The following is a 57671-nucleotide window of genomic DNA, read 5'->3' as shown; positions in this document are numbered from 1 at the left end:
GCTGTACCGGGACCAGAGCAACTGCCAGTTCTCGACAAATTGGCAAATCAGTTGAAGGAATTGGCCAAGGACGCCCGCAAGGCAGGCGTAACAGCACAGTTCATGTTGACCGGCCATTCGGACACGACGGGCCGTGAAACGGCCAAGTTGTCGATCAGCGCCGCCCGTGCAGAGACAGTTCGTGCGCTTCTCAAGAAGCGCGGCGTCGATCCGGAATTGCTCTTGGTTCGCGGCGCGGGCACCTTTGAGCCAGCGGAGACTGAAAATAGCCAAACCGGAAGCTCCGCCAATCGCAGAGTTTCGGTTACGGTAAACTTCCATTAGGGCGGAGCCCAGGATATTGCAAAAGAAGATCTGCATGTTGGGCGGGTTCGCTGTCGGAAAGACGAGTCTGGTTCGCAGGTTTGTGCAAAGCATATTTTCAGAAGCCTACTTGACCACGGTGGGAGTGAAAATCGACAAGAAGAGTGTCGTGCTGCCGGATAAAACCGTGGATCTGATTTTGTGGGATTTGGCCGGCGAAGACGATATCGGCTCATTCCGCGTGAGCTATGTGCGAGGTGCGAGCGGGCTCGTGCTTGTCGTCGATGGAACCCGGGCCGCTACCCTTGCCGTGGCGCTCACGCTGCGCGAGCGGGCCGAGGCCGAATTCGGCGCTATGCCGTTTGTATTGCTGTTCAACAAATCCGATCTGGCCGATCGGTGGGCAATATCGGATAGTGAGATTAACAAACTGAGGCAACTTGGCTGGCAAATCTATCTAACAAGCGCGCTTTCGGGTGAATGTGTTGATGATGCGTTTCGTCAGCTTGCTTCGATGGTCACGAAATAGACCATGCATGGATTGCCAAGAGAAGTCAGAAACTGGATTTTCAATTTCTTCTACAACGAGCACTCTGTTGCATATCTGAAAATTGACGCCAAGCTTTGCATAGCCGCGAAAGGCGGCAATGTTAAAGATTACGGACTCTCATCACTTCGCATTGGTAAGCCTGTTGCCGAGCAGCTTGAGTTCATGGAAGGTTTGCTGCCTTGCCCGGAGCTTCCATATCATATGGCCATGGTCGAACTGCCCAGCGGGCGTGTCGCGGACCTTCATCTTTTTGCTGACAATGCCTGCGTGTGGCTGCTGTTTCTTGACGCCACTGCCGAACGCGACAACAGGCAGCGGCTTCAACAGAAGGCTTATGAAATGACGCTCCTGCAAGAGAGGGAGCGTCAACTCAACGAGAAATTACAATCGACGAACGAGGCGTTGAGGCAGAGCCAAGAGGGATTGTCGCGTGAATACCAGCGCGCCGAAAGCCTACTCCTCAACATTCTTCCGGCGTCGATCGCGGAGCGGTTAAAAGCGGACGAACAAATTGCAGACAACCACGCTGAGGTGAGTGTGCTTTTTGCCGACATCGTCGGCTTTACGGAAAGAGCGCGGAGCGTCGGAGCCGAAACAACGCTCGCTATTTTAAATTACTTCTTCAAGGCGGCGGATCTGCTCTCGGAACGATACGGCTGCGAAAAAATCAAGACAATCGGCGATTGTGTGATGGTGGTCGCTGGCCTGCCCGCCGCGCGATCCGATCATGCAGAAGCCCTTGCGCACTATGCACTTGAACTACGGAAGGCGGTTAAGCTCGAACGCTTCGCAGGAGAACCGCTAAGACTCAGAATTGGAATTCACTCAGGACCAATCGTCGCGGGCGTCATAGGTAAAAGGCGATTTGCCTATGACCTGTGGGGGGAGACCGTTAATCTCGCCGCACGTATTCAAACGTCCGCGGAGCCCGATGAAATCCGTATTTCGGATGCAACTCACAAACTGCTTGGACCAGATTTTGCTTGCGACCCACTCGCGGAAACGGAATTGCGTGGTACAGGTCGTGTGCGAATGTGGCGGCTCCCGGCCTGATTTGCTGCTTGGCAGTGCCGACCGTGGAGCGCAGCTTGCTCGATCCATCGGCGTCAGCTTTCAGCAGCTCCAGAAATACAAGAACGCTAAGAGCCGCGTGAGCGCAAATCAATCGCTTGAGCAATCAACGGTTCAATTGGTGATGCATCTTGGATAGCGCTCAGCACTGCTCGAAAATCGTTGTATTTTCGACGCCAGCCTACGATTTCTTACGCCAGCCTGCGCTAGACCCTACTCCCACTCGATTGTTCAATCAGCATATAACTTATTGAAATCACGTGCAAATTTATACCAACGATGCGTAAACTCCGACGTCAGGACCGTCAAAAAGCTGCCAGCCAATTTCTAGACACCGATGCGCTGCAGCAACGGCAGCTTATATGTTATCAAGAATGTGGACAGTCAGCTTCCAAGCGTCCTTAGCCAATCCTCGAACGAGGGGGAGACGTTGCGTTCTGAAGCGGAAACCGGGCGGCGACGGCGCGAACTAATTATGGCATTGCGCGCTTCGCGAGGACTATAGCCAAACTCCTTGCTGAACGCCCGGCTAAACGTGGCTGCCGAGCTAAATCCAACTGCTTCGGCAATCTCGATTATGCGGCGAGGCTCTTCCGGGTCACTCAGCGCGGCATGGGCCGTCAGGAGTCGCCGTCTTTGTATGTAGTGATTGACCCCACCGCTAGGCTCAAACAACTGGTAAAGACGAGTGCGGGATATGGCAAGCGCCCGGCACATCGCATCAGATGTAAGATCAGCCGAATTGAGATTGCGTTGAACGTATCGCCGAGCACGCTCCATCAAGGCAATTCCGGCCAATTGCTCGGCGACTGCGTCCTGGTGCCTGGACGGGGAAAAGCAAGCCACAATTATATCTCGCGTCGCGCGCACGACATGGTCGAGATCTTCCTCGACCAGCGTGTGTAGTCTCGCCTCTATGGCACTAACGTAGTCGACGAGGAGCTTTGCGGCATTGCCAGACAGTATCGAGTTATTTCTGGCGTCGAGCGCAGGAGCAGCATCTTCAAAGATCTCACGGGGCAGATAAAGCAAAACACTCCTGGAAGCGGTCGCGCGTCCGCGAAACGGGTATCCAAGGGAGCGGAACTCTACCTTCCCTGGCTGGTTTGCAGCAACGTGACCATCAACCTCAGTCCATGTTTGGCCGTCGTGGAGCAAACCCAAATACCAATGATCTAGCGAACTCGATCTCAGCCTTGCACTGGAGCGATTATAGCTATTAGCCGGCACATCCTGCTGGACAATGAGCAGGTTACCAAGATTCCAAGCAACGTGCTCGGCTACGAATCCTTCCTTTGGTGACGCGTTCTCAGGCAAGCTCACGTCGAAAAGCGGCTCCAAGAGCGATTGCCACGCACCGAATTGTTCTTCCCTGGCTAATCCTCGAGTGGAGAAGGACAATGGCTTGAGCGCTGGCACCCCTTCCGAAGAGATTGGCATGTCTTCTTCAGGCGAAGACATTCGTGGCCATCGGCGGCGTTCGCCCCGCTGTAACGGCAGTTCACTAGACGTGTCGCCGCGCTTTTCCCGTGGCTCCATTGGCAACCGGTGTCTTCAATCCAATGCGCCCACCACCTCGCTTATTATGTAGTGCATCTCTGTCTGTAGCAAGTGCGTAAGCCCCAGGGCGCTTGCGCATGTCTTCAGGCCGAATTGCCGCAAGTTATGTACTGCGCGACAAGTTTCCGGATAAGGCGCTAACGACAACTTCCACAGCGACAGGTAAATATCATGCCGGCGGTGGAGCGTTAGTCTAAGTGAGTTCTTGGACCCCTTCTCCATCTAAAAAAGAAACGGCAAGAGCCAGCGTATGTTCTCGGAGAATGTATTCTCCGAGAAACACTTCCTGACTTGACATAAATTGTGGGTAGATTTGATGGAGAACATAGCTAAACCACGTATCCACCGCGCTAAAGGACTTTCCAAGGGACTGCGCCTTCTGCTCCCTGAAATGACACGGCGACGCGTTCTCGTCACCGGTGGTGCGGGATTTCTCGGATCTCACCTTTGCGAAAATTTGCTCGATCAAGGCCACGAGGTTCTTTGTCTTGACAATTTCGTCACGGGTCGCCTGAGCAACCTTGACCACCTGAGGGGCAATCCGCGACTCGAGATCGTCCGGCACGATGTCTGCGTGCCGCTAGACGTGCAGGTCGACGAGATCTTCAACCTCGCCTGCCCTGCCTCGCCGCCGGATTACCAGGCGGATCCGATCCAAACCATGAAGACAAGCGTGCTCGGCACGCTCAACCTTCTCGAGCTGGCCAGGGCGTGCAACGCAAAGATCTTTCAGGCCTCAACTTCGGAAATCTACGGCGATCCTCACGTTCATCCCCAGCCCGAATCCTATTGGGGCAATGTCAATCCGATCGGCCCGCGCTCTTGCTACGACGAGGGCAAGCGCTGCGCCGAGACAATGTTGTTCGACTTTCATCGGCAGCACAATGTCGAGATCAAACTCGTTCGCATATTCAACACCTATGGTCCCCGCATGAGGCCTGACGATGGCCGCGTTGTATCGAACTTCGTCGTGCAGGCGCTGAAGGGCGACGACATAACGATCTACGGCCAGGGCTCGCAAACCCGATCATTCTGCTTCGTGGACGACCTTATCGACGGCTTTCTGCGGCTAATGGCTTCGCCGCCGTCGTTCACCGGCCCGGTCAATCTGGGCAATCCGGGCGAATTCACGATTCGGGAATTGGCCGAGCAGGTGATTGCTCTCACCGGCTCGCGTTCCAGGATCGTCCACCGGCCGCTTCCCGTCGATGACCCGCGCCAGCGGCGGCCCGACATCTCGCTCGCATCGCGTGAACTGGGTTGGCAGCCGAAGATTCCGTTGTCCGAAGGGCTTAAGCAAACGATCGCCTATTTCGATCGTCTCCTGGCCACGGAATCGCATGAACTTCCGGAGACGGCCTGATGTCCGCGCAAAGGGTCTTGGTAACGGGTGGAGCCGGCTATATCGGCAGCCATACCGCCAAGCTGTTTAGCCAGAAAGAGGTTGAACCGGTCGTCTACGACAATCTGACGACCGGCAACCGGTCGGCTTTGCGCTGGGGCCGGTTCGTGGAGGGCGACATTCTCGACACGGCCCATCTTGCACAGTCCCTTTCGCTGTTCGAACCTGACGCGGTCATTCATTTCGCGGCTTCTGCCTATGTCGGGGAATCTGTCGAGGATCCGGCGAAATATTACCGGAACAATGTGGCGGGAACCTTGTCCCTCCTGAATGCCTGCCGGCAGGCAGAGGTCGACAAGATCATCTTTTCATCGAGTTGTGCGACGTATGGCATCCCGGCCGCACTTCCGATCAAGGAAACGACGCCGCAGGAGCCGGTCAATCCGTACGGACGGACGAAGCTGATCGCCGAACAGATGTTGAGCGATTTCGCAGCTGCCTATGGCTTGCGTTATGTGGCTCTGCGTTACTTCAACGCCTGCGGCGCCGATCCCGATGGCGAACTCGGGGAGTGGCACGATCCGGAAACGCATCTCATTCCGAGAGCCTTGCTTGCCGCCGGCGGCAGGATACCGCATCTGGCAGTCTTCGGCGACGACTACGAAACCGCGGACGGCACCTGCGTCCGCGACTATATCCATGTGACCGATCTGGCGCGTGCGCATGTACTTGCCTTCCAGCACCTGATGGGGGGCGGTGCAAATCTGGCAGTCAACGTCGGGACCGGACAAGGAGCTTCGATACGTCAGGTCCTGGATACCGTCGCCAGGATCACCGAACGGGAGGTGCCGATCGAACTGCATGCGAGGCGCCCCGGTGACCCGCCGGCGCTCTACGCCGATCCGACGCTTGCTCGCGAGACACTCGGTTTCTCACCGCGATATTCTGACCTTGAGACCATCGTGCGGACCGCTGCGCCCTTCTTTGGATTGGAGGCGCAGGCATGAGGACCACGATCGAGGAAAAGACGACAGAAGCCGCCGTTCAGCCGGCGAAGCATTCGATGGTCCCAGTTCTGACAGGCTATCGCAGGATCGAATACCTGGCCGGCGCCTTCGTCTGGCTGGCAGCGCTCCTCTATTTCTGGACCTGGTGGTTCAGGCCAGAGCACTTCGTCGACCTTTTCGGCTTCGTTGCCGTAACCCTCGTCTTCGGATGGGTTACGCTTTTGCCCGTTTATTTCCTGGCGGTCTTTTCTCGCGCCTGCAAACCCAGCGGGCCACTGGAGCTGGCCGCAGGGAGCCGTGTAGCCATGGTGGTAACAAAGGCGCCCTCCGAGCCGTTTTCGGTTGTCGCGAACACGCTGAATTCCATGCTTGCGCAGGATGTGCCTCACGACACATGGCTCGCCGACGAAGATCCTTCGCCGGAGACTTTGAACTGGTGCCGGCAGCACGGCGTCCTCGTCTCCACGCGCAAGGGGCGAGCGGATTATCACCGTGAGACCTGGCCGCGGCGCACGCGCTGCAAGGAAGGGAACCTCGCATTCTTCTATGATCATTACGGTTACGAGCGGTATGACTTCGTCTCACAACTCGATGCGGACCATGTCCCCGAGCCCGGCTATCTGCGGGAGATGCTGCGGCCCTTTGCCGATCCTGATGTGGGCTACGTCTCAGCGCCGAGCATCTGCGATCGCAATGCTGCGGAGAGCTGGTCGGCGCGCGGGCGGCTCTATGCCGAAGCCAGCATGCATGGCGCGCTGCAAGCCGGCTACAGTGGCGGACTGGCGCCGCTCTGCATCGGCTCCCACTATGCCGTTCGCACCGCGGCCTTGAAGGAGATCGGAGGGCTCGGGCCCGAGCTTGCCGAGGACCACTCGACCACTTTGATGATGAACGCCCATGGCTGGCGTGGCGTCCATGCGCTGGACGCAATCGCCCATGGCGATGGTCCGCGCACCTTCGCCGATCTGGTTACGCAGGAGTTCCAGTGGTCACGCAGCCTGGTGACGATTCTGCTGCAATATTCGCCCCTCTATATTCCCCGGCTCCCGGCGCGACTCAAGTTTCAGTTCCTGTTTTGCCAGCTCTGGTATCCGCTCTTTGCGTTGTTCCTGGCTCTCATGTTTGCGATGCCGATCTTTGCGCTCCTGCGCGGCGAGAATTTTGTTGCGGTCACCTATCCCGGATTCGTGGTGCATTTTGCTCCCGCGACCATCGTGCTGGTCGCCATGTTCTACCGTTGGCGGGCGACCGGCACGTTCAGGCCGTTCGACGGTAAGGTGCTGAGCTGGGAAGCGATGTTCTATCTGCTCGCACGCTGGCCCTGGTTCCTTGCGGGCAGCATTGCCGCCGTTCGCGATTGGGCTACCGGATCGTTTGTCGACTTCCGCATCACGCCCAAGGGGCGATCCGAAGTGGATCCGCTGCCTCTTCGCGTTCTCGCCCCTTTTGGCGTTCTCTCGGTTGCCTCCGTGCTTCCCGTTCTGTTCATCGGCGACGCTGGCGAGACGCGTGGCTTCTACGTCTTGGCTATCATCAACGCGGTTCTTTACGCATTGCTGCTCCTTGTCATCCTCGTCCGGCATGCCCGCGAAAACGCCGTCCGGGTCACGAACCGGTCGTATCGTCCCGCAATGGCGGCAGCCCTCCTCGCCACGTTTCTTCTGCCTGGGATGGCAGCTGCCCAGCATGGCGCGGAAGGGTTGGAGGCGCTCGCTTGGGGCGCAAGGCGCGTGAAGCTGTTCGAGGTGAGATATTCGGCCTCTGGAGCCGGAATCGGCGGGTTTGACACGCGCAAGATCACGTTCAAACCGAGATGGCTCCCTGGGAGCTGAGTTTATCAACCAACCGAAGAAGGGTGCGCGAAAGCGTAACGTACATGAAAATCGCAATGATCGGAACGGGTTACGTCGGGCTCGTCAGCGGCACTTGCTTTGCCGAATGGGGCAATGAGGTCGTCTGTGTCGACAAGAACGCGGACAAGATCAGGCAACTCGAACAGGGTAAGTTGCCGATCTACGAGCCGGGCCTCGACAGGCTCGTGCGCTGCAATCATGCGGCCGGTCGACTATCCTTTACCACTGACCTTGCCGCAGCCCTGAGCAACGCGGAAATCGTCTTTATCGCGGTGGGAACGCCGCCTCGCCCGGGCATTGGCGACGCGGATCTTTCATTCGTTTGTATGGCGGCCAGGGAGATCGCGCTTTCCCTGAAAGACCATGCGGTCGTGGCGGTCAAATCGACCGTGCCGGTCGGCACCGGCGACATAGTCGAGAGGATCATCGCAAGCAGTCGCCCGGAGGGGAGATTTTCCGTCGTCTCCAACCCCGAGTTCCTTCGCGAAGGTTCAGCGATAGACGACTTCCTGTTTCCGGACCGCGTCGTCGTCGGCGTCGAGGACGAATATGCGCGGGAGGCGATGCAGGCCCTTTACAGACCGCTCGCCGACGCGAACACGCCGGTCATCGTCACTCAGCGGCGCGCGGCCGAGCTGATCAAATACGCGTCGAACGCATTCCTTGCGACGAAGATCACCTTCATCAACGAGCTGGCTGATCTTTGCGAAGAGGTTGGCACCGACGTCAGCGAGTTGGCGCTCGGCGTCGGTCTCGATCACCGTATCGGCAAGGCCTTCCTGAGCGCCGGGCCTGGCTACGGCGGCTCATGCTTTCCAAAGGATACGTTGGCACTTCTTCGGACGGCGCAGGACTACGGCGTCTCGCTGCGTATCGTCGAGGAGACGGTGGCGGCCAACGAAGCCCGCAAGCGCAAGATGGCGCTCAAGGTCGTCGATGCGGTCGGCGGAGACGTCGATGGACTGACGATCGCGGTGCTCGGCCTGACCTTCAAGCCGGACACCGACGATATGCGCGACGCGCCCTCCGTGCCGTTGATCGAGGCGCTACAGCGCTTCGGCGCCAACATCCGCGCGCATGATCCTGTCGGCATGGAGAATGCGGCGCGCATCTTCGAAAATGTCGCGCTGTTCGAAGACCCCTATGAGTGTGCACGTGATGCCGATGCGGTGATCGTCGTCACCGAGTGGGCAAGCATCTGCCAGCTCGATCTTCATCGCCTAAGACAGGCAATGCGGTCTCCAATCCTGATCGATCTTCGCAACGCGTTCGGGCGGGGCGCGGCACAGGCCGGCTTTCAAGTAACGAGTATCGGCCGACCTGTGCCGCAGCGGTCCGGCATCATATCCGGTGGCGGGCCGAAACCGAAGCACGACATCCAGGACAATGTGAGCAAAGGCTAAGAACCATGGCGAAGTCACGTCACGTAAACAGCAAAATAGAAGCCGCAGCCGCGTTCGGAGGCTGTCTCCTGGCGACATCGTGCATACTCTCGGCTTTCGTTTTCGGGAGTTCGGCCGAGGCTGCCGGCAAGAACTCAATGCCTCCGCCGAAGGCTCGGGCCATGACGAGCGCAGAGCTTTATATGCTCTATCGCGACAAATCGTGGCAGTGGACTGACGGCGCGGGCCGGATGCAGGCCGAGGGGCGGCGCTTTTCCGCATGGGCCGGATCTGGCGAGAAGGCGGCATGGGCTGAGGGCCGCTGGACCGTCGCCGACAACGGCCGCCTGTGCTTCAAGGCGCAATGGCATTCATCGTCCGGCGTCGCTGCCAACAGGACCTGCTTCAGCCACAGGGAGCTTGGCGAAACCATCTATCAGAAGAGAGAGCCGTCGGGAGACTGGTACGTCTTCAAGCACGCCGCCCCTGCAACCGAAGACGAGTTCAGCAAGCTCGTCAGCCAAGATCTGGTCACGCCGGATCTGCAGCGGATCAAGTCCGAGCTGGAACCCGCAAAGCAGCTCTCTGATGCCAATCTCAAAGCGCAACAATGAAGACTGTCAGGAGGATACAGCCATGAAAACTGTCGGAAAGAATACCTCGAGAGTGATCGCAATTTCGCTTGCTACATTGACTCTATCGGGTGCCGTATTGGCAGCCAGCTTGCCCCGCGGGCTTCCTAGCGAGAATACGCAGGCCACGAACCAGATAACGGACAAGCGGCCTATCGTCACCGAAACGTCGAACGATTTCGGTGCCTACGATCCGCATGGCGACTTTGGCCAAGACAAGAACGTCAAGATCGAGCATCTTTTCCTGCCCTGGGAAGATGTCGATCTCTCCTCGCTGGCGATCGCCGACGAATATGTTCTGCAGCGTGGGCGATCACTCCTCATTACGGTTGAACCCTGGTCGTGGGACGTCGACTGGCGCGTCACGTCAGGCGAGCTGCTGAACGGAATCCTCAGCGGCCGCTACGACGCCAATATGGCCTCGGTCTGTGCTGCTGCCGATAACCTGAAAAGCCAGGTGATCATCCGTTGGGCACAGGAAATGGACGAAACCGACAACCAGTTCACCTGGGCACACTGGAAACCCGAAAGCTACATCACTGCCTACCGCCGAATGGTGACGGTCTGCCGCCAGCACCTGAAGAGCGCCAAGTACATGTGGTCGCCAAAGGGAAATCCGGAGCTGGTCAGCTTCTATCCGGGCGATGAATACGTCGACATTGTCGGTCTCTCCTTATTTGGCCTTCAGAAACACGATCGTGACCATTTCGGAAAGGATCTGACATTCGCCGAGACGCTCGAGCCCCGCTACCGGCTCGTCGAAAACTTCGGCAAGCCGATCATGGTGGCCGAGTTGGGCTATGACGGAGACCAGTCCTACGTGCGGAACTGGGCAGAGAACGTCGCGCGGAAGTACCCCGAATTTCCGCGCCTGACTGGGGTCGTCTACTTCAACGACCGAGAAGTCTATCCTTGGCCGAATGGCTACGGCCTCCCCGATTGGCGGGTCGTCTCCGGCCAGGCCACCAACTAGCAAATCAAGGAGAACGAAATGCGGAAACTACAGATATTGCTGGCGCTGGCTGCGATCGGCGGCTGCATGAGCATGGCATCTTTCGATGCTGCCGCCGCGACACAGAGTAAGACTAGCATCGCTGCAGAATCGGGGACACCGCTGACGACCGAGGAGCTCTTTCGGCTGTACTCGAATCGGTCTTGGATATGGAAGAACGGCGCCGGTTACTTCTCGGCGAAACAGCGGCGGTTCATTGCCGCGACAGGCCGTGGCAGCGCAGGCTCCTTGGGCGTCGGGCGTTGGTTCCTTACCGATTCCGGCAAGCTCTGCTTCTGGGCGGAATGGTACGCGAAAAGCGGCGTTTCACCAGCTCTGACCTGCTTCCGGCATCGTAAGAAAGGTGGCGTCGTGTTCCAGAGGAAAGAGCCGGACGGCGAGTGGTATGCGTTCAAGAACGCGCCGACCAGGGCAAACGATGAATATCGCAAGCTGCGTGCGGGCGATTACGTCAGCGCAAAATACAACAGAATCCAGGCGAAGCTGCCGATCAACAGGTGAGCCTTTCATCGGGTTTTGGGGCCCCCCGGCCGGCATGGAAGTCTCGCGTCATGGCGGCCGGGGTTTGGATTGCATTTCATGCGCAGCATGGGAACTTGCTGTCGCGTTATGTGAGGGTTATCCCCTTCGCAGGAAGCAGCCTGATGTTCTTCCAAAGCCGCTGGGGGTGCAAATATAGGGCGCCCGGCCAAGGAACCCGTAGCTAGCCACTCTTGTGGCGAGCCGGCTTTTGGTAATTTTTAAGGGTGCCGTCGGCTTCCCCTTTTTCACCGACTTGTCTGGTTCATCGGATTCCATCGAGATCGACGAGACCTCCGTGCTCCTGTCTGTCACCGCAACGCAGCCAGAAGAAAATATTGTGATCGCCAATATAATGGAATACCTCGTCATTAATCTCGATTTTCTACCGAGATTTTTTTCCATCGATGACTCAGATGTATTTTTAGTTTTCGTTGTGGTGCTCATAATCGGTCCCCCTGTTAGCTTTTTTTATAACACCGACTTACTGAAGCGCATTTAATACAACCTCTAAAATTCCCCGACTGGTTTTAACCAAATATTGGAATAGCGGCGGCCGGGCTGCTGCCATGCACGGACAGACCTCCAAATGGGCTTCTCGATCGGCCCTAGGCCGATGAGATCAGCCCGTGCCGAATCTTGGCCGCCGCTGATCGTCCGGCAAACCGCACCGACTCATGGTTGCGTTCGGTCCGCCGCGAAGCTTCGATCCAGTTCGATCGATCATTGGTTCATCGTCCTGTCACGCAGCGGACGGGCCTGGACGGGCGGCGATGGCCGTGTCGTCGAAAGCCATCCCGGCAGGGTCGAGATCAGATCTCTCGTCTGGCTAAAGGCTCTGGGAAGCTGACGCCAAGCCCAAAACCCTTCATCAGCCTACCAGCAACACCAGGTCGGGGTGCAGCTTCTTCAGATTGGGTAATGACTTCGATTGCCAAGGTATTTCCGACGTGCCCCTCACCGTGAGGCGCACGCCAGGGTGCTTTCGCACCTCGATGGTGAATTTCGCGAGAAGATTGATGCCGGACGAGTTGAGAAACTGCAGATCTGTCAGATTGAGCGTGATCGCGGGAGGCTCCGAGGCAAGAACGCTCATCGCCAGCGACAAAATAGGTGCGTAGGCCTCGGAACTGGCCAGCCGCATAATGCCATCGAAATAAATGTCGTTTCCGTCAATCCATACACGGTAATCTTCTGTTTTTAGTTCCATGGCGTGGCGATGTTCCGCTCAATTATGGGTTTGCGAGATAGCGATAGAAGCATAAGTTTCCAAGCAAATCCGGCCATTTTCGTCGGTCGGGCTGAAAATCCAGGCCAACCGTGCACCATAGTCGCTCATCAGGGTCAAAAGCCCAAGACCCGAACTCGTCATCTCCGGATCAGCAGCATTCGCCTCGATGCGCTGAATGAGAAGATCGCCGGGATCGCCAGCCGTTATCTCCGACAAAAACCCCTGGAACCCGGTGGCAACTTCTCCATCTACCACATTCGAAACCTTCACCTTGAATGTTTCCGAATCCATCGACGCTTCAATCATGATTCCACCCGGAGCGCGAAACTTGACCGCATTCTCGATAAGCTCATTGATCAAATAGCCGATACTGTGCCGCACTTCCTTATAGTCGTTGCGGGACGGCTGAAAGCGCGTAGCAAATGTATCGGCAATAAAATCCGATGTGGTGGCGCAGTGGTGCCAACTCAATTCCAGAGGTCCGTCAAATAGCTGCACGCGACTGACACCTCCGTTCATCCCGATCGCAACATCGGCGGTTCCAAAGAGTGTTGTCATCTACCTGTGCCTCATGATCACAAGGGTGATGTCGTCATGGATCTTCTGGGTTCCGATATGGGCCATGAGATCCTCGATGATGCCGGTCTTGATCTCCTCCGCGCTGCCGCCATGATGTTCGCTTGCGCTTTTGGACAGGCGATCCAGGCCGAACAGTTTCCCCTCAGAATTCTCCGCCTCGGTCACGCCGTCGGTATGAAGCACAATGACATCGCCCCTGGCGAATGGAATATCGCGCGTGGCGATGAATGGCTTGATATCCTTTTCCAAGCCGACGGGCAGGCCCAGGTCAACAGTATCGATGCGCTCGACATCGCCATCGCCTCTGACAACGAGAACCTCCTCATGCTGACCTGACAGCGTCACACGCTCGTCCCGAAAATCGAGAAAGGCCAGCGAAAGGTGCTTATTGGTGTTGGTCCGCTCGATGTTCTTGTAGATTGCACGGTTCAGCCGATCCAGGAACTCTCGCGGATCGCCCTCGCCCGCCTCCTGCAATGCCCGTGCGACGGACTGGACCATCAGCATCAACACGCCGCTCTCCAGCCCATGCCCGGTCACATCGCCGATTCCGATCTTGAGGTGCGGGCCATTCTGCAGAACGTCATAGTAGTCTCCGCCGACCTCGTCGGCTGGCCGCATATAAGCGGCAATCTCCACCTGCGGGAGTGCTTCGAGCTCGCCGGCCTTCGGTAGAACCATCATCTGGATATGTTTGGCGACCGCGAGTTCGGCGCCAAGCCGAACATTCTCGTCACGCAGCTTGTCGTTCAGCGCAGAGATTTCCTTGTTCGCGCCTTCGAGTTCCCTAGTCCGATCATCGACGAGCTGCTCAAGGTTTTCTGTGTGGAAACTGATCTGCTCAGCCATGCGATTGAAGGCAGCACCTGCTTCTCCGACCTCATCGCGCGTCGGAATACTTACCCTGACGGAATAATCCTTTGCCTGAAGCTGCTTTGCGGCTCCAGCAAGCGCGCTAAGTCCGGCGGTAATTCTCTTCGAAATCCCCACAACAGCGGCAAAAACGATCAGAAGCGAAAAGGCGATGGCAGCAATCTGGTAGAGCAGGATACGGTTTGTGGCGCGGGAAATGCTGTCCTGCGCAGCAAATAGCGAGGCATAGATCTCCCGTTCGGGAACGACGATGCCCAACGACATCGCCTCCAACTTCACCGGTCCGGAACTCCAGAGATTTGTCGGATTCAACATCTTGAGAACGACGATATAAGGAACACTCTCGCCTTGCTGATCGAGCATGATATGCTGGATCACGCTGTCATTGTTCCGATCGAGCGGCAGCGAGGCGATAGCCGGCTGCGTGCTTCCGCGCAGCGTGCGTTCCAGGCCGGTGACGCCCTGCGTGCCGCCGCTCGACGAGGTCAGGCCGATGATCGCTTCGCCACCCGGATTGATCGCAACGACATTGCCGTTCGACATCGTCAGGAAGCCGAAGCCGGTGTCGGCAATCTTCACGCTCTCGACGATCTCGGCAAGCTGATCGAGCGTGATGTCGGCTCCCGCGATGCCGGCGACGTTTTTCCGATCCCGCGACCACAAAGGAGCAAAGAAGCTCACGATCTGCTTACCGGTGATCGCATCGGTGTAGGGTGCGGTCTGCGTGATGTCGTCCGCAACGGGACGTGAGGTGGGATCGCCGGCCCACTGCTGCCAGGAAGAGTAGATTCCGGGAAAGAAAAACTCCCAGAAATCCGCCTTGTTGTGTCCCGGATAGAGGCGGTCGAAGGTCTGGGCCTGATCCGTATAGGGTGCCGTTCTGAAGATCGGCCATTGCTTCGGACCGATGAAGTACATCTGCAGCTTGGACGAGCCGCCAGCCAGAAGGCTCGGCGCGACGAGATCCAGAACGGCGCTGTCCTCGATTTCCTTCTGGACAACGGGAAGCGGACGGTGATCGGGGCCCAACAGATACCCCCAGACGCTCACCACGGATGGCGCGCCCGGAAGGTTCTGCGCCCATCCACCCTGGGGATTGTAGACCACGTTCACCGAATCGGGCGCCTGATGCGCAAGGCTCGTTCCGATCTGCTCTTGCCTTGCCGGATCATCGATCTGGCCTTGCAGAACGCCGGCCAGAGTCTTGACGTCCCCGTGCACCCGGTCGAGCAGGAGGTCCACGCGTGAAGCGGTCGAATTGGCGTAGGAGAGAATGTATTCCTGGTTTGCCCTCGTCAGACCCTCGCCGACTTCGGACGTCGCGTCCCGCGAGAGTTCCTGAACGTTCCAGAGAGCGAGCCCGCCGCTAACCAACAGGTCGAACAGTACGGCACCGCCGACCACCAGTACGAATTTGGCCCGAAACGAGCGCAGGCCGAACCGCAGTTTTGGCTCACTGTCAGCGTTCATGACGGCTTACGCCCTGATGCGACCCAGATTGGCCAGCCAGCATAACCCTTCGGATGCAGCGCCGCAAAAATATGGTCCTGAAAGCCTTGTCGAAACCGCTTGATCATCTTTGGGTCGTCACCGCGCCTCACCGCCATGTCGCCGGCATAGACATTTTCCCATGCCGTGACGACATCCGCGAAGTCCTGCGGATCGCCGTCACCGTTGGTCACCATGAAGGACTCGACACGGATATCTTCGAAGCCCGCCTCGACCAGATATCGCCGGCTCTTCGGCCCCAGTTCCACATCCATCTCGAAATGTTTGAACAGCTTCGCGACCTCATTGTAGGTCCACTGGATGTTTTCGGCGCGTGGCTCGCCAAGGCAATGCGAATTCTTCTCGTTGGTGATGTAAACGCGTCCACCCGGTTTACATATCCGGTAGAGTTCCTTCAGAATAAGCTCTGGCCGGTTGAATATCTGGAGCGAATGCCGGCATGTGACCAGATCGAACTGATCTTCGTCGAGCAGCATCTCTGACGCGTCGCCATAGGTGTATTCAATGCCCCGGATGTCGAAATCCGCGGCGACGCTTCGAGCATAGTCAAGGCTCGATCTGGAATGGTCGAGGGCAACGATCCGGGCCGGCTGGAATTCCTTCTGCACAAGCACGGCGAAATCGCCGATGCCGCAACAAATGTCGGCCATAATGATACCTGGCTGCATGCCATGGCGCGGCAGGATCTCGCGTTCGTGACGCCATGTCATCTTGGTTTGCGTGCGCAGGATGGGGATGAACCCGCCTTCTTCGAGGAAACTCTGCCCGGGATAGAACTGGCTGTCGTATTCCTCCACCGTGATGTTCGGCTCAAGTCCGTGCAACCGGCCGAACTTTCGCGTCGTCCATCCGACGACGCTCGACGTGATCACGACAAATTTGAGGTCGGGCCGAGCGCGGCAGGCGTCGATGATGACCCGCGAAAAGGCATGAAACGCGGTATTGTTCATCTGTGTCAGACGCCGGATGTTCACATAGAGAATGCCGCGCACACGGCTGATCGATTCCCTCAGAAGCGTCAGGCTGGGCGCAAGCTCGTCGATCGATTGGGGACGAACCACCCCGGAAATGGAGAACTCCTGATTGTTTGTGTCGTATTGCGCCCTGAAGCGCGGAATCATGTCATGCGGGTTCACTGGGCAGGTCCTCGAGCGGAAGATCCACGACCAGCTTGATCGTGTCGGCCTCGGCTTCCTCGAGCCTTAGCGTGGCGTTGTAGTCGACGACCAGTTCCAGAAGGACGACCTCTCGGCTGGGCGCAAGATCGCCGGAAATCGAATTCATGTATCGATGCTTGGACTCAGATCCAACCACCTGTGACAGCGCTTCACGATAGAATTGCCGTTCTTCGGGCGTGCACGGGAAACTCAGCTCGATCCTGTCCACCTGTCCTTGGCGCGATACCCTGCAAGCCAGCTCACCATCGGGATGGCGCGTCCGAAACGCGACCTCCAGCAATTCGTTTGCAACGGAAGAAAAGAGGTTCGCATGCCGCACGGAGTCGGAGCGGTTGTGGCTGACCATCCGCGCCAGATAGGTCGACATCTGATCGCAATACAGCCACATCGACAGGAAGGATTTTATTTCCATGTCGACCTCAATCATCGGTCCGAAATCGGTATCGCGAGAAGCTACAGTCATCTTCATTCCCCGCTGTTTCCAGTCTCCCAGATTTCAAGCAACGCTGGCCGGCAGGTTAAACTGCCCGATTTCGCTCCTCCTTTTCTCCAATCGCCAGATGAGCCGAGCGGCTAACAAAATTGCGCGCGGCCTCCGCTCCCATCGGCCGCCCAAGAAGGTTACCCTGCAGGCAGTCACAACCTTCCTTCTTCAGCCATCGCGCCTGGCTGTTTGTCTCGACGCCCTCGGCCGTGACACTGATCCCCAGGCCGTGCGCCAAAGCTATGATGGACCGGACTATCGTCTGGCTTTTCCGGTCAGTTTCCAGGTCGTTTATGAAGTACTGGTCGATCTTCAATGTATCGAAAGGGAAGTTCTTCAGGTAGCTCAACGAGGAATAATAGGTTCCGAAGTCGTCCAACGAGATCCGAATGCCCAGCACGTTCAGGGTGTTGAGCGTGTCGAGATTATCGATTGTCCGCTCGAGGAGGACCGTCTCGGTGATCTCGAATTCAAGCCGGTCCGCCCTCAGCCCGACGGCGTCGATGATCTGGGCAACGCTGTCGGTGAGCGACCCGCTGAGGAATTGTGCCGGGGACAGATTCACCGCGACTGTCAGCGAAGAAGGCCATGTCGTTGCCTGGCGGCAGGCTTCCTCAAGGACCCATCGCCCGATCTCGTCCATCAGGCCATCGGCTTCGGCGATGGGTATGAACACGCTCGGCAGAATCGAGCCGATTTCGGGATGACGCCAGCGCAGTAAGGCTTCGAAGCCAACCACGGACGAGGGAGAACGGAAGAGCGGTTGATACTCCAGGTAAAGCTCGCCACGCTCGCGCGCCATTCGAAGGCTGCGCCGCAGATTCTCGCGCTGTTCAAGCAGAAGCAGCATTGAACGGTTGAAAGTACGCGCGCAACCGCGCCCATCTCGCTTGGCCGCGTAGAGAGCAATGTCAGCCGCCTTCATCAATTGTTCGCTTTCCGCCCCATGTGCGGGCCCGAAAGCTATGCCGATGCTCGCACCGATGAACACTGGAATGTCATTGATGATAAAGGGCGTCTTCAGCGCATCGATCAGCGCGCCGGCGAGGCGCTCGGCCTCGGCGGGCTGTTCCTTTCCCGACTGAATGACGGCAAATTCATCACCGGCATATCGGTAAGCGGACCCGCCGTCCTGCAGCGTGGCCTGTATCCGGTTCGCTGCGAGTTGGAGCAAGGCATCACCCGCGCCATGGCCGAGCGTGTCGTTGACCGCCTTGAAATCATCGAGGTCGATTTGCAGCAGGGCAACCTTTTCGTGAGATGCGTTGACGGCAGTCAGAACCTGCTGCAGCCGTTCGCTGAACCGACGCCGATTTTGTAACCCGGTCAACACGTCATGCGTCGCCTGATGCAGGAGCGTTACATGTTCCTGCTCCTCGGCAATCGTCCGCCTACCGTCTGCAGCTTCTCTGGATTCGATGATCCCCACGCCATTTACGACACCAAAAACGAGAGCCGATTGCGGTGCTTCGTCAGCGGAAGCTCGAAGATCGAGTGTCGTCGGTGAGCCGCCACGGAGCACGCGGTCAAGTTCGCCGCGAAGCCTCGCATCAAGAAAACCTGGATAGACTTCCCAGATCGCTGCGCCTGCCGTCACAACGCTTCCCTGGATGCTCTTGAGCTTGGTTGTGTAATGGGTCAGGCGAAAGTCGCGATCATAGAACGATACGATGTCGTTGGTATTCGTCAATTGGTCCGCGAAGCGCGCGTCGCTCACCGAGAGAGAATCGCCTGAGGAACCATTGGTCTTCATCCCGACCCCCAACGGACGCAAGAGCCGGCTCCAAAAACGGTGCAAATTCCGCATCGCTTCACCTTAAGCGAATATAAGAATAGCATAACCTCATTTCAGCAATAACTTAAACGGAATGGTTGGCAGTAAGGCCCTTCGATTCTCGGGGAGCTTGTCATGTTCAAAGGCCACCATTTCGACCGATCGGTGATCCGGCTGTGCGTACGCTGGTAACTGACCTACAATCTGAGCCTACGGGATCTGGAAGAGATAATGGCCGAATGCGGCCTGAATGTCGACCACTTCACCATCCACCGCTGGGTTGTCCACCTCTCACTTCAGTTGCTGGAGCGCTTCAACCAGCGCGAGCGTGCCGTCGGCCGCAAATGGCGCATGGACGAGACGTATATAGGTCGCGGCTGATGGATGTTTCTCTATCGTGCGAATTCTTCTTCAGCGAACACCGTGACCTGCCGGCGGTCAAACGCTTCCTCCGGAAGTCGTTTGGAGCGACCGGATCGCATCGTCATCGACGGCAGCCAGACCAATCACGAGGCAATTATTTCCTGTATTGCTGAAAACCGTCTGCGCGACCGATCGCGAGGCTCACTGAAACCAATCCGCATCCGCAAGAGCAGGTACCTCAACAATCGGATTGAACAGGACCATCGGCGCATTAAGCGCCGCGTCCGCTCCACGCTCGCGTCGCGCTTATCACTTCGCATAGGGGGCTGGCGCCGAGCCTAACCGGCTTACAGGATAGTTGGCTGGCTGTTCGAATATGCACTTAGACTAATGGGCATGCAATCCCAAAGCCTCAGGCGCCAGCCACGACGCGCGGAAAACTTCCCGCCGTATGCAGCGGCCGGCATGCCACAAACTCCTTGCCGGATTTCCGCGATGAACGTCAGTGCGCCGCCCTGGTCTTTTGGCGACTAGACCTGACTGCCCTCAGTAACGCGCGCTCATTGGTTTGAGCATTCCTAAAGATCCCCACCACCATCGACGCTAGTATTTCGGCTTCCCGGCTTAGAGGATCGAGGTGTTCATCTGCACAAACCCGGTCAAAGACGCGTTGGCAAACAGCCAGATCGTGAGGGCTAAGGCAGGTGCGGTTGAAACGTTGGCCCAGCATCTGTGCGAACCTTCCCAGGCTCAGCGCCCGTGCAAGGCAGCGGGCCCGAGGCGATGGAACGCTTAATTGATAATATCGTCCATAGCGTATCGTAGTAAATTTACTCAATACTTGGATAATTCACTGGTATTATTCCCAAAATAACTGCGCATTCGCGAGCGTGGTATTGCCCCGCTACCATCAATTGGTAATAATCTTGCCGTTTTTGTTCCGGGATATGGAAGCCGCGCCGAAATGCCGCCGCCTCCTTCGGGGTTCGAGTGCAACCGAGTTTACTGGCACTGACTTTCAAACTCGCCAGAGAGCATCCGAGCTTCGCCGCAATATCCTTCAACGGTTCGTTCTTGGCGTACCCATCAAGAATTATCTTGCGACGCGCTTCGCCTTTGAGCTTTGCGTTCATTTCGGGAGGCTCCTCAACTACGCTTTCACAATGCGCGATTCTATACGCATCAAGCTGAAGAGTGTCGTTAGCTTCGCATCCAGAAACTTGTCTCGGAATGCATTCCTTACTGTAATTCAGAGTGATCGCCGGCTCAGTCGACTAGAGTTCCATCACCGTTAGCGGGATTGTAGCTGCCTGTTCACCGAACGGCTTGCTGGACAGGCCATATCAGTCTCAAAGTCTTGCCAGATCGCGACCGGCATCATTCTGTCCGGTATCGAAATGATCAACATGATGCGCAATCGACAGGCGCAATATCTCGACACCTAGACTAAGCCGTTGAATGGGCAGTCATGGGCGCGAAGCAGGTCGCCGATTTGCACGCCATAGTACGCCGCAGCTCTCTGCGAGGCTGAACGGGATTTACCTCCGAAGCAACGACATGTCAGATCAGCCAAACGGTCAGGAAGGAGTGGAGGAAATGGCCGACGGCATTTGACGCGCACCGAAAACGTAGGACGCGAGGGCTGACGTTTCTACGCTGCTGCCGCTTCCCGCTACTCGATTGTTTCAGCCCATGATAGCCGACAGAGCGTCCGGTTGTGCCGTGCGCCCGTTTGATCAATCGCTTGAAGCATCAGACAGTTCTGGTATGCATCCGAAATTCTGATACAGTCACGTTGCAACGCGCTTTGGATGCGCCATGGACCTTCCGCTCAAGAACAACCGCAACTTCCTGACGATCAATGCCGAGGATGGGCTGGAGGTGCTGAAGGGTCTTTCCTCCCCCGTGCGGATCAGCATCCTCAAGCTTCTGCATTCGCGCGGACCGCTCAACGTCAACGAGATCAGCGATGTGCTGTCCCTGCCGCAGTCGACGGTCGCGACAAACGTTCAGGTGCTGGAAGGCTGTGACCTGATACGCACCGAAACGGTGAAGGCGACCAAAGGTCAGCAAAAGATTTGCGCGGCGCGCTTCGACGAGATCGTGGTGCGCTTCGACGACTACGATCTCAAGACCAGGTCGAACGTGATCGAGCTGTCCATGCCGCTCGGCCTCTACACGAATTGCAACGTTTCGCCACCCTGCGGCCTCTGCTCGAGCGAGGCCGTCATCGGTCTTCTCGACGTGCCCGATTTCTTTCTTGACCCGGATCGGATGAAAGCGGGGCTGATCTGGTTTGAGCGCGGCCATGTCGAGTACAAGTTTCCGAACAATGCGAAAATCCTGCAGGCAGAGATCGAGGCACTCGAGTTCAGCATGGAACTCTCCTCGGAAGTGCCCGGCACCGACGCCAACTGGCCTTCCGACGTCAGCGTCTGGGTGAACGACGTGCTGGTCGGCACCTGGACCTCGCCCGGCGATTTCGGCGACAAGCGCGGCATCTACACGCCGCGCTGGTGGAAGCTCGAGGGCTCGCAATACGGCCACCTGAAGACGTGGAAGATCACCGACGACGGGACTTATCTCGACAGCGAGAGAACTTCGGATGTGACTCTCGACCAGCTTCACCTAGCCGAGCATCATTCGATTCGCTTGAGGGTCGGCATCGACGAGCACGCCGAGCATCCAGGGGGCCTGAACATCTTCGGCAAGGGTTTTGGCAATCACGATCAGGACATCATCCTGCGCCTGCATATTCGGCGGGAACCCGAGCGCGGCAGCGCCCCCGCCTGAACTGGGCAACGGCGCCGACCGCTCGATTCTGCACTTGTCCTCCACACCAGATTAAGACGGGTTGACTCACCCACCTTATTCAGGATCAGATATTATGGATACATATCCAAGTATTTGATACAGTCAGGGGAAACGCGATGAAGGCGAAGGCTGTCGTCCACAAGGATTTTCGCATCGGCCGGATCGACGACCGCGTCTACGGTGCGTTTCTGGAGCATCTCGGGCGGGCGATCTACACTGGCATCTACGAACCCGGCCATCCGTCCGCCGATGAGCACGGGTTCCGCCGCGACGTCATCGAGATGGTGCGCGAGCTGAACGTTCCCGTCACGCGCTACCCCGGCGGCAACTTCGTCTCCGCCTATAATTGGGAGGACGGGATTGGGCCCAAGGAGAGCCGCCCCGTCACGCTCGACTATGCCTGGCGAACGAAGGAAACCAACGAGGTCGGAATCGACGAGTTCGCGGCCTGGTGCAAAGCGGCCGGCACGGATCTGATGTTAGCTGTCAATCTCGGCTCACGCGGTCTCGACGAGGCGCGCGGGCTGCTTGAATACTGCAACCATCCCGGCGGCAGCCGCTGGAGCGACCTTCGCATCAAGAACGGCCGGCGCGAACCGTACGACGTGCGCCTATGGTGCCTCGGCAACGAGATGGACGGGCCATGGCAGGTCGGGCACAAGACAGCCTACGAATACGGCCGCATCGCCAACGAGACGGCGAAGGCGATGAAGGCATTCGATCCGACGCTGCAACTCGTCGCCTGCGGCAGCTCACACTCGTTCATGCCATCCTATCCGCAATGGGAAGCCGATGTGCTCGACGAGTGCTACGACAATGTCGATTACCTGTCGCTGCATATGTATTTCGAGAATTACGAGGACGATTACCTCAATTTCCTCGCCAAGCCGGTAACCCTCGACCGCTACATCCAAACCGTGAGCGGCGTGATCGACTATGTTAAGGCCAAGAAGCGGTCGAAGAAGGACATCTACATCTCCTTCGATGAATGGAACGTCTGGTACCATTCGCGCCGCCAGGACCACGACAATTTCAAGAACTGGGATTGGCCGGAAGCGCCGGCGCTGCTCGAGGAGATCTATAATTTCGAGGACGTGCTCGTCGTGGGCTGCATCCTCAACACCTTCATCCGCCGCGCCGACCGTGTGCGGATCGCCTGCATCGCGCAGCTCGTCAATGCCATCGCCCCGATCACCACCGAACGTGGCGGGCGCGCTTTCCGGCAGACGATCTATTACCCCTATCTGCTCGCCTCGCGTCACGGGCGCGGCGAAAGCCTGGCCGTCGCGGTCGACGGGCCGCGTTACGACGCCAAGGCCGCCGACGACGTGCCCTATATCGACGTCGCCGCGGTGCTTGATCACGCGGGCAGCATGATCTCGCTGTTCGTCATCAGCAAGCATCCGGACGAGGAAACCGAACTCACAGTCGACCTTGCCGGTTTTCTCTCGGCACGGCTGATCGAGCATGTCGTCATCCACCATCCGGACCTGAAGGCGGTGAACTCCGCCGACGCGCCGGATCTGGTGAAGCCGCAACTGCAGAACGGCTCGGTGGTCGAGGAGGGCCGCCTTCTGTGCCGCCTCAAGCCGCGCTCCTACAATCTCATCCGGCTGTCGGTTTGATTTTGCCTTCGGTGCGCGTCGCACGGCCGCAACTTGGAGAAGCAATAATCTGGAAACCAGCATAATTCATATCGGATATTGCGATATGTATCAGGTTCTATTGACCCGGTTTTGTCCCCGGGTTAGCTTCCTTCCCCAACGACAACAAGCCATCGCATCACCGATGCGACCGGCACAGGGAGGAATGACGATGCGCATCATGCGAGTCTTGGCGTTCTTCGCGAGCGCGTGGTTGGGGGCACAGTCCGCTCTTGCTCAAGGTATCTCGAACCTGCCGCGCGAAGAGACCATCATCATCGAGAACCCGCAGGGCACGATCACCAACCCGCCCTGGTTCAACATCTGGATGGTCGCGCGCGGCGGCAACTCCACCGGCCTGCAGCAACTCGGCATGGATACGCTCTGGTATATCGATCCCGATGCCGGGATCGACGGCGTCTGGGACAACTCGCTTGCCGCCGACAAACCGCAATACAATGCCGACTTCACCGAGATGACGGTCAAGCTCCGGGACGGCATCTTCTGGAGCGACGGCGTGGAGTTCACCGCCGACGATGTCATCTTCACGGTGGAGACGCAGATCAAGAATCCCAGCATGATCTGGGGGCCTGTCTTCGCGGCCAGCGTCGACTCGGTGACGGCGCCGGACAAACGTACCGTGGTCTTCAAGCTGAAGCGGCCCAACTCCCGCTTCCATGCCACCTTCACGGTGCGCTGGAACGCAGCCTGGATCATGCCGAAACACGTGTTCGAAAAAGTGGAGGACCCGACCAAGTTCGACTTCAACCCGCCGGTCACGATCGGTCCTTACAAGCTTCACAGCTTCGACCCGAACGGCAAGTGGTACATCTGGGAGAAGCGCGAGGACTGGCAGCGCACGTCGCTCGCCCGCCACGGGGAGCCGGGCCCGAAATATGCCGCCTACATTGATCCGGGCCCGCCCGACAAGCGCGTCATCCTGCAGCTCAACCACCAGCTCGATATCATCCACGACACTTCGCCCGAGGGCGTGTTCACCCTGGTCAAGCAGTCGCCGACCTCGCAAGGCTGGTTCAAGGGCTTCCCTTACGCCCATCCCGATCCCACTCTGCCGGCGGTCTTGTTCAACCATCAGGTCGAGCCGTTCCAGAACGCCGACGTGCGCTGGGCGTTGGCGCTGCTGATCGACATCAAGGCAGTCTCGATGGCTTCCTATCGCGGCGCCGCGACGATCTCGGCCATCGGTGTCCCGCCAACCGGGCTCTATGGCAAATACTATTTCGACCCGATTGAGGACTGGCTCAAGAATTTCGAGATCGATACCGGCAAGAGCAAATACAAACCTTACGACCCGACCGTTGGCCAGCAGATCGCCGAAATGCTGCGGCCGTCGATGGGCGAGCAGATCCCGACCGATCCCAAAGAGATCGCTAATGCCATTGGCCGCGGCTGGTGGAAACCGAATCCCGAGGCGGCCACCCAGCTTCTGGAGCGCGCCGGCTTCACGAAACAGGGCGATCAATGGCTGAAGCCGGACGGGACGCCCTTCTCGATCACGCTTCTGGTGGAAGGCGACCAGCGGCCGGTCATGACGCGCGCCGGCACCATGATCGTGCAGCAATGGCGCCAGTTCGGCATCGCCGCCAAGACGCAGGCCTATCCATCGGACTTCTTCCCGCGCGTCGAATCAGGTGACTTCGAGGCCGCAATCGGCTGGAGTGTGGAGACCTGGGGTGGTCACCCCGACCTGTCATTCTTCCTCGACAGCTGGCACTCGGAATTCCTGAAGCCGAGGGGCGAGCGCCAGCCGCCGCGCAACCGCCAGCGCTGGACGCATCCGGAGTTGGACAAGATCATCGAGGAGATCCGCACGATCGACTTCGACGATCCGAAAGTACAGGAGCTCGGCCAGGAATATATCAAGCTCGCGGCCCGGGAGATGCCTATCATCCCGCTGATGTCGTACAACGTGTTCACCATGATGGATACGACCTACTGGACGGGATTCCCGAGCGCGGATGATCCCTACACCAACCCGGTCTCGAACTGGGCGAACACCAAATACATGTTCGTCAGACTGAAGCCCGCCAAGGCCCAGTAGCGGCGAACAGGCGAGCGAGGCGGCGCTCCCCCGCCTCGCTCCCAACCAGGTGCGAACGAAATGATGCAAGCCGCGGCACGGTCGAAGCGATGAGAACCTACGCGCTCTATCTCGTCAGACGCTTCGCACAGTTCATTCTGGTCGTCTTCATCGGCATCAATATCGCCTATCTCATCACCCACCTCACGCCGGTCGATCCTGTCGAGCAGGCGATCAGCTCCGTCACCATGTTTGGCCAGTCCAGCCCCGAGATGGTCGAGGTGATGCGCAAGACGCTGCGCGAACTCTATGGTCTCGAAGGCTCGGCGTGGGAGCAGTACGTCTTCTTCTGGAGGCGCATGGCGACGGGCGATTTCGGGCCTTCGCTGTCGGCGTTCCCGACGCCGGTCTCGACGCTGATCTGGCAGGCGCTGCCATGGACACTCGGCCTGCTCGTCTGCTCGACGCTTATCGCCTGGATAGTCGGCAATTTTCTTGGCGGCCTCGCCGGTTACTATCGCAAGAACAGCCTGCTCAAGGCCCTTGGCATTCTGGCCATGAGCCTGCAGCCGATCCCTTACTACATCGTCGCCTTCATTCTCCTCGTCGTCTTCGGCTTCCTCTGGCCGGTCCTCCCAATCAGCGGCGGCGCCGAGATGAACATCGACCGGCAGGGCTTTGCCTTCGCCGCCAGCATCGTCAAGCATTCCATCCTGCCCGCACTGTCGCTCGTGCTCGTCGGGTTGGGCGCGTGGTTCATCGGCATGCGCTCGCTCGTCTCCAACATCGTCACGGAGGACTACGTCACCTACGCCGAGCTTGGCGGCGTCGATCGCCGCCGCATCCTGTTCTCCTACGTCATGCGCAATGCGCTTTCGCCTCAGTTGACCGGACTTGCGCTGTCGCTCGGCGCCATCTTCAACGGCGCAATTATCACCGAATTCGTGTTCGGCTACCCCGGCATGGGCACGCTGCTGGTCCGGGCCGTGAACGCGGGCGATTACAGCCTGGTGCTCGGCATCACATCCGTGTCGATCATCGCGGTGGCATCGGCGATCCTGGTCATCGACATAATTTATCCGCTGCTCGATTCCCGCGTGGCGCGGAGCTGACCTGATGCTGAAGACAGTCCGCGACCTCTTCCGCTACAATCTCGAATTCGCGCTCGGCGCGATCCTGATCCTGATCGTTTTCGGTTTCGCGGCCGCCTCGTTCTTCTCGCCCTATCCGCCGATGGACAGCTACGTCGTCGCGCCGGACGTGCCGCCGTCATGGGCCTATCCCTTCGGCACCAATTCGCGCGGGCAGGACGTGTTCTGGCAGCTTACGATCGCCATCCGCAACTCGCTGCTGTTCGGCCTTTCCGTCGCCCTGATGAGCCGTATCCTGTCGCTGCTGATCGGGCTGGTTGCCGGTTATGCCGGCGGCATTACCGATCGCATCCTGATGACGATCAACGACACCTTCGTCGTGATCCCGCTGTTTCCGATCCTGGTGCTGTTCTTCTTCATGATGCGCGACAACATGTCGTGGCCGATGCTGGCCGTCGCGATGGCGTCGCTCGGCTGGCCCTATGACGCGCGGCTTATTCGCTCGGTGGCGCTCAGCCTCAGGACGCGTGAGTTTACCGCGATGAGCGTCTTTTCCGGCATGAGCACCCGACAGATCCTCGTGGAGGAGCATCTGCCCTATGTTCTTCCCATCGTCTTCTCCACCACACTCAACAACATGAACTGGTCGATCGGACTGGAAGTGACGCTGTCGGTGATCGGCTTTACCAATATCGAGACGCCGACGATCGGCACGATGATCTACTGGGCCAACCAGCACACCGCGATGGTCGCCGGCGTCTGGTGGTGGATCCTTTTCCCCGTCGTCCTGGTCATCATGACCTTTCTGGGGCTCTACCTGCTTTCGGTTTCGATGAACGAATATATCGATCCGAGAAGCCGCCTGACCCGCATGGGAGGCCAGGCGTGAACGCGCGGCCGCGCGCGAACGGGTCGGCGGACGTCATGCTCGACGTCAAGAATCTTCGCGCCTACTACGTCATGAAGTATTTCGGCACGCAGCGCGAAGTGCGCGCCGTCGACGACATTTCGCTGCAGGTCGGCAGGAACGAGATCTACGGCCTCGCCGGCGAATCGAGTTCCGGCAAGACCACCTTCATCAAGACCATCGCCGCGGCCATCCGGCCGCCGCTCACCGTCGTCGGCGGCTCCATCCGCTACAGCTTCCTCGACCGCGACATCTACAGGCTCGACCGCGCGGCATTATCGGCGATCCGCTGGCGCTATCTCTCCTATATTCCGCAAGGCTCGATGAATGTGCTCAATCCGGTCCGGCGCGTGCGTGAGTCCTTCATCGACTTCGCGCTCCCCCACATGGACCTGAAGAAGCAGCGATTCTTCGCGGCCATCATCGCGCATCTGGAGCGTCTCCAGCTCACGCCGGGCGTGCTCGATGCCTATCCCCACGAGTTGTCGGGCGGCATGCGCCAGCGCATCGCGATTGCGCTTGCCACCGTCTGCCGGCCCGATTTCATCATCGCAGACGAACCGACGACGGCGCTCGACGTGGTCGTGCAGAAAAGCGTCCTCGAACTGATCCGCGAGGCGCAGCGGGAGATCGGCTCGTCGATGATCTTCGTCACCCACGACATGGCCGTTCACGCCAACATCTCCGACCGCCTCGGCATCATGTATGCCGGGCGTCTGGTGGAGGAGGCGCCCACGGCGGAGATCTTCAGGAACCCGAAGCACCCTTATACGCAGCATCTCATCGCCAGCTTGCCGCGGATCGGCGACCTCTCGGCCAAGCGGGCGCTCACCGGCGCGCCGCCCAGTCTGGCCGAGCCGCCGAGCGGCTGCCGGTTTCATCCGCGCTGTCCGCTCGCCATGGACATCTGCCGCGAGACGCATCCCGAACTGGTCAGCATCGATCCTCGCCATCGCGTCGCTTGCCACGCAGTAAGTCCCGCCGTCGGGCCGGACCGGGTGTTCGCGGCAGCCGCGAAACAACGGACCGGGCTCGTTCAATGACGAGCGATCTGCTGAGCCTTGAAGGGGTGACGAAGAGCTACGCGTCGGGGGGGCTGCTAGCGCGCAAAACCTTCAATGCGGTCGACGAGGTGAGTTTCGCGCTCGATGCGTCGCGGCCTGAAATCTTCGCAATCATCGGCGAGTCGGGCAGCGGCAAGACGACGCTCGCCCGCATGATTCTCAACATGGTTCCGGCGAGCGCAGGCACGATCCGCTTCCGCGACAAGGCGCTGGCGACAATCCGCGGCCGGCGCGCGCGGCTCGATTTCATGCGCCAAGTGCAGCCGATCTTCCAGAACCCGTACGAGGCTTTCAATCCCCTGAAGCGCGTCGATCGTTACCTCTACGCCACCGCCCGCCGGCTGGCTCGGGTCGGCAGGACGGAGGTGGACCGCGTGTGCGACGAGGCGCTGCGCAAGGTCGGCCTGTCATTGGCGGAGGTGCGCGGGCGCTTTCCCCATGAGCTGTCCGGCGGCCAACTGCAGCGCACCGCGATCGCCCGCGCGCTGATCTCCGGTCCCGCGCTGCTCGTCGCCGACGAGCCCGTCTCGATGGTCGACGCGTCGCTCAGGATGTCCATCGTCGAACTGTTCAAGGCGCTTCGCGACGAACTCGGCGTGTCGATCGTCTACATCACCCACGACCTCGCCACCGCCTACCACATCAGCGACCGCATCATCATCATGCAGAAGGGCCGCGTGGTGGAGGGCGGCGATGCCCGGACAGTGCTGGACAATCCGCAGCACCCCTATTCGAAACTTCTGAAAAGCGCGGTGCTTTCACCCGACAATGCCGAAACCGATGAGAAGGTTGCTGATCACAGCGTCTCGCCTTTTGATACCCGCACGGTCTGAGCCCGCGCCCGCAGGCCGGAGTTTGCCGCTTGCGAGGTGTCCTGGAACGGTCGCATTCCAGACAGCCATCTCACTTCGTCATGAAGTAAGTCCGAAGCCCGACGGACTGCTAGTAAACCTTGAAAGCGCCGGCATCGGCTCGTGCATCCACATCAGTGATCAGCATATGCCCCGGCGATACCGTGATCGAGGTCGCGAGTTCGGCACGAGCAAGTGCATCCTGTGCAGTTATGCTGCTGGCCCAGAATACAGGGACCTCCCCGTCCATGATTTTGACCGCATCGCCCCAGTCGGGACCCATCAAGTCGGCTATTCCGATGACCGTGGGATCTCCGACATGGATAGGAGAGCCGTGAGCATGCGGGAAGCGTGCGGTGAGGGCGCGAACCTTGTCGACGTCGCAATGTCTGATCGGGCGCATCGAGACGACCATTTCGCCACCAAACGGTCCGACACGACAAGTCTCGATCCTAGTTCGGAACTTGGGTGAGGCTTTGCCGCAGCCGATGCGGCGGAGTTTCACGCCCTTTTCGGCAAGTGCAGCCTCGACGGTAAGCGAACTGCCAAGCGCGAAAGCGGCAAAATCATCCCGCCAAAGGTCGATAACGTCCGTTTTCTGACGGGTCAGCTCCCCGAAGTGATAAATGTTGTACTGGGGGGCATCGGTGCGGATGTCGATATCGCCCAGCGCTGGGATCAATGGACTACCGGCGCGACTCACGCCCACCAACGGACAGGGTTTCGGGTTACGGATGCAAAACTGGTGGAAATCGACGGCAAAGCTGCGGGGCACAATCACAACATTAGCCTGGAGTTTGCCGCGCGCAAGCCCTCCTGTATGCCCCTCATAGGCGCCCATTCTGACAAGTCTGCGCAGCCTATCCGCATCGACCAGTCGCAAGTCCTCGTAGATCGGTGAAGTGGTCTGGCGAGCCATGGCTTCCGAGGGATATGCGCGTTTCAGAGACAAGTCGGGAGGGCGTAAGATCGTTGGCAGTTCGGCCGCTTGTCAAATTGTCAGAATCTTCCCTCAACGATAAATTGTATTTATTGGCCGACCAACGTTAGCTTCTATTACGATCCGCTAATCTTCCCCTTCTCATTGACAGCTTCGGCAGCCGATCGCTTCTATCTGTCGGCCTGCCTCGTGCAGGAAGCCAAGGTCCCGGTTCATGTAGAAGAGCAGGAAAGCTGAATAGAGTACAAAGACGAGGCTAAACACCAGCGTCTTCACGATCAGCGAAAGCGCAAAAACATTCAGGTGCGGTGAGGCGCGCGCCAAGAACGCCAGCACAATGTCGGACAAGAGCATGCTGATAATGAGCGGGAAAACGAGGGTCAATGCCATCATCAGAATGCGGTTCAGCAGATCGAGGAAGATTCCGGCTGCATCCTTGCTGAACACGGGCAGAAGTTGGTCAATCGGCCAAAGGCCATAGCTGTCGTAAAGGCTGGTCAAAGAAAGTTCGAGGCCGCCTGCAGCCAGGTAGATCGTGACCATGATGACGGCGAGCAAGGTGCCGGTGGCACTCGTCTCATGGGTCATCATCGGATCGATCAGCGTCCCCATCGTGGAGCCGCGCTGTAGGTCCAGGATATCGCCCGCAGCCTCGGCCGCCCAGAACGGTATGCCCATCGCCAGCCCGAGCGTTACCCCGACCACGACCTCCTTGAGCATGTACACGACGATCATCGTCGTCGCGAGGTCAGTGTTTGTCAGTTTGTTCACGATCATCGGAAAGACCGGAACCGCCAACGCCAGAGCAACGCCGTTGCGCAGAAGGCCGGACAGCGGCACACGCGAAAAGAGCGGCATCAGGAACATGAATCCGGTCATGCGTGCGAGCGCGAAAGCCCCCGCCAAAAGATAGAACTGAAGCTCTTTGACCGACGCGAAGAATGGTTCGACCGGCATCTGCGTGCCTCAACGCGTCACGACGGGGAATTCGTCCAGCGTCGTTGAGGCCTGCTCCGCGATCTGCTGGCCAAGCAGCGGGCCGAAGACCATGATGACCAGCAGGATGACGACGAGCTTAATCGTCTGCGGCAGGGACTGGTCCTGAATTTGCGTCAGCGCCTGGGCAAGGCCGACGAGGATGCCGACGGCCAGCGCCGCGATGATCGCTGGGCTGGACGCGAACAGCACCGTCAGAAGCGCGCTTTGGACCTTCGCTAGGATGAAGTCATTGCTCATGCAAACCTCCCAGCGGCGTCAGCCGTAACTCAGGATTAGGCCGTGCATCAGCCGCGACCAGCCATCTATGGCGACGAAAAGGAACAGTTTCAGCGGGATCGAAATGAGGACCGGCGAGACCATGATCATGCCGAGCGTCATCAGGATGTTCGCGACAACGATGTCGATGATGAGGAAGGGAAGATAAAGCAGAAAGCCGATTTCAAACGCGCGAGTGAGCTCGGATGCGACAAAGGCAGGAACAAGTATCGAAAGATCGTCGTCTTTCAGATTCTGGCGTGCCTGTTCCGGCCACAGGCGGTTCGTTCCGTCAAGAAAGAACTGCCGCTCGTCCGGCTGCGTGAATTTGATAAGGTGCTGCTGCAATGGTTCCCTGACCAGTTGCGCCGCCCTGGCGAGGTCGTCCGTCGTCTGGAACTGAACCTGCCCTTCCTGAAGCCGGCCCGACATATCGCTCAGCAACGGCGTCGTGACATAGACCGTGAGCACGAGTGCTATGCCGTAGAGTACCAAATTGGGCGGCATCTGCTGGACGCCGAGCGCGTTACGGATGAGGAACAGCACGACCGAGATTTTCAGGAATCCGGTCATCGTGACGACTGCCAGCGGCAGCAAACCGACGAAGCCGACGGCGATCAGAATCCCAAGGAGGTTGGGCGAATTGTCAAGCATTGTCGAACATGCGGGCGATCCGCACGCCCAGGCTCTCCCCAATCCGCACAATCTCGCCACGGCCGATGCGTTTGCCATTGGCGATGATGTCGACCGTTTCCTCCGTCACATGGGCGAGCGGAACGATAGCGCCGGGTGCAAGCTGCCTTACCTCGCGCAGAGGCATTGCCGTGCGGCCGAGCTCGAAGGCAAGCGCAACCGGCAACTCGTCCAGAGTTGACTCTTCCAATGTCTGGTCGGCATGCGGCGGCGTGTTCTGATTCATGGTCCACTCCCATTTCGATCCAGCGATTGCAGTCGGGGCGGCAAGCAATTGCGGCCCGCCGGCAGTCAGGGCGGCCGGGGCATAAAGGCGCTCGGCAATGACGAGCGCCACCACACCTTCTTCCTCCGCGTCATCGAAAAGCACCACATCGTCATGATGCAGGCTTTGAAGCTCGCCGAGGCTGATCGTAAGCGCGTTACGCCAAAGGCAGACCGGTAGCGGGAATTCGCCCGGGATCGGTAGCTTCGCTTTCCCGATTTCGTCGAGAAAGCGGCCGATCCGCAGGACCAAGCCGGCGTTATTCGTGTTCAACGTGCAGTCTATCGTTTCGTCCTTGCCGGTCAGGACGAAAGCCAACGCGGTTTCATCCAAAACGGTGTCTCTTCGTTCGATGGACGTGATCGCGATGTTCTCGCCCAGCTTGCTCTCGATCCATTCGAGATCTTCTTCGAATACGGACTCCAGCAGCAGTGCGGCGTGAGCGGGTGCCAGTCGTTTTATGTCGACTAGCTCGTCGGCCCTGGCAAGACCCCGTTCGGCAACAGAAAGGGGCAGATGCAATTTGCCCGCCGTGTCTCCGACGGTGAACGCAATCGTGCACAGCGGCTGGTCCACAGGGTTCGGTACCGGCCAGACCGCCGCTACCGCCATGGTTTTCCCCGCTATCGTGATCTGCGCAGGAGCACGGCGGCGGTAAAAGGCGTTCAATGCCTCAACCTCCGCAGCCGTAATAGATTCCAATGTCAGCGGCTCGCCAACGCTCGAGCGTGTGGCCGCGCGTCTCACCGGTCCTATGCGCGCTTTCTTTTTTGCCGACGCCAAGGCCTGAGGCATCACATTTCCATATTCACGATCACTGATTGGACTATCGTTCTACAGGCAAGCGCAGTGCGCTGCGCTCGTCTTCCTCGGAAAGCTCGGCAAGCGCGAGGCGACGACGCGCAGTGCGCTTGGTCAGATGCTCCAACAGCCCGTTCAGCTTCGTCACGGCCTTCATGCTCGCGCGATGATCGTTGCGGGCTGCCGATAACTCCGCTTTCCGTCGTTGCTCGGTGACGCCAGCCATCTTCTCGTTTTCCCGAAGCTGCTCGGTTTGCCTGGCGGCGATCTCGAACTGTCCCTGAATCCTATAAAGGCTGGCGGCCTTCACCGGTTGTCCAACAAGCGAACCGAACGCTGCATCCTCGGCGTCGGCTGTGCTCTGGAGGTGTTCCGTAACCGCGGCAGCCGCCTCCTGAACTTCCCCGGCGGCCTGGTTCGCAGCGGCATATCTCCTTATGACCGCTTCGTTTGCGCGCCTCTCACCGCGGCGCCTGAGGTCGCGCAATCGTGCGATTATGTCACGATCTTTCATTGACGATCCCCCGCATGCGTTCGCGTGTCTTCTCGATGGTTTCGTATGTGGCGGACGGCTGTCGCAGGAAGGCGTTGATGGTGTCGATCTTCGCCACCGCCTCGTCCGCCACCGCATCGCTGCCCTTTTCGTATTCACCGACGCGCAGCAGCAATTCGACGTCGGCGTAGCGAGCGAGCAGCTCCCGTAAGCGGCCGGCGTCCGACCGATGCTCAGATGGCACCACCGTGTCCATAAGGCGGCTCCGGCTGCGCAGCACGTCGATGGCCGGGAAATGATTGCGCTGCGCAAGTTCATTGGACAGGAAGACATGGCCATCGAGAAGAGCCTGGATTTCTTCGGCGACCGGATCCAGCGTGCCGTCGCCTTCCAGAAGAACGCTGTAGAGGCTTGTGATGGAACCGTCGCGACCAGGCCCTGAGCGCTCAAGCAGACGTGGCAGGACCGCAAACAGCGAAGACGGAAAACCGCGACGCGTCGGCGGCTCGCCTGAAGCGAGCCCAATCTCGCGCTGAGCACGGGCAAACCGCGTAATGTTGTCCATTGCCAGCAGTACATGCTTGCCCTGGTCGCGAAAATATTCGGCAATGCTGGTCGCCACGTGGGCGGCCTTGACGCGCTCTATCGCCGGCCGGTCGGACGTCGCGACGACGATGATTGCCCGCGCCAGCCCTTCCGGCCCGAGCTGACGCTCGATGAATTCGCGCACTTCACGTCCGCGTTCGCCGACAAGAGCAACCACGGCAACATCTGCGTCGGTGCCGCTGACGATATCCGAAAGCAGGTTCGACTTGCCGACGCCAGGCTCGCCGAAGATGCCGACGCGCTGCCCCCGCGCGCAGGTGAGAAGCCCATCGAGGGCGCGGATTCCGAGTTGGATAGGCTCGGTAATCAAACTGCGCTCCAGCGGAGATGGCGGATAGGCGTTGACCGGATAGCTGCCGGTAATGCCATCCGGCGAAAGCGGCTTGCCATCCAATGGCTCGCCGAGCGCGCTGATCACCCGACCAAGCAGGCCAGGCCCGACGGGCACCAGTTGGGCCTTTCCGGTCGGAATGACCTCGGTCAGGCTTGAAAGACCGGTCAGATCGCCAAGCGGAACAAGGATCGCCATCTCGTCCATGAGCCCAACGACTTCCGCCTTGGTCACCCTGCCGGTCCCGGGATCGACGAGTTCGCATATCTCGCCGATCCGCACCTCCTCCACCGTCGCGTGAATGACGGTGCCAGTCACCCGCCGTACACGCCCTTTCCTGGGTCGACTGGCATCGTCGCGCAGGCCGGAACGCAGGTTCGGAACGATGGATGCGAGGCGGCTCTCGATCTTGGTGGCGGGGCTTGTCATGCCGGCGCCTCGGCCTTTGATGAAATCGCAGCGGCAATGGCATTGAGCTGTGCGTCGATACTGGCGTCAATGACGGCAATGTCGGTCGAGAGGATGCAGGCGCCCCTCGCGAGCGTATCAGCCGCGTCGATCTCGACCGTCAGGCCCAGGTTACTCTCGCGCAGGGCCGCATGCAGTTCGTCGCGAACCCTGTCAACGGAAGCGGGATGAACTCGGACCTTCAGATATTTGGCGCGGCGAATTTCTTTGACGGCCTGCCCGGCCGCCTTGGCGACAAGCATGCTCACGTCGAATTCTCCCAGCACGCGCCTGACGACATCGAGGGCTAGATTGATGATTTCGGCTTCCAGCCCACCAAGATAGCGATCTACCTTGACCGCGGTCTCGCTCACCAAACGCGTGGCATCCGCGTCGCCTTGCGCCTTACCGTCTTCATAGCCCTGCGCATATTCGACCGCATAGGCTCGCCGAGCGGCGTCACGCAACTGCTGCGCATCGCGTCTGGCTTCGTCGAGAAAGGCGTGCCCATCTTGCCAGGCGCGTGCCTCAGCAGCGCGCAGGATGCGGCCGTTAGGGCGCCTTGGCACACCAGTGGTCGCTTTGCCCGGTTCGACCATCTCGTCTAACTCATCGCTCGTCGAACAATGGCCGGACCAGTCTCGGCAAATGGCGCGGCTGTCTGGTCAACAAGCTCGTGCGGCATCAGCTTGAGGCGAACTCGCATGCTCGTATCGCCGGGCATCGCCTGACACCAGGCGCCGAGGCAACTCAAGCCGTCGGCATAGACACGACTATGAATATCTTCCAGGGGCTCCAACGGCTGCATTGGACCGGCCAGATCGCGGTTGGCGACTGCAAAAGTGCAAAGATCCGCGCCGAGTGCCGCCTGCAACGCGGCCGCTTCGCGCCCATCAATGATGGCGGCCAGACTGCCGGCCCAGTAGATCGCGCCCGCGCGAAGCGCAAGTTCCTCCAACTCCTCACCCGATGACAAAGCGATCGCCCGATCCACCTCATCGGCCGGTTCGTTGGACACAGCGCCGCTGAGTCCGTAACGGTCGAGCAGAAGCTCCGACAATCGCTCATGCAGGCGTTGCGACTGTAGCATGCGCTGGCAGGCAGCCTCGCCGATCGTGCCGTCAAAGCATTGCGCAAGTCGGGCCGCATCCGCATAGCCTGCGGGATTGGACGTGAATGTCCGCCATTCCGGGCTGGCAGTTTGCTTCGAGCCGGTCTGGATCATGTCTTCTTCACGGGCATTGCAGAAGCGTCGAGCGCATAGACACCGGGCCGTCGATACCAATGGAGGTAAGCCAGCCGGGCAGCCAGCGCGAGTATGGCCGCCGCCATGCCGTAGAACAGCCACATCGCGGCGGCGAGGCTGTCCGGATGCAGCCAGAGGCCGAAGAATGTAGTGAAACCCGCCTCACCGGTTTCCTGCTCGGGGGCTGTTGCGGCCACCGGAATGAGCGTGACGGATACATTGTCATAGGTCAGTCCGGCGATGCCCTTTGCCACCAGCATCTTGACCTGCGGGATCAGCTCATTCATCGGAACGGATGCGCGATGCCGGATGAAGACGGAAGCGGACGATGGCACCAGTCGCTGTCTTAGGGGATCGTTCTCTGGCAAGACGAGATGAACGCGCGCCGAAAGCACGCCGTCGATGTCCGAAATCGTCTGCGACAGCTCCTGGCTCAGGCCATAGATCATCGTCGCCCGCTCTTCGACCGGCGAGGATACAAGCCCGTCTCGCTTGAACACATCGCCGAGCGTCTGGAATTCCTGTTTGGGCAATCCGCTTTCGTCGAGAATCGCCATGGCTTCGGCGAAACGGTCCTTTTGTACGGAAACCGTCATTTTGCCGTCCTTGCCGGCCTCGCGTTGGGCCGGAATCCCGTGACGCATCAACGTGGCCACTATCTCGTTGGCCTGCCGCTGGTTGAGGTTGGAATACAGCTCAACCGAGCACGCCTGGAGCACAAGCATACCCACCACAACGAGCGCGACACGGCACCGGACGCCGCATCGATTCAATAGTGTTGACTGCCGCGGCGAGGGTAGTGTGTGCACGAACACTCCGTAGCGCTTACTGTTGCTTGATAAGCGTGCTAGTGGATGACGTAACGGCCGTCACGCTGCTCGTAACCACCTCGAGATTGGCGGCTGCCCACATCACCGAAATGGATCGTTCGAGGAGTTGCTCGGCATTTTTTGCGGTGGCGTCTTCGCCTTCCTTGCCTGACGGGGCGGCCTTGCCGGCGGCCTCCTGGACGGTGGCCGTTTCAGCATTCACGGGGGCATTTGCCTGGCCAAGGGCCTTCTGGACCTGCTGCATGGTTCCTTCCAGCGACTGAACCGCAGAACCGAACAATGCCGACGGATCCGTGAACGCCCCGCCCCCTGACTTTTCCACCTCGGCCAGATAATCGAAGAGTTTGTGTTCGACCACCGGCTCGGTCCTTTCCAATTTGGAGGATTGTCCGGCCATTGCCGGATTGGCTCCCGAAGATGCCTGCGCCACCTGCTGGCCTGCCCGTGTGGCGACATCACCGCGCTCAGGCATAGCAGCCTTGGCGGCATCATGCTTTTCCTGATTGGCACCCACCATTCGGTTACCCGGCTGCGCTGCCGTGCCGGTGGTGATCTGCTGCTGCGAAGCTACGCTGGTGGTCAAGTTTGCCAGTGTGGCTTCCAGGGCTCCAATCGGCGCGATTTGCATGAACCTGCCCTCCTGCTTCCTTAGTTCGGTTTGCCGGAGGGGACATTCTGCGCCTCCGCCTGTTTTCCGCGGAAAACGCGGACCGGAACGACGTTGCCAGGATCCTGCTTCGTGGCCGGCGCCGCAGGAACTCCCAGTGTTTTCTTGACAAGCTCAACGTAGGATGGCGGCCCCGATACCGAGACAACATCGTCTTGTTTGGAAACCTTTATCGGAAACTTCGGATCGATGACCCCCAGCCGCGAAAGCCGATCTTCCGCACTGGCAGCCGCATTGGCATCAAGCGGAATCATTTCTGTCCGGACTTCAGCTTCGGTCGCGACGTTCATGACGATGCCGTCGAAATGCCAGACCAACCCGTATCGATTGCAAATCTCTTGCAGAAACTCGCGGGCCGTTCCAACCGGCATGCCGGCGCTTAAACGTCCCTTTACGAGCTTGCTGACACGCATGGGCACCCGCATGTTGCGGCCTAGCTCAACCAGCGCGTCGGGCACCGACTGGTCGACGGTGATGTATTTGTACGGGCCGGCAGGCCAGCGCGGTTCGGCGGCATTGGCCTGCGACGAGGCAAGGCCGAACGCTAGGATCGTCGCAAGACGGCAGGCGACGAAGGCAGCCCTCGATCCCGAGAACCGATCCGCATGGCAGGTGTCGCGTCCCGTCAACATTGGTCCTATCACAAAGGGACGCATGAGCGATGGCCCGCGTCCCTTGTCTTATGGTTTACCCGCCGATTCACTCTATCGCGCACGTCGCAGAATTGGAAGTCCAATTGGATTGCGCATGATCATTTGGTGCCAAATGTTGCGAACCGCCAGCAAAGCGATATGGTGCGCGCTGGAATCAGGTGATCGCTGGCTGGACGCCTGGATGCAGAAGGGATCGGTCTTAGTGGCGGCAAACATGATCCTGCATGCGGACTTGCCTGTTCCCGGCAGCGTTGCGGGATGCAAAGTCCTGGTCAGCCCGCGCCTTATCCAGAGATTGTGTGCATCAGTTCTAGTTGCTGCCACGATTGCTGCCATGGCGCCGGCGCAGGCCCAATCGAATAGTGGTTATGACCCGCGAAGCTGGACTTACGATCCGGCAAGAAATGTGCTGGTCTCCCCTTCCGCTCCCGACCAGACTTCGGATGGAGAAATCCGGCCCGAGTGGTCGGCAATCCCTAGGGAGATCGTGCATTTCAGCGAGGCTCAACCGAAGGGATCGATCGTGATCAACACCACGGAACGGCGCCTTTACTACGTCCTGGGGAACGGCAGGGCGCTGCGATACGCGGTTGGCGTTGGAAAGGAGGGATTGGAGTGGTCCGGCCGTGACACGATTTCGAGCAAAAAGAACTGGCCAGATTGGCGGCCGCCGGCCGAAATGCGCTCCAGAGAAGCATCAAAAGGCCGCTTCCTGCCCGCGCATGTCGAAGGAGGACCGAACAACCCATTGGGTGCGCGCGCACTGTATATCGGCAACACGCTTTATCGCGTCCACGGGACGAACCAGCCCTGGACCGTCGGACAGGCCAACTCCTCCGGTTGCATTCGCATGACCAACGAAGATGTCATCGATCTTTATGACCGAGTGAAGATCGGTACCCAGATTATTGTACGGCATTGATGGTTTGACGCCCCTTCCCCCGAAAGCCGCAGATGAGCGATCGACCGTCATGATACCTTTCAACATCAAGCAGCTCGAAACTTTTCTCCTGGTGGCCACCTTCGGAAGCTTTCGAAAGGCGGCGGAACGCCTGAACACCACGCAGCCGGCGGTGTCCACACGAATTGCCGGGCTGGAGGAAGCGCTGGGTGCCAGGCTGTTCGAGCGGCAGAGCAGCACCGTCAGGCTGACCGCCGAGGGACAACGGCTGCTACCGGCTGCTCAACGGGTTCTGCGCGTAGCGGAGCGGCTGCAACTGATGGCCAGTTCTCTTTCAGAGCCTTCAGAGACGACGAGGGTGCTGAGGCTTGGGGTTGCCGAAACGGTCGTGCACACTTGGCTCCCGGATTTCCTCAAGGCACTGCAAGCAAACTACCCGCTTGTCGAGACGGATATCGTCGTCGATGCGACGACCACCCTTCGAAACGAACTCATGTCACATCGGCTCGATCTAGCGGTGCTGATGGGCCCTGTCCTGGAGTACAGCATCGAGAATATCGCGATGCCGTCCTTTCCTCTTGTTTGGGTCTGCTCGCCGCAATTGGAATTGCCCAACCGACGCAAGGTGACGCTAAACGACCTGATGCAGTTTCCAATCATCAGCTACGCGCGCGCCACGAAACCCTATAGCGAGCTCTATCGCAAACTTACTGGCGAATTCGAAGAGACACCGCGCATCTTTCCTGCCAATTCGCTGGCCGCTTCCATCAAGATGACACTCAACGGAATCGGAATAGCCTCCCTGCCTGAGGGAGTCGTCGAAGATTATATCGCAAGCGGTAAACTGCGCATCGTCGAATGCGAATGGCACCCGTCCGACTTGCAGTTTACCGCCTCCTACTCTTCCGAACCATCCAATCCGATAGCGGAGCGGGCGGCAAAGCTGGCGGCCTGCGTTGCGCATGCATATGCTGCGAGAACCGATAAGCTTAGGCTCGCGGTTTCTCAGCCGACCAAGGTGGCCGGCAGGTAGATGCGGTCGCCTGAGAAGATCAGATCCGGGCTCAGGATATGATCCATGTTGAGCACCACCGTCTGCGCCACATCCGCAGAATGGGTCTTTGCGATCAGGCGAATGCTGTCGCCATCCTTGACCTCGACCCACTGATAGCCGTCTTTCTCCAGCGTTGGGTTCGTGCGGCCCTCAGGATTGCTGCTGCCCTCGGCATGAGCCTCGACATAGTCGCCGGAAACCCATCCGCTATGCATTTCGCCGTCTGGTCCGAAACCCTCGACGGGTATCCAGGCCTCTCCTGACGGATCGGTCGATGGCTTCGCGGTCTGTTCGACGAATGCGCCGGGTTGCAGAACCGTTACCACGGTCGAATCCCCGTCAGGCTGGGTCCGCAAATTCAGGCCGTCATCGGCGACCACGACAAGTTGCGGGAAATCCTCCGGCAGGGTTTGCGGCTCATCTGGGACATCCGAAGGATCATCGGGTTGCTGGGACGAGTCATCGCCATTCGGTTTTTTCGGATCGGGTGGAGGGGTCGTCTTCGGGCCCTCCCAAGGCTCCGCGAGCAGGGCGTCCAGCGAGAAGAGAAGCATTCCAACGCCGAACGTGATGCCCAGAGTCCACCGATCCAATGCAGCCCATCTTTTGTCGGACTTTTCCGCCGCCGCTATATCAGCATCGGTTCGCGGCACTGAACGGCGATTCGCCTGGTCCGTCCTGTAGGCGGATGCCCAGAATTCCGCGCAGCCGAACGTGAACATGGTGCCGGCGACTGTGGCGATCGGCGCCGGCCAGGACTGCACCGTATAGAAGGCGCAGCCAAGCACATAGCCGGGTCCAGCCAGATATTCGGCCAGGTTTCGGATCACCGGTCTGCCGGTGAACGACTGCAGCATCGATTTCGTGCCATAGACGATGTTGCCGAGCGTGAACGTGCTGTTGACGACAAGATCCTTACCCTGGATCATCCCGGTCGCGGCACCTGGCGCTGCGGCAATGAATGTGGCTCCGCCGAGCGCGTTGAGGAATCGCCCGAACGGCTTGTGACTTGCGGTTGCATTGGGGAAGAGCGCCTGCGCACCGAAAACGACACCTCGCACGCCAAATGCCACCGCTCCGGCGGTGGCGGTCCAGGTTGGCGGCAGCGAGCTCCACAGCATGTAGGACGTGCCCGCCATGGTGCCGAAGGTGTCCAGCGCAGCCTGATATTCCTTGGTCCGCGAATAAACCAGCGCGCCTTCCACAAGTGTCCGCTGATCCGGCGTCATCGACGTTTTGTGGGTCGCCCGAAATGTCGTCAGCTGCAGCACCGAGAGCGCATTGGTCTGATCCCCACTCATCCACCCGAACTGCTCAAGCGTGAACTTGCGGAACTGGCCGGGGCTCATTTCCCCGTACTGTTTTGGTGTCGCCGCTTCGATCTGCGGCTGGGTCAGAGCTTCGGTGTGGTGGATTGTGAAGGCACCCCATTGATCGCGGGTCAGCACCGGAATCTGCTTCTCGCTCAGCCACGGCACCTGCTTGGGATCGAGCTTCGCCACGTCCACGGAACCGATCATGGTTTCGGGGATGGCCGGAACCAGGCGCTCGGTGAGGTTCTTCAGCAATCCGGCCTCGCCCAGATCCTTGAATTGCTGTGATGTGAACTTCGCGACCTGGCTGGGCTTGAACCATGGAACCTGGCGCGCTTCCAGCGTCGACACATCAACGAACTCGACCATGTCTCCTTTTATCGCCCGCAACTGTGGTTTCGTCAGGTGAGGCGTCAAACCGGTTTTACCGAGATCCCGGAACTGCTGGTCTGTCACATTCCGAATGTGGCCCTCGGTCAGCCAAGGAATCTGTTTCCCCTCGAGGCCCGCGATGTTGACCTGGCCTATCTTTGCCTTCGGGATACCGCGCAGTTGGCTCTTGGTCAGATAGGGCAGCAAGCCGGCCTGATCCATGTCGCGGAACTGCTGTTCCGTCAGCTCGGCCACCTGCTCGCGCTTAAGCCATGGAATCTGGTTCGGCTGGAAATCGCCCATGACGAGATCTGGCACCTGGTCAAGCGGAACCGCTCTGACGCCATCGCGGGTGAGCGGCCCACTGTTCGGATCAGGCTGGCCCCTGGTAGCCGGGCCGGGACGACCGGTTTCAGCCGGGGGATGCGAGCCAGTGGACGCATAGTAGTCGTACAGTTCGTCCGCATACCTGCTATAAAACTCTTGGTACGTAACGTCGGCCGTGCTCGTCTCCTTTTCGCTGAACAGCGTCGCCATTTCCCCAACGGCTTGCGATCTATCGATGTCGCCGGCCTTGTAACGGGCGAATACATCGGCCTGCGCTGGATTCCACTCGGCGCCCAGAATGGCGGCCGGCTTGCCGCCATTGACTGTAAGCTCGTCAGCAGCGGTATATTGAACGAATGTCGCTTCGCCCTCGACGTTCAAATAGGCGGCCACGACGGCATCCTTGTATGCCTGACGACCCGGAAAATTGTCGGGATGGAGGTCGATTGGAGCGTCCGAAACGTGGGACAGCTCATGGCCGAGCATGTCGACGAATTCGGCAAGTACGGTGTCCGCATCCGGGGCATGGAGTGCCTCGGGATCGACAAAGACTACTCCCAATTCGTTGACGTATTGTGATCCGGTTGCGGTTAGATCGTCGCCGGAATTCGCGTCAAAAATCCGGAGGTCGTTCCGTGCCGGATTGACGATGCGTACGCCTTCTGCGTGGGAATGACGCAAAAGTTCCATCAGCGTCGGTGACCGGCTGAGCTGATCTGCAAGATCAGCTTTGGTCATTTCCGGCATGCCGAGATTCTGAGGCAACATGTGGTCCAGCAGGCTCGACGCTTCCTGGCGGTTGGCGGCGATTTCGGCGTCAGTCAGCGGTTTGGCGAGCGGTGAGTCCTGCACGCTGCCAGCCTCCATGGCGGACCTATCGAGGGGTGACCGGGGACCCGGGCTCCTCGGACCAACCGGGCCATCGCCAGCTGGCGGCAAGGCGTTCGGCGGCGGCGAATTTTGCTGCACGTCCTGCTCGAGCAGCCTGTTGAGGTAATGGGCCTGCGTGTCGGTCAATTCGATGCGGGCCTGCTGATTGAGCTGCTGGCGCAAGGCCTTCCAGGCAGGTCCGCTCATGCCGTCGGGCCGCCTGCCGACGGTGGCGAACGGGTCCGGGTAGGGCGCGGTGCCCAGTTCCGGGAACACATCCGACACGCGCTGGCCGGCGAACCTCAAATCGCCGTGCGGCGATGCCGCGACCTCGGCGAGGTAGGTGTCGAGATGATCCAGGACGTCCGGCGTCAGCCGCCCGTCCGATGCTTCCAGCGCGAAGAAAACCTTCTGCGCGCCTTCGGAGGATCCGGGGTGTGCGCGGGCGGAGCGCGTGTGCGGCACCAGATCCTTCCTCACCGAGCCGAGTTCCACCGTCGTTACCGGCCATTGCCCAAAGTTCACTGCAAAACCGGCGCCGTGATCCTTGCGGTCCAGGCGGTTGAGCGGCCCGGCGCCCGCCTCGCGCGGAACGCCCTCGAAGGCGGGGCTACCGCGCCAGGGTTCCTTGCCGCCTCCGAAGGGCGCAATGATGTTGTAGTTCCGGTAGAGGACACGATCCTCGAAACCGGGCACCTTGCCTTCGGAGCTATAGTGGCTGGCACCACCTCTCGTGGCCTCCTCCCAGAAGGAGGCCGCCCTTTGGCTGAGCGGGCCAGGCTCCCTGTGCGTATACCCCGGCCGACCGCCCTCGCCGCCGAGATAGAGCAGCGTGCGTTTGACGTAGGCCCCACTCAGAGAGAAGCCAGCGATGGATATGGAAGCGCCAACGGCGTTTTCGCTCTGGAACGTGTTCTTCGACAGCATCGGCGCCGATGCGACCCACCGGGCGGATGGAGCCGCCGCCTCGTCATAAGCGAAATTCGGCCGGAATCCATTGGCGAAGAGTTTTTGGCCTTTTGCGTCATTGGGGTGGACCGGAAGAAGAAAGCCAGTGCCGTCCGGGCCGTTGTTTTTCAGGCTGAGTTCTCCATAGACCTGCCGGCTAGGCAGCGGCACTTTGATGCCGAGCATCGATCCGCCGAGGCCGACTACTGTGGCGACCTGGTCGTTCAGGATCGGCCCACCCAAGACATTGGCTTCGTGTTCCTGCAGAAACCAGGAAACGGTGGCGCGGTCGGACCGCCAGACCCCTTGTGCATCGGTGAAGAATGTCGGGGCGCGCCACGAACTCGCCTTGTCGGCATCCCGCAACCGCTCCAGCAGGACAGGCACCTCGCTGTTGATTTCGGTCCCGGCCCTGGGCTTGCTCCCGGGCAGCGCGTTCTCCAAGGCGTGCGCGAGCGACTGGACCGCGGGGTCCGCGGATTTCTGCTGGTTGGCGGCGTAACCGCGCATCTCTCGCCAAAGATACGGTGTCCAGGTCTCGTGGCCGGACAGGACCCTCTCATTGTAGCGGCCTTCCGGCGAAAGCTTGCCGGCGGGGTTGAACGAAGACTCCGGTTGAAGCTTCGGACCGTAGACCCACGTGCTGCCACTGTCGGCCTCCAGGACTTGCATGAGCGCGTCCTGCTGCGCGGCGGTCACCGCCTTGCCGGGCTTCGTAGCGCGACCTTTGAAGACGGGCGCGGCGGCATTTGCCGCAGCAGCAAGACTGGGATCGGTGGAGCCCGACGCGGTCTTCAAGTAGTCGCCGACGATGCCGCGGCCGGCATCGGTCCAGCGCGCTTCTCCAGGCAGCGCGCCGTCGGTGAGGAGTTGCTCGCCGCTGGGCAGCCTGCCGTCGGACGACAGGCCAAGCCGGTCGATCACCTCTCCAGGCGCGACAGGCAGCTTGCCCTGGGCGCTGAACACCTGGAGCGTCGTCAAGCCGTTCATCGAAAGCTGGTCGACCGGCTTTGAGCCGGTGAACAGGCTCTGTCCGTCGGCGTCCAGCATCTCGACAAGCGCACGATGCTGGGCCGGCGTCATCTCCGTGCCGGCTTGAGGCAGACCCTTGCCGCCGAGTTGCACCCTGGTCCTGGTCACCGCGTCGCGGACGACCGGATCGCTGGAACGTTCGAGCGATCCAAGATAGTCGCCGACGAGCTGCACCTGCTCGGGCATCCACGTCGGCGCGGGCGTCGCCGCATCGTCGGGAAGCGCCGGCAAGGTCGCGGCGAGGGTCTCGCCGAGCGCCGAGCGATGGCTGACTTCCGGATTGTCGGCAGGATCGAACGTATGGACTTCCCGTGCCGGGGTGTTGACCCTGAGCTGGCCGTTCGGCGTGGTTATCGACCCGCGCTTGGCGCGTTCGACCGTCGGGCCGGAACCCAGGTAGCCGGCCTCCGTGGCGTGCTCGCCCGGCAGGACGATGTCGCGGGTCATGCTCGCCTGCGGGCCGGCCATGATGACCTTGGCCGGCAGGTATTCGCCGCCGGCCTCCACATAGATATCCTGTCCGGCGGTGACGCCGTCCTGCGGAACCGGCCGGTGATAGATGCTGTCGACCAACTCGCCGAGCCTCGGATAGTCATAGCGGGGTTCGGTATTCATATAGCGCGTGCCGACGCGCCGCAGGCCGGCTTTGACGGCATTGAACGTCTGGCCGAAGCTGTACGGGTTTGACGAGAAATTGTTGATGACCGGCGTGCCGTCGGGCCGAACCGGGCTGGGGTGCCCGGTGTCCGTCACGGCCGGCGGCTCCGTGCGGGCGTTCGGATCGGCTGTCCAGCGGCCGTCGGCGCCGAGATAAAGCACCGGCAAGGAAGGGTCGAGCTCGACAGGAGCCGGCACTGGCTCCGGCGCAGCCGTGATCGCCTTGGGTTCGGGTATGGCGACAACCCTGTGCCCCTCCGGTAGGTTGAAATCGACGAGCATCTCGCCGGTATGGCGGTTGCCGAGAGTGTAGCGCATCAACGGGCGGGTGCCTTCCGCCCCACCTTCCGGCAGCTTCGCTCCGGAAGGCCCCTGCCGCTCGGTGGTTTCGCGGCTCGAAACGTCGCGTGTATCCGTTTCGGACTGAAGCAGGAGCTCGTCCGGAGTGGCCAGCACGACCGGGTCGGAAGGGCGTGCGCCGTCGAGATAGCCCGTCTGCTGCGGATCCTTGCCGCTAGTGTAGGTGTATTCCGCGGGATTGGGCCTCGGCATGCCGGTGAACGTCTTGGTTGCCGGGTCCCAGACGAGCCGGAAGCCGCTCTCGGCCGGGCGCGTCGTTCCGTCGCCGCGGACCGGCGGAACCACGATCGGATCGCCGTCGGCGGGGACGCGCACATTCTGCTCACGCGCTTCCTGGGCGCCTCGGTCGCTGGCATTCTCGGGATCGCCGCGCTCGCCCGGGGCGCTCGGCGCTTCATCGTGGACGTTGACAACCGTCCCCTCGACGACGGGGTGGCTGGGATCGTGGAAGACCAGTTCGTCGGTCGGGCGATAGACGCCGTCGGGGCCTTGCTCATGCACGACGATCGGCCGCGACGGCTGGCCGTCGCCTGATGGATCACCCTTGCCGCCCGTGGGTGGCGGCGGGTTCGGACCATCGGACTCGCCGGCCGGCAGCGCGCGCTGACCGGGATTTCCGGCCTCCGCCGCGTTGCGGAAACCTCCCCGGTCACCGAAACCAGGCCCCTGCTGGCCGGACGTTTCTCCGACCACGTCGCCATCGATGATGATCTCATCTGGATCCGGCATGACCTGTTCGCCGGTGGGCCTGTAGACACCGTCAGGGCCCATCTCGTAGACGGCCCGCGGTTGCGGCCCCGAATCCGGTCCGCCAGGAAAACTGGCCGACGTATGAGTTCCGCTCCGAGTACCGCCCGTTCCAGGCATGTTGGACAACAGCGAGCGGCCGCCCAAGCCCGTGCCGACAGTGCCGACGCCTATGCCCATGACTGCGTTCGCGAGCTCGAGCAGGGACATCTCGCCGCCATGCGCCGCCAGATCTTCCACCGATTTACCGAGCAGTGGAACACCGGTAACCACGGCGCCGGCATCGAGGGTCCACGCAGCGTTCGTCAGCTTGTTGCCGCTCTGCATAAACTCCGAGACCTTACCAGCATAAGAGGCCTCCTGCACGTTCACCTGGAATCTGCCGATGCCCCAGCTGGCATCCTTCATGCGGGTCATCCCGAAGCCGCCTGCGAAGGCCTTGGAGGTGGACAAACCGGACTTGGCCAGGCCGAATGTGCGCAGGGCGCCGGCGCCTACGGGCAGGAATGCGGTTACGCCGGTTGTGATATTCCAGGCCGACTGGCTGTCGAAGTCGCCGCCCTGAAGAAGATGCTCACCCTCCCTGTACAGGGCCTTACCGCCCAGGGCCGCACCAGAGGTGATCGCGATTGGAATGGCCCATTGACCGCCCGGCACGAACGAGACGATGGTGGCGGCGCCCGCCACGATGCCAAGGCCAATGTCGGTAGCCTTGTCCCAGAAATCCACTTTGCGTGCGTCGGCCACTTCCAGTTCGTCGAGCGAAAAACCATCCTCGCCGAGCGACATGTCGCCGCCCTTGGCCATGACCAGATTGCCCTTCTCGCTGAAGATGCGATTCTCGTGCTGGAATTCATCGAAGGTGCTGTAATATTTACCAGAACTGTCGACATAGCCGGCTTCGTTTCCATCGCTCTTGATCGCGAACAGCGCGGTTGACGATTCCACCCCGCCGTCGAGGGCGAAGATCGGCACGATCTTGACCTCGGCGTTGTCGCCGGCGCGGTCGGTGATTTCTTCGGTGACCTTGTCGACGCCTTCGCTCGATGGGCCGAGGATCTGACCAACGGCAGTGCTGAGTTCGTCCGGCGTATATGTCTCGTATTCGCCGGTGAAGCCGGCCTCGTAGAGGTTCTCGAACTGAACCTGATAGCCGGCCAGCGCCTGGTCCCGGTGTTCTTCAAAATACTCGTTCTTGAGTTCCGCCTCGTGCTCCTCCAAACCATATTCGAGAAGCTTGGGGTGGCTTGCCGAAAAAGCGTACCAGTCGCGCCCCGCCACCATCGCCGGCCGCACGTTTTCTTCCCAGTTTTCCAGGCTGTCTTTGTCGGCTTCCGCCTGGCTCCGTTCGATTTCCGCCGCCGCGACTTCAGGGTGCACCCACAGCATCTGGCCGTCTATTTCGATCTGGACCGCCTTGCCGCTGGCGCCGATCGCGCCCGGTCCGTCCTGTTCGTAGGCCGCGGCAACCTCCGGCGCGACCCACAGGTCGTGGCCGTCCACCGTGATCTTCACCGCCGTCTCGCCCGGCTTCAACGTGCCGGCGGGCGCCTCCACGGTTCCCGGCCCGTGGTCGGTGATCGCCTGGTCGCGCGCTGCCGTCGCGTCGACGAGCGCCGTCTTCGCATCTCTCAGCCCGGCATCGAGCTGGTCGACCTGCACGCCGACAATCTTCGACTTGGCTGCGTCCAGCGCCGATTGCGATCCCGTACCGTTCGGTGTGCATACGGTTGCCGACGACGTGTCATGCGTCGAGGCCAGCATCTCCTGCCATTGCTTGTTGAGCGGATCGTTGCGGAAGTCTTCCCTGATATTCTCGTCGTTGAGGTCATATGTCAGGGCAGATTTATGTACGTTCGTGTCATCCCCATTCTCGTCGGTGAACGTGGCGTTCTCATAGACGGTAACGACATAGAGCTGACCGTTCTCCTCGATTATGTCCTGCGATTTTATCTTGCCGGTAAACTCACCATGTCCATTGGTATACCCTTCCCAATCGAAATGGTGCGGGTTTCTTTCCTGCGCCTGCGCAAGCAGTTGCTGCTTGAGAGGCTCCATGGTAACGGCAAGATCCGCCGCCTCTTTCTGCGCAACCCCATACTCCTGATATGCCTCGGCCAGGGTCACCTGATTGGCCGCGGCCCCCTGCAGCTCTTTCAGGCCCGTCAACCGATTGTCGATCTCTGTATACTCGGGGCTTCCAGGTTTGGCATCGGTAAGCTTCAGCTCCAGCTCGGTCGAGCTGATCATTTGGTCGATCGTGGCCTTGTTGCCGTTGGCGGTGTGTAGCGAAACGTTTGTAAAGAGCTCGGCGACCTCCGCGTGCGCGGCCTTTCCTTGTTGGTTGGTTTCCTCGGCACTGGGGCCATCCATGCTACGGGCAGCCGTCTGGTTGGGATCGCTGAGCGTCGGCAGGTCTACCTGTTTGTCGATCGCTTCGAGGAGACTGTCCTCCGCCTGCTCGTATTCGGCCCGGGCAGTGCTGGCGCTTTCGAGCGCGTTATTGGCGAGGGTCAACCGGTTTTGCGCATCCGCCAGCGTACCCTTCGGTTCGGGCGGCCCCCAATCCAGTCCATAAGGTGCCAGCACCTCGTCGAGCGTCGACTCGGCACCCTCCATGGCGTTCTTGTATTCAGGGTCCAGCGCATAAACATCGAGTTGCGCCGCGCTCTGCTCGGGCCTTGCCTGTGCCTCGCCGAGGTTCGCAATCGCCACGTTCTCGGCTGCGATCGCCTTGGCCACCTCCGGGTCGAACCATTTCCAGCTCCCGTCGACCAGCAATGGCACCCACTTCCCGCCCGAAGGAGCCGTGGGTGACGGTGGGTTCCCGTACGGACCAACCGACGTGGGACCACCGTCGAGAGTCGCGCCGGTTGCGTCTTGTCCCGGACCATATTCTTCCATTGCAGCGACCACGGCCTGCTGCTTCTCAAGCGCCTCCGTGGTCAGCTCTGGCGTCGCCCCGCCGAATATGCCGTCCAGCGTCGTCTTGACGACCAGATCCTCCTTGGCCTGCTCCGGGTCACTGCTGTTCGGATTGATGGAAAGCAGCAGCTCTGCCAGCGCCTGTTGTGCGGTGCCGGCCGCGATATCCGTGACGGCGCCGGTCGTATCGTTGGTCAGCGTAATCTTGCCGTCTGGCGACGTGGTCAGCGTGTAGCCGTTAAACGTCACATTGACGGTGGTCTTGGTACCGCCCTCGATCACCACGGTTTCCCCGGGATGAATAAGGTCGGGATCGCGCGGAGAGGTGAACAGCTCCGGATTGCTTTCGGCGAGATCTTCGAGCGTCACACCGTGCGCCTCGGCGATATCGCTCAGATTGTCGCCGGGCTGGACCTCGTAGTCGATCGGCTCGCCGTCATTCAACGTCTCGACGATGGTTTCGGTGCGTCGGCCGTCCTTGTCGAATACAATTGTCGTTTCGGTGTTGTTCCTGGGGTCGACGATGGTGGTGGTCTGCTCGCCGGTCTCGGTGTTGCGCTCGGTGTGGCTGGTCCTGCCATTGCCGTCGATCGAGTCGGTCGTCTCGGTATTCCCCTCCACGGTCGTCACCGAGGTCGAACCGTGATGATAGTCGTTGTTGTAGGTGACCGTCCTGCCGGTCTCCGGATCGGTGACGACGATCTGCAGGGTTTCGCCTGGGTCGCCGCCCTGCGTCACCTCGAGGCCGGCGGCATTCAGTTCGGCGATCACCTGCTCGGGCGTGAGATCGCTCGCCTCGGCGATTTCTTCGAAGCTCTTGCCTTCGGCAAGCTGTTCCTGGATCGACGGTGCGTCAGAGCCGTCCGCTGCCTGCGAATGCGCCAGGATTACTTCTTCGCCATCCGGCCCCGTGACCGTGGTTACCGGCAAAGCGACGCTGTTGTTGGGCGTTACCGTCTCAACCTTTGCGCCGTTCGGCAGGGCCTTCTCCACCGTGACGGTGCCGTCGGCGGCCGTGTGGGTAGTGGTGGTGGTACCGGTCTGCGGGTTCGACGTGCGTTCGGTGACTGAGCCGTCGCCGAGATCGTCCACGAACCTGGTCGTGATCGCGCCTGTCTCCGCGTCGACACTGGTGGTTTCCTTGCGGCCGAGATCGTCACGGATCGGCGAGGAGGTCGCCTGTCCGTCGGGACCCGTCACTTCGGTGTAATAGCCGCCGTGGTGATAATCCTGGTTTTCGGTGATCTCGCGACCGCTGCCGTCGGTGATCACCACCGTACGGGTGTCGCCGTTGGCATGTTCATACGCCGTCGCCGTCATGTCGCCGGCATTCAGAGCCGCCACCACCTCCTCGGGAGTCATGTTCCGCTCGTCGGCGATGTTGTCGATACTTTTGCCGCCTTCGATCGCCTCGAGAATGTCCTTCGCCGTGGTGACTTCCGGTGAAACACCGCCGTCGTCGGGCTCACCACTGGTCAGCAGGAGGTTTGGCGTACCGCCGAAATTCTGCGTCGTGAAAAGCGCAGGGGCGGCGGTGGTGCCGCCGTTGCCGTTTGCTGCGGTGACTGCGGCAGGCAGCCCCGGTGCTGGCTGCGCCGCCGGGGCAGTCGGCTGTGCCGTCGTCAGTTCCGCATTGACCTGCGTCAGCCGCTGGCGAGCGGTCGCGGCCGCGTCGGCCTCGCCCATCCTGTTGGCAAGCCGGATTTCATTTTGCAATTTCGTGGCTTCGGCCTGCAGCCGCGTAACCTGCTCGGCATTGGCCTTTGGGTCGACCCTGGGCGGCGGCGGAGGCTTGAGGGTGGTAATCGGGCGGATCATCAAACAACCTCCGGAGCCGGTCCAGTCATAGTTCAGGCCGTCTGCCTGCCGTCAACGCCCCCGCGCCCGACAGTGGAAGCCCCGGCCACTTACCGGGGCGGCTTCCAATAAACATCGAGGGCGGCGAGTTCTTCCTCGACCTCCCTCGCCTTCCCTTCGGCATTCGCGCCGGATTTGGTGGCGATCAGCGCGGCCAGTATTTCGGTCGCGGCAAGAGCCGGCGCCATGCTCCTGAAATATGACTGCGAGCCTGTGGTGACGATCATGCTCTCGCGCGCCATCCTGGCCAGTGGCGACACACTGCTGTCCGTGATCGCCACGACCGCCACTCGGCGTTCTGCCGCCTGACGCGCCACTTCGATCGTCGCCCGGGAATAAGGTGCCAGGCTTATCGCCAGCACCGCATCGCCGGCGCCGGCGCCGCGCAAGGCATCGATACCCATAGCGCCGGAGGCATCCAGAAGTCTCACCTCGCAGCCCAGGAAAGAAAGCGTGTGCACGAAATGTTGCGCGACGGCCTGCTCCGATCGCAGGCCGAGGCAGAATAGCTTGCGTGAGCCGGCGAGGACATTCGCCGCCGCGATGAACTGCGTGGCGTTGCCGTACTCGCCGAGACTGGCAATCTGGGCAGCAACCGCATCGGCTACGACGCCTACCGTCGAGAAGCCGCCGTCGCCGGCCAGCTGCGTCTCCACCAAGCGCGCGGACGCGCCGGACAGGCTACCCGGTTCGCGCATCGCTTTCGCATAAAGGCTGCGCATATCCTCGTAGCCTTCAAGGCCAAGCCATCGCGCCAACCGCATCATCGTGCTGTGCGAAACGCCGGCCTGATGCGCCTGCTCGCGCATCGACATCAGTGCGACATCCTTAGGATGATCGAGCACGAAGCGCGCGGCGACCCGCAGCTGCGGCGGCATATTCTCGAACCGTTCGACCAACAGCTCCGCCAACGGACCTTGTTCCATTCTGAAATACCCCATTCACCCCAATGGCAGGTTACTCCCCCAATGTCGGCAATGCAACAGTTGGAACTGAAGTGGTTCATATATTCCAAGTGGACTTTCATTTTCGATCAGGCTGCCTTAAGCTGCTTGCGCAACCTGCCGGATCGCATCGGCGTGATTCCGGAGTCTGTAACTTGAATGGTCCCTCAAGGAGACAATGATGGCGCCTACCCCTCCCATTACATCCGGCTCTGCCGGGTCGCCGGAACAGAACCTGGACAAGATGATCAAGCATCAGGAGCGCATGTTTGGCCTCGAGATCACAAAAGAGATCGCGAAATCCCAACATGACATGCTGATGAGCACCGCGAGGACGCTCGGCCAATCGGCTGAAAAGGCCTAAGGCGAGAGAGTCTCGAAGCCATGCGCCGCCGCAAGCACTCGGCGGCGTACTTTAACGGCAGGAATGTTTCGCGGCCGTCGTCAGGTTGTGTCTGAAAATGGTCATCGGCGGGAGATGAAGTGGCATGACCGCTAATTCTATCGGCAGGTATTGGGACGTGGCGCCCGCGCGCCGGCTCCGATCGATTATCGCCCGCTCCCCGGCATCCGGACATTCCATTGCGCTCAGCGTAATTCACGGATTTCACGCTGGCGCTGAACTCAGTCTGGTCGAGCCTATATACACAGTTGGCTCCAGCACAGAGTCGGACATTGTCCTCAGGGATGCCGGTATCGCGCCGGTCCACGCAAGATTACGGCGCAAGGGCAGCCAAATTGAAATCGAAGCCGTCGGCGGCGATGTCATACTCGCCACGGGCGAGACTATCCATGAAGGCCAAGGCAGCCGCTGCAGGCTGCCGCTCACGATAAGTATCGCCGATGCCCACATCCGGCTGGTCAACCGGGAACGCCCGCAGAATCGCTGGTCTGTTTCCGATCGCCCCCTCCTGGTTGCAGGCAGCGTTCTCTTTGCCGTATTCGCTGTTTCCGTCGCTGCGAATGGGTTCTCTTTCGCCAAGCCCGACATTGGCAAAAAGATATCCTCTCAAGACGGTGAACCGATCAGAGTGGCCTTCGCTGGTGAGGCAGGACAAAGCGTCCTGGACGATTCATCACCAACACAGATACACGGTGCCGCCGACGCGGAAAGCCAGCTCAAGCTGCGCCTCGAGCAGTCCGGCATCAGCACATTGACCGTTCAACGATCACCTGGACGGCTCGTGGTCTCGGGTATGATCCCCAATGACAAGAGTGGTGTCTGGACCGAAACGCAATCTTGGTTCGACCAGGCGTTCGGCGCGCACATCCCCCTCGTTTCCAATGTCATAATCGGCAATGCCGAGCAGGCTCCGCGCCTGACGCTGCAGGCGATCTGGTATGGCGAGCGGCCCTATGTCATCGCCGCCGACGGCGCACGCTATCATGAAGGTGCGTTCACCAATGACGGTTGGACCATCACGCACATCGGCGAGACGGAACTTCTCCTGACGAAGGGCGGCGCCACGGTCGCGCTGAAATATCCGTGAATCGCCGGCTTGAAGGGCCGCGATTCGATACGGCGAGGATGGACACAGCCGGCCGCGAGGTGCGGCAGGCGGAAGGCGTGCGCGGTCAGGCAATCAACCGGCGGCGGATGAATGGCATCGACAAGGCCGCAAGCCGTGCTCAGGGGACGACATCGGCCGCTGGCACGGAAAAGCCAGAAACCGCGGAATTCCAGCCCGCTCAAGGTACGACCGGCGAATCACTCGACGAGGCACTTATCAACTTCGTCATGCCCGGCATTCCCGAGCCAGCCATCCTGCGTCGCTCCGTACCTATTCTCCAGCATTTTGTAGCGAATCTGGTTCCCGATCTTGAGGGCGGCGAACAACTCAAGACACTCGCCAGAACGCTGATGGAGGATGAAATCGAGCGTCATCGCGATCTGCTTGACCGGATACAGGAAGGAATCGAAACCTGACCGATCCGCGTGACACAGTGCATCTGCTGCATGTCTTGGGCTATCTCTACGGGTGTGATGGGCAGGCGAAGCGGGGCGCGGCATACCTGCTTATCGCTGCACAGCTTTCGCCGGGAAATGCCGGCGTCCTGCGGACATTGGCGCATCTGCTCATACTCGATGGCGAAGCGGACAAGGCGCTTGCCACGATTGCCAGGCTGGAGACGTTGGAGGGAATGGATCACCCGACGTTGGCGTTGCTGAAGAGCCGCGCGTTGCTCGTGGCCGGCCGCAAGGCCGAGGCGCACAATGCCTTGCGGAGTTTCCTATCGCAGCGAGCCGCCAAATGACGGTGTCGGAGCGACTTCTGCACTTCCTTGCCAAGCTGTCACGCCGCAGCGATCTGGTCATTGCAGTCCTGATGCTGGTCGCAGTGGTGATGATGCTCATTCCATTGCCGACCTTCCTCGTCGACATTCTCATCACCGCCAATATCGCTGTCAGCGTGCTTATCCTGCTGGCCTCGTTTTACGTTTCTCATCCGCTCCAGTTCTCCTCGCTGCCATCGGTCATCCTCATCGCTACCTTGTTCAGGCTGGCGATCACGATCACGACCACGCGACTGATCCTGCTCCAGGCCGACGCAGGCGAGATCGTTTCCGCCTTCGGTACTTTCGTCGTCGGCGGCAGTATTGCGGTGGGCCTTGTCATCTTCCTGATCATCACCGTCGCGCAGTTCATCGTGGTTGCGCGAGGCGCGGAACGCGTTGCTGAAGTGGCCGCGCGCTTCACGCTCGATGCGCTGCCGGGCAAGCAGATGAGTATCGATGCCGAGTTGCGCAACGGAGACATCGATCAGGCGGAGGCACGCCGTCTGCGCCAGCAGCTTGAGCGTGAGAGCCAGCTGTTCGGCGCGATGGACGGCGCCATGAAATTCGTCAAGGGCGACGTCATCGCCGGCATTGTAATCATTCTGGTCAACCTAATTGGTGGTTTCGCGATCGGAACGCTGCAGCACGATATGTCGCTAGGGGACGCCGCCGCGACCTACTCACTGCTCACTGTGGGTGACGGGCTGGTCGCGCAGATACCGGCACTGCTGGTCGCTGTGGCCGCCGGTACGATGGTGACACGCGTCGGCAGCGCGGACGGCACGAGCGACCTTGGCAGGCAAATAACCAGCCAGCTGCTACGGGACTCCCGTGCGCTCGCACTTGCAGCGGTGATCATGATCGGCCTTGCCATAGTGCCGGGCTTTCCGTCCATTGTATTCCTGATCCTTGGTGCCTGCTTCGGCGCGGGCGCCTATGCAATCAATCGCCGCACCGCCGGGGAATCCGAGCTCAAAGACATCGGCCAGACCGCCATGACCGAACAACAGGGAACTCCGGCGTCGCTTTCGGCAACTCCCGTCGGAACACTGCCTTCTTCCTACCGCATCGTTGTACGCTTCGGAACCGAACTCGGACGCTCGATCCCGGAACCCGAATTCGCCGCGCTCGCCGATGGCGTGCGCCGCGAACTCTTCGGCGATCTCGGTGTCGACGTTCCGGCTATCGGCCTGCAGGTCGACCAGGTGCTTTCACCGAGAAGCATGCGCATCGATCTGGAGGGTGCACCCATCCTGGATACCGAAATCCCGGCTGACCGCGTTCTTGTCGAAGCGGACACAACACATCTCGATCTGCTCGATGTGACTTACGAAAAAGGTTCTCCGATTGTCGGTCAGCGCAAATTCATGTGGGTCGATGATCGCCACATATCGGCATTGAAAGAAGCCGGCTTCGTCTTCTCCACACCGACGGAAACCGCGGCCAAATGGACCGAAAATGCACTTCGGCTCTATGCCGGCCATTTCGTCGGGATCCAGGAGACACGCAGGCTCCTGTCGGACATGGAGCCGGATTATGCGGATCTGGTTAGACAGGCGCAGGAGATCGTGCCGCTGCAGAAGATCGCGGAAGTGCTCCGGCGACTTGTCGACGAAAACGTGCCGATCCGCAACCTGCGCCTGATCCTCGAAGCGTTGATCGAATGGGGCCAACGCGAACAGGACGTCGTCCTGCTTACGGAATATATCCGCACGTCCTTGAAACGCCAGATCAGCTTCCGCTCCGCTGGCCGTAACAACATCATCGCAGCCTATGTTCTGCAGCGCTCGGCTGAGGATATCCTGCGAAACGCGGTGCAAACCAGATCGACCGGTACATTCCTGAATCTTTCGGATGGTGATGCACAGGCTTTGGTCACCGAAATCGAACGAGCCTTGTCGCAGAACTCCACCGATGTCTCACCGGTTGTCCTCGCGGCGATGGATGTACGCCGTCATATGCGAAGCCTCCTCACGCATAATGCCATTGAACTTCCGGTTCTGTCCTTCCAGGAACTCGCACAAGAATTCAACGTCCAGCCGTTGGCCGCGATTGCTGGCCGCTCGGGCAAAGTTGGCGCACGCAATGTCTCCCAGTCGCTGCCATCGACTGAGGCGAAAGCCGGACAAGAGGCAATCTCATGATGCCAGCCGGACGGATTGGGACAGTTGGGGAATCTACATGCTCAGGAGGGGAACGGCATGACAATCCACGATACCGCAGCCGGC

49 protein-coding genes and 2 pseudogenes (2 of these 51 running past the window's edge) are annotated in these 57671 nt (G+C 60.0%); 29 read left to right on the top strand and 22 right to left on the bottom strand.

The features are described 5' to 3' along the window. The 3 genes in view from EJ066_RS32015 to EJ066_RS14465 are tightly spaced (at most 16 nt apart) and all read left to right on the top strand, a layout consistent with a single transcriptional unit that may run on beyond the window. Window positions 1-324: the 3' portion of an OmpA family protein gene (locus EJ066_RS32015; protein ID WP_245455165.1), read on the top strand. 234 nt of this gene lie to the left of the window's left edge; only the last 324 of its 558 coding nucleotides appear in the window; its start codon lies beyond the left edge, outside the window; its stop codon occupies window positions 322-324. A 16-nt stretch (window positions 325-340) separates the two neighbouring features. Continuing rightward, on the top strand, window positions 341-832 hold the full coding sequence (locus tag EJ066_RS14470) for a Rab family GTPase (protein WP_245455164.1): 492 nt from the start codon (window positions 341-343) through the stop codon (window positions 830-832). Window positions 833-835: 3 nt separating this feature from the next. Then, the gene (locus EJ066_RS14465; protein WP_126038683.1) at window positions 836-1906 is read left to right on the top strand and encodes an adenylate/guanylate cyclase domain-containing protein; all 1071 of its coding nucleotides are present in this window, start codon (window positions 836-838) and stop codon (window positions 1904-1906) included. Window positions 1907-2308: 402 nt separating this feature from the next. Here the strand turns inward: EJ066_RS14465 and EJ066_RS14460 are convergent, their stop codons facing one another. Continuing rightward, window positions 2309-3385, bottom strand: coding sequence for an AraC family transcriptional regulator (locus EJ066_RS14460; RefSeq protein ID WP_245455163.1), 1077 nt, complete (start codon window positions 3383-3385; stop codon window positions 2309-2311). A 490-nt stretch (window positions 3386-3875) separates the two neighbouring features. Here EJ066_RS14460 and EJ066_RS14455 point away from each other — a divergent pair, with 490 nt between their 5' ends. The 8 genes and pseudogenes from EJ066_RS14455 to EJ066_RS32010 all read left to right on the top strand — a co-directional run. Continuing rightward, entirely contained in the window at window positions 3876-4847 is a 972-nt protein-coding gene (locus EJ066_RS14455; protein WP_126038677.1) for a UDP-glucuronic acid decarboxylase family protein, read from the top strand. Next, window positions 4847-5833, top strand: coding sequence for a UDP-glucose 4-epimerase GalE (gene galE, locus EJ066_RS14450; protein ID WP_126038674.1), 987 nt, complete (start codon window positions 4847-4849; stop codon window positions 5831-5833). Before EJ066_RS14455 ends, galE begins: the two co-directional genes overlap by 1 nt. Before the next feature lie 56 nt (window positions 5834-5889). Then, the gene (locus EJ066_RS14445) at window positions 5890-7665 is read left to right on the top strand and encodes a cellulose synthase catalytic subunit (protein ID WP_126043884.1); all 1776 of its coding nucleotides are present in this window, start codon (window positions 5890-5892) and stop codon (window positions 7663-7665) included. 44 nt (window positions 7666-7709) lie between these two features. Beyond that, entirely contained in the window at window positions 7710-9089 is a 1380-nt protein-coding gene (locus EJ066_RS14440; RefSeq protein ID WP_126038671.1) for a UDP-glucose/GDP-mannose dehydrogenase family protein, read from the top strand. Window positions 9090-9250: 161 nt separating this feature from the next. After that, window positions 9251-9682, top strand: a complete 432-nt coding sequence (locus EJ066_RS14435; protein ID WP_348629321.1) for a DUF995 domain-containing protein — start codon at window positions 9251-9253, stop codon at window positions 9680-9682. 22 nt (window positions 9683-9704) lie between these two features. Then, complete coding sequence (locus EJ066_RS14430; RefSeq protein ID WP_126038666.1) at window positions 9705-10673, top strand: glycoside hydrolase family 26 protein; 969 nt, start codon at window positions 9705-9707, stop codon at window positions 10671-10673. A gap of 18 nt (window positions 10674-10691) precedes the next feature. Beyond that, window positions 10692-11213, top strand: coding sequence for a DUF995 domain-containing protein (locus EJ066_RS14425; RefSeq protein WP_126038663.1), 522 nt, complete (start codon window positions 10692-10694; stop codon window positions 11211-11213). Window positions 11214-11919: 706 nt separating this feature from the next. Continuing rightward, a pseudogene (locus EJ066_RS32010) lies at window positions 11920-12054 on the top strand (AraC family transcriptional regulator); the annotation flags it as partial. A gap of 48 nt (window positions 12055-12102) precedes the next feature. On the opposite strand, the gene EJ066_RS14415 reads toward EJ066_RS32010, so the two are convergent. The 6 genes from EJ066_RS14415 to EJ066_RS14390 all read right to left on the bottom strand — a co-directional run bounded on the left by EJ066_RS14415 (window position 12103) and on the right by EJ066_RS14390 (window position 18838). Then, a complete protein-coding gene (locus EJ066_RS14415) occupies window positions 12103-12441 on the bottom strand; it encodes a hypothetical protein (RefSeq protein ID WP_126038658.1) in 339 nt (112 codons plus the stop codon). An 18-nt stretch (window positions 12442-12459) separates the two neighbouring features. Continuing rightward, window positions 12460-13020: an ATP-binding protein gene (locus tag EJ066_RS14410; protein ID WP_189644485.1), complete on the bottom strand. Its 561-nt coding sequence runs from the start codon at window positions 13018-13020 to the stop codon at window positions 12460-12462. Then, window positions 13021-15384 carry a SpoIIE family protein phosphatase gene (locus tag EJ066_RS14405; RefSeq protein WP_126038655.1) on the bottom strand — a complete coding sequence of 788 codons (2364 nt, stop codon included), beginning with the start codon at window positions 15382-15384 and terminating at the stop codon, window positions 13021-13023. It lies immediately after the preceding gene. Next, a complete protein-coding gene (locus EJ066_RS14400) occupies window positions 15381-16544 on the bottom strand; it encodes a class I SAM-dependent methyltransferase (protein ID WP_126043882.1) in 1164 nt (387 codons plus the stop codon). The genes EJ066_RS14405 and EJ066_RS14400 overlap by 4 nt, the downstream gene beginning before the upstream one ends. 1 nt (window position 16545) lies before the next feature. Continuing rightward, window positions 16546-17028 (bottom strand): ubiquinone biosynthesis methyltransferase UbiE, encoded by a 483-nt coding sequence (locus EJ066_RS14395; RefSeq protein WP_126038652.1) that lies wholly within the window; start codon window positions 17026-17028, stop codon window positions 16546-16548. A 91-nt stretch (window positions 17029-17119) separates the two neighbouring features. Beyond that, window positions 17120-18838 (bottom strand): EAL domain-containing protein, encoded by a 1719-nt coding sequence (locus EJ066_RS14390; protein WP_126038650.1) that lies wholly within the window; start codon window positions 18836-18838, stop codon window positions 17120-17122. Window positions 18839-19051: 213 nt separating this feature from the next. On the opposite strand from EJ066_RS14390, the pseudogene EJ066_RS14385 reads away from it, so the two are divergent. After that, window positions 19052-19510: pseudogene (locus EJ066_RS14385) on the top strand (DDE-type integrase/transposase/recombinase); the annotation flags it as partial. 542 nt (window positions 19511-20052) lie between these two features. Here the strand turns inward: EJ066_RS14385 and EJ066_RS14380 are convergent. Next, window positions 20053-20355 carry a hypothetical protein gene (locus EJ066_RS14380; protein ID WP_126038647.1) on the bottom strand — a complete coding sequence of 101 codons (303 nt, stop codon included), beginning with the start codon at window positions 20353-20355 and terminating at the stop codon, window positions 20053-20055. 685 nt (window positions 20356-21040) lie between these two features. Here EJ066_RS14380 and EJ066_RS14375 point away from each other — a divergent pair. From EJ066_RS14375 to EJ066_RS14345, 7 genes are all read left to right on the top strand, one after another. After that, window positions 21041-22015 carry a helix-turn-helix domain-containing protein gene (locus EJ066_RS14375; RefSeq protein WP_126038644.1) on the top strand — a complete coding sequence of 325 codons (975 nt, stop codon included), beginning with the start codon at window positions 21041-21043 and terminating at the stop codon, window positions 22013-22015. 137 nt (window positions 22016-22152) lie between these two features. Beyond that, window positions 22153-23661: an alpha-N-arabinofuranosidase gene (locus EJ066_RS14370; RefSeq protein WP_126038641.1), complete on the top strand. Its 1509-nt coding sequence runs from the start codon at window positions 22153-22155 to the stop codon at window positions 23659-23661. A gap of 190 nt (window positions 23662-23851) precedes the next feature. Next, the gene (locus EJ066_RS14365; RefSeq protein ID WP_126038637.1) at window positions 23852-25741 is read left to right on the top strand and encodes an ABC transporter substrate-binding protein; all 1890 of its coding nucleotides are present in this window, start codon (window positions 23852-23854) and stop codon (window positions 25739-25741) included. 89 nt (window positions 25742-25830) lie between these two features. Then, complete coding sequence (locus EJ066_RS14360; protein WP_126038634.1) at window positions 25831-26832, top strand: ABC transporter permease; 1002 nt, start codon at window positions 25831-25833, stop codon at window positions 26830-26832. A 4-nt stretch (window positions 26833-26836) separates the two neighbouring features. Then, window positions 26837-27700, top strand: coding sequence for an ABC transporter permease (locus EJ066_RS14355; protein WP_126038631.1), 864 nt, complete (start codon window positions 26837-26839; stop codon window positions 27698-27700). 35 nt (window positions 27701-27735) lie between these two features. Further along, window positions 27736-28761 carry an ABC transporter ATP-binding protein gene (locus tag EJ066_RS14350; protein WP_126043881.1) on the top strand — a complete coding sequence of 342 codons (1026 nt, stop codon included), beginning with the start codon at window positions 27736-27738 and terminating at the stop codon, window positions 28759-28761. After that, on the top strand, window positions 28758-29615 hold the full coding sequence (locus EJ066_RS14345; protein ID WP_126038628.1) for an ATP-binding cassette domain-containing protein: 858 nt from the start codon (window positions 28758-28760) through the stop codon (window positions 29613-29615). Before EJ066_RS14350 ends, EJ066_RS14345 begins: the two co-directional genes overlap by 4 nt. Window positions 29616-29724: 109 nt before the next feature. Here the strand turns inward: EJ066_RS14345 and EJ066_RS14340 are convergent, their stop codons facing one another. The 12 genes from EJ066_RS14340 to EJ066_RS14285 form a co-directional block, all read right to left on the bottom strand. Beyond that, the gene (locus tag EJ066_RS14340) at window positions 29725-30552 is read right to left on the bottom strand and encodes a DUF1445 domain-containing protein (RefSeq protein ID WP_126038625.1); all 828 of its coding nucleotides are present in this window, start codon (window positions 30550-30552) and stop codon (window positions 29725-29727) included. Window positions 30553-30714: 162 nt separating this feature from the next. Further along, the gene (gene sctT, locus EJ066_RS14335; RefSeq protein ID WP_126038622.1) at window positions 30715-31530 is read right to left on the bottom strand and encodes a type III secretion system export apparatus subunit SctT; all 816 of its coding nucleotides are present in this window, start codon (window positions 31528-31530) and stop codon (window positions 30715-30717) included. 9 nt (window positions 31531-31539) lie between these two features. Further along, window positions 31540-31809, bottom strand: coding sequence for a flagellar biosynthetic protein FliQ (locus EJ066_RS14330; protein ID WP_126038620.1), 270 nt, complete (start codon window positions 31807-31809; stop codon window positions 31540-31542). An 18-nt stretch (window positions 31810-31827) separates the two neighbouring features. Continuing rightward, the gene (gene sctR / locus EJ066_RS14325) at window positions 31828-32481 is read right to left on the bottom strand and encodes a type III secretion system export apparatus subunit SctR (protein WP_126038617.1); all 654 of its coding nucleotides are present in this window, start codon (window positions 32479-32481) and stop codon (window positions 31828-31830) included. Continuing rightward, entirely contained in the window at window positions 32474-33454 is a 981-nt protein-coding gene (gene sctQ, locus EJ066_RS14320) for a type III secretion system cytoplasmic ring protein SctQ (RefSeq protein WP_189644483.1), read from the bottom strand. Before sctQ ends, sctR begins: the two co-directional genes overlap by 8 nt. A gap of 157 nt (window positions 33455-33611) precedes the next feature. Continuing rightward, window positions 33612-34100 carry a hypothetical protein gene (locus tag EJ066_RS14315; protein WP_126038610.1) on the bottom strand — a complete coding sequence of 163 codons (489 nt, stop codon included), beginning with the start codon at window positions 34098-34100 and terminating at the stop codon, window positions 33612-33614. Further along, window positions 34087-35445, bottom strand: a complete 1359-nt coding sequence (locus EJ066_RS14310; RefSeq protein WP_126038607.1) for a FliI/YscN family ATPase — start codon at window positions 35443-35445, stop codon at window positions 34087-34089. The genes EJ066_RS14315 and EJ066_RS14310 overlap by 14 nt, the downstream gene beginning before the upstream one ends. Beyond that, window positions 35442-36062 (bottom strand): type III secretion system stator protein SctL, encoded by a 621-nt coding sequence (gene sctL, locus EJ066_RS14305; protein ID WP_126038602.1) that lies wholly within the window; start codon window positions 36060-36062, stop codon window positions 35442-35444. The genes EJ066_RS14310 and sctL overlap by 4 nt, the downstream gene beginning before the upstream one ends. Before the next feature lie 5 nt (window positions 36063-36067). Then, window positions 36068-36688 (bottom strand): SctK family type III secretion system sorting platform protein, encoded by a 621-nt coding sequence (locus EJ066_RS14300; RefSeq protein ID WP_126038599.1) that lies wholly within the window; start codon window positions 36686-36688, stop codon window positions 36068-36070. Next, on the bottom strand, window positions 36685-37518 hold the full coding sequence (gene sctJ / locus EJ066_RS14295; protein ID WP_245455162.1) for a type III secretion inner membrane ring lipoprotein SctJ: 834 nt from the start codon (window positions 37516-37518) through the stop codon (window positions 36685-36687). Before sctJ ends, EJ066_RS14300 begins: the two co-directional genes overlap by 4 nt. Before the next feature lie 16 nt (window positions 37519-37534). Continuing rightward, window positions 37535-38167, bottom strand: coding sequence for a hypothetical protein (locus EJ066_RS14290; RefSeq protein WP_126038596.1), 633 nt, complete (start codon window positions 38165-38167; stop codon window positions 37535-37537). 20 nt (window positions 38168-38187) lie between these two features. Continuing rightward, entirely contained in the window at window positions 38188-38838 is a 651-nt protein-coding gene (locus tag EJ066_RS14285; protein WP_245455161.1) for a type III secretion protein, read from the bottom strand. A 115-nt stretch (window positions 38839-38953) separates the two neighbouring features. On the opposite strand from EJ066_RS14285, the gene EJ066_RS14280 reads away from it, so the two are divergent. Both EJ066_RS14280 and EJ066_RS14275 read left to right on the top strand, forming a co-directional pair. Next, complete coding sequence (locus tag EJ066_RS14280; RefSeq protein ID WP_348629326.1) at window positions 38954-39781, top strand: L,D-transpeptidase; 828 nt, start codon at window positions 38954-38956, stop codon at window positions 39779-39781. 49 nt (window positions 39782-39830) lie between these two features. After that, entirely contained in the window at window positions 39831-40793 is a 963-nt protein-coding gene (locus EJ066_RS14275; protein WP_126038593.1) for a LysR family transcriptional regulator, read from the top strand. On the opposite strand, the gene EJ066_RS14270 is transcribed toward EJ066_RS14275, so the two are convergent. Continuing rightward, window positions 40766-50650 (bottom strand): SH3 domain-containing protein, encoded by a 9885-nt coding sequence (locus EJ066_RS14270; protein ID WP_245455160.1) that lies wholly within the window; start codon window positions 50648-50650, stop codon window positions 40766-40768. The genes EJ066_RS14275 and EJ066_RS14270 overlap by 28 nt on opposite strands. Window positions 50651-50662: 12 nt before the next feature. Between EJ066_RS14270 and EJ066_RS32005 the strand changes: the two genes are divergently transcribed. Then, window positions 50663-51436: a hypothetical protein gene (locus EJ066_RS32005; protein ID WP_245455159.1), complete on the top strand. Its 774-nt coding sequence runs from the start codon at window positions 50663-50665 to the stop codon at window positions 51434-51436. A 193-nt stretch (window positions 51437-51629) separates the two neighbouring features. Next, window positions 51630-52214 carry a hypothetical protein gene (locus EJ066_RS32000; protein WP_245455158.1) on the top strand — a complete coding sequence of 195 codons (585 nt, stop codon included), beginning with the start codon at window positions 51630-51632 and terminating at the stop codon, window positions 52212-52214. Between the two features lie 58 nt (window positions 52215-52272). On the opposite strand, the gene EJ066_RS14265 is transcribed toward EJ066_RS32000, so the two are convergent. After that, window positions 52273-53133, bottom strand: coding sequence for a MurR/RpiR family transcriptional regulator (locus EJ066_RS14265; RefSeq protein ID WP_245455157.1), 861 nt, complete (start codon window positions 53131-53133; stop codon window positions 52273-52275). Between the two features lie 214 nt (window positions 53134-53347). Here EJ066_RS14265 and EJ066_RS14260 point away from each other — a divergent pair, with 214 nt between their 5' ends. From EJ066_RS14260 to EJ066_RS14235, 6 genes are all read left to right on the top strand, one after another. Then, on the top strand, window positions 53348-53530 hold the full coding sequence (locus EJ066_RS14260) for a hypothetical protein (protein ID WP_189644482.1): 183 nt from the start codon (window positions 53348-53350) through the stop codon (window positions 53528-53530). Window positions 53531-53654: 124 nt separating this feature from the next. Next, the gene (locus EJ066_RS14255; RefSeq protein WP_126038581.1) at window positions 53655-54656 is read left to right on the top strand and encodes an FHA domain-containing protein; all 1002 of its coding nucleotides are present in this window, start codon (window positions 53655-53657) and stop codon (window positions 54654-54656) included. Window positions 54657-54694: 38 nt separating this feature from the next. After that, window positions 54695-55093, top strand: coding sequence for a hypothetical protein (locus EJ066_RS14250; protein ID WP_126038578.1), 399 nt, complete (start codon window positions 54695-54697; stop codon window positions 55091-55093). A 17-nt stretch (window positions 55094-55110) separates the two neighbouring features. Continuing rightward, window positions 55111-55422, top strand: a complete 312-nt coding sequence (locus tag EJ066_RS14245) for a hypothetical protein (RefSeq protein ID WP_245455156.1) — start codon at window positions 55111-55113, stop codon at window positions 55420-55422. Then, entirely contained in the window at window positions 55419-57587 is a 2169-nt protein-coding gene (gene sctV / locus EJ066_RS14240; protein WP_126038575.1) for a type III secretion system export apparatus subunit SctV, read from the top strand. Before EJ066_RS14245 ends, sctV begins: the two co-directional genes overlap by 4 nt. Before the next feature lie 57 nt (window positions 57588-57644). Then, window positions 57645-57671: the start of a type II and III secretion system protein family protein gene (locus EJ066_RS14235; protein WP_245455155.1), read on the top strand. Its footprint extends 1332 nt past the window's final position; 27 of the gene's 1359 nt are visible here — the first part of the coding sequence; its start codon is at window positions 57645-57647; its stop codon lies beyond the right edge, outside the window.

The sequence above is a fragment of the Mesorhizobium sp. M9A.F.Ca.ET.002.03.1.2 genome (assembly GCF_003952365.1).
Taxonomy (GTDB): Bacteria; Pseudomonadota; Alphaproteobacteria; order Rhizobiales; family Rhizobiaceae; genus Mesorhizobium.
Note: the sequence above shows the minus strand (reverse complement) of the source record. Positions and strands in the feature narration are given on the sequence as shown.

What these genes read in the sequence shown, in the direction of transcription:
- EJ066_RS14465 (WP_126038683.1), top strand. Translation starts at nt 836, where the DNA reads ATGCATGGATTGCCAAGAGAAGTCAGAAACTGGATTTTCAATTTCTTC.
- EJ066_RS14460 (WP_245455163.1), bottom strand. Translation starts at nt 3,385, where the DNA reads ATGTCTTCGCCTGAAGAAGACATGCCAATCTCTTCGGAAGGGGTGCCA.
- EJ066_RS14455 (WP_126038677.1), top strand. Translation starts at nt 3,876, where the DNA reads ATGACACGGCGACGCGTTCTCGTCACCGGTGGTGCGGGATTTCTCGGA.
- galE (WP_126038674.1), top strand. Translation starts at nt 4,847, where the DNA reads ATGTCCGCGCAAAGGGTCTTGGTAACGGGTGGAGCCGGCTATATCGGC.
- EJ066_RS14445 (WP_126043884.1), top strand. Translation starts at nt 5,890, where the DNA reads ATGGTCCCAGTTCTGACAGGCTATCGCAGGATCGAATACCTGGCCGGC.
- EJ066_RS14440 (WP_126038671.1), top strand. Translation starts at nt 7,710, where the DNA reads ATGAAAATCGCAATGATCGGAACGGGTTACGTCGGGCTCGTCAGCGGC.
- EJ066_RS14435 (WP_348629321.1), top strand. Translation starts at nt 9,251, where the DNA reads ATGACGAGCGCAGAGCTTTATATGCTCTATCGCGACAAATCGTGGCAG.
- EJ066_RS14430 (WP_126038666.1), top strand. Translation starts at nt 9,705, where the DNA reads ATGAAAACTGTCGGAAAGAATACCTCGAGAGTGATCGCAATTTCGCTT.
- EJ066_RS14425 (WP_126038663.1), top strand. Translation starts at nt 10,692, where the DNA reads ATGCGGAAACTACAGATATTGCTGGCGCTGGCTGCGATCGGCGGCTGC.
- EJ066_RS14415 (WP_126038658.1), bottom strand. Translation starts at nt 12,441, where the DNA reads ATGGAACTAAAAACAGAAGATTACCGTGTATGGATTGACGGAAACGAC.
- EJ066_RS14410 (WP_189644485.1), bottom strand. Translation starts at nt 13,020, where the DNA reads ATGACAACACTCTTTGGAACCGCCGATGTTGCGATCGGGATGAACGGA.
- EJ066_RS14405 (WP_126038655.1), bottom strand. Translation starts at nt 15,384, where the DNA reads ATGAACGCTGACAGTGAGCCAAAACTGCGGTTCGGCCTGCGCTCGTTT.
- EJ066_RS14400 (WP_126043882.1), bottom strand. Translation starts at nt 16,544, where the DNA reads ATGATTCCGCGCTTCAGGGCGCAATACGACACAAACAATCAGGAGTTC.
- EJ066_RS14395 (WP_126038652.1), bottom strand. Translation starts at nt 17,028, where the DNA reads ATGATTGAGGTCGACATGGAAATAAAATCCTTCCTGTCGATGTGGCTG.
- EJ066_RS14390 (WP_126038650.1), bottom strand. Translation starts at nt 18,838, where the DNA reads ATGAAGACCAATGGTTCCTCAGGCGATTCTCTCTCGGTGAGCGACGCG.
- EJ066_RS14380 (WP_126038647.1), bottom strand. Translation starts at nt 20,355, where the DNA reads ATGAACGCAAAGCTCAAAGGCGAAGCGCGTCGCAAGATAATTCTTGAT.
- EJ066_RS14375 (WP_126038644.1), top strand. Translation starts at nt 21,041, where the DNA reads ATGGACCTTCCGCTCAAGAACAACCGCAACTTCCTGACGATCAATGCC.
- EJ066_RS14370 (WP_126038641.1), top strand. Translation starts at nt 22,153, where the DNA reads ATGAAGGCGAAGGCTGTCGTCCACAAGGATTTTCGCATCGGCCGGATC.
- EJ066_RS14365 (WP_126038637.1), top strand. Translation starts at nt 23,852, where the DNA reads ATGCGCATCATGCGAGTCTTGGCGTTCTTCGCGAGCGCGTGGTTGGGG.
- EJ066_RS14360 (WP_126038634.1), top strand. Translation starts at nt 25,831, where the DNA reads ATGAGAACCTACGCGCTCTATCTCGTCAGACGCTTCGCACAGTTCATT.
- EJ066_RS14355 (WP_126038631.1), top strand. Translation starts at nt 26,837, where the DNA reads ATGCTGAAGACAGTCCGCGACCTCTTCCGCTACAATCTCGAATTCGCG.
- EJ066_RS14350 (WP_126043881.1), top strand. Translation starts at nt 27,736, where the DNA reads ATGCTCGACGTCAAGAATCTTCGCGCCTACTACGTCATGAAGTATTTC.
- EJ066_RS14345 (WP_126038628.1), top strand. Translation starts at nt 28,758, where the DNA reads ATGACGAGCGATCTGCTGAGCCTTGAAGGGGTGACGAAGAGCTACGCG.
- EJ066_RS14340 (WP_126038625.1), bottom strand. Translation starts at nt 30,552, where the DNA reads ATGGCTCGCCAGACCACTTCACCGATCTACGAGGACTTGCGACTGGTC.
- sctT (WP_126038622.1), bottom strand. Translation starts at nt 31,530, where the DNA reads ATGCCGGTCGAACCATTCTTCGCGTCGGTCAAAGAGCTTCAGTTCTAT.
- EJ066_RS14330 (WP_126038620.1), bottom strand. Translation starts at nt 31,809, where the DNA reads ATGAGCAATGACTTCATCCTAGCGAAGGTCCAAAGCGCGCTTCTGACG.
- sctR (WP_126038617.1), bottom strand. Translation starts at nt 32,481, where the DNA reads ATGCTTGACAATTCGCCCAACCTCCTTGGGATTCTGATCGCCGTCGGC.
- EJ066_RS14315 (WP_126038610.1), bottom strand. Translation starts at nt 34,100, where the DNA reads ATGAAAGATCGTGACATAATCGCACGATTGCGCGACCTCAGGCGCCGC.
- EJ066_RS14310 (WP_126038607.1), bottom strand. Translation starts at nt 35,445, where the DNA reads ATGACAAGCCCCGCCACCAAGATCGAGAGCCGCCTCGCATCCATCGTT.
- sctL (WP_126038602.1), bottom strand. Translation starts at nt 36,062, where the DNA reads ATGGTCGAACCGGGCAAAGCGACCACTGGTGTGCCAAGGCGCCCTAAC.
- EJ066_RS14300 (WP_126038599.1), bottom strand. Translation starts at nt 36,688, where the DNA reads ATGATCCAGACCGGCTCGAAGCAAACTGCCAGCCCGGAATGGCGGACA.
- EJ066_RS14290 (WP_126038596.1), bottom strand. Translation starts at nt 38,167, where the DNA reads ATGCAAATCGCGCCGATTGGAGCCCTGGAAGCCACACTGGCAAACTTG.
- EJ066_RS14285 (WP_245455161.1), bottom strand. Translation starts at nt 38,838, where the DNA reads ATGTTGACGGGACGCGACACCTGCCATGCGGATCGGTTCTCGGGATCG.
- EJ066_RS14280 (WP_348629326.1), top strand. Translation starts at nt 38,954, where the DNA reads ATGATCATTTGGTGCCAAATGTTGCGAACCGCCAGCAAAGCGATATGG.
- EJ066_RS14275 (WP_126038593.1), top strand. Translation starts at nt 39,831, where the DNA reads ATGATACCTTTCAACATCAAGCAGCTCGAAACTTTTCTCCTGGTGGCC.
- EJ066_RS32005 (WP_245455159.1), top strand. Translation starts at nt 50,663, where the DNA reads ATGAATAAGGTCGGGATCGCGCGGAGAGGTGAACAGCTCCGGATTGCT.
- EJ066_RS14260 (WP_189644482.1), top strand. Translation starts at nt 53,348, where the DNA reads ATGGCGCCTACCCCTCCCATTACATCCGGCTCTGCCGGGTCGCCGGAA.
- EJ066_RS14255 (WP_126038581.1), top strand. Translation starts at nt 53,655, where the DNA reads ATGACCGCTAATTCTATCGGCAGGTATTGGGACGTGGCGCCCGCGCGC.
- EJ066_RS14250 (WP_126038578.1), top strand. Translation starts at nt 54,695, where the DNA reads ATGGACACAGCCGGCCGCGAGGTGCGGCAGGCGGAAGGCGTGCGCGGT.
- sctV (WP_126038575.1), top strand. Translation starts at nt 55,419, where the DNA reads ATGACGGTGTCGGAGCGACTTCTGCACTTCCTTGCCAAGCTGTCACGC.